General features: G+C 70.1%; 58 protein-coding genes, 2 tRNA genes and 2 pseudogenes (1 of these 62 cut by a window edge). 23 read left to right on the top strand and 39 right to left on the bottom strand.

The genetic code is table 11. The annotated features are described in order from the left end of the window. From ACZ60X_RS42240 to mscL, 5 genes are all read left to right on the top strand, one after another. Positions 1-204: the end of an MFS transporter gene (locus ACZ60X_RS42240; RefSeq protein WP_469610852.1), read on the top strand. The gene continues 1,092 nt to the left of window position 1, outside the view; the window shows 204 of its 1,296 coding nt (coding positions 1,093-1,296); the start codon falls outside the window, past its left edge; it ends in the stop codon at positions 202-204. Positions 205-271: 67 nt separating this feature from the next. Then, positions 272-586 carry an FmdB family zinc ribbon protein gene (locus ACZ60X_RS42235; protein ID WP_469610850.1) on the top strand — a complete coding sequence of 105 codons (315 nt, stop codon included), beginning with the start codon at positions 272-274 and terminating at the stop codon, positions 584-586. A gap of 100 nt (positions 587-686) precedes the next feature. Then, entirely contained in the window at positions 687-1,520 is an 834-nt protein-coding gene (locus tag ACZ60X_RS42230) for an S-methyl-5'-thioadenosine phosphorylase (protein WP_469610848.1), read from the top strand. A gap of 168 nt (positions 1,521-1,688) precedes the next feature. Further along, positions 1,689-2,258, top strand: coding sequence for a hypothetical protein (locus tag ACZ60X_RS42225; RefSeq protein WP_469610846.1), 570 nt, complete (start codon positions 1,689-1,691; stop codon positions 2,256-2,258). Positions 2,259-2,396: 138 nt separating this feature from the next. Further along, positions 2,397-2,873, top strand: coding sequence for a large conductance mechanosensitive channel protein MscL (gene mscL, locus ACZ60X_RS42220; protein WP_469610844.1), 477 nt, complete (start codon positions 2,397-2,399; stop codon positions 2,871-2,873). Between the two features lie 19 nt (positions 2,874-2,892). Here the strand turns inward: mscL and ACZ60X_RS42215 are convergent, their stop codons facing one another. After that, on the bottom strand, positions 2,893-3,069 hold the full coding sequence (locus ACZ60X_RS42215) for a hypothetical protein (protein WP_469610841.1): 177 nt from the start codon (positions 3,067-3,069) through the stop codon (positions 2,893-2,895). A gap of 121 nt (positions 3,070-3,190) precedes the next feature. On the opposite strand from ACZ60X_RS42215, the gene ACZ60X_RS42210 reads away from it, so the two are divergent. From ACZ60X_RS42210 to ACZ60X_RS42195, 4 genes are all read left to right on the top strand, one after another. After that, entirely contained in the window at positions 3,191-4,429 is a 1,239-nt protein-coding gene (locus ACZ60X_RS42210; RefSeq protein ID WP_469610839.1) for a low temperature requirement protein A, read from the top strand. Positions 4,430-4,499: 70 nt separating this feature from the next. Then, a complete protein-coding gene (locus ACZ60X_RS42205; protein WP_469610837.1) occupies positions 4,500-5,540 on the top strand; it encodes a P1 family peptidase in 1,041 nt (346 codons plus the stop codon). Positions 5,541-5,686: 146 nt separating this feature from the next. Beyond that, on the top strand, positions 5,687-6,901 hold the full coding sequence (locus ACZ60X_RS42200; protein WP_469610835.1) for a L,D-transpeptidase: 1,215 nt from the start codon (positions 5,687-5,689) through the stop codon (positions 6,899-6,901). Between the two features lie 157 nt (positions 6,902-7,058). After that, the gene (locus ACZ60X_RS42195; RefSeq protein ID WP_469610833.1) at positions 7,059-7,805 is read left to right on the top strand and encodes a DUF6227 family protein; all 747 of its coding nucleotides are present in this window, start codon (positions 7,059-7,061) and stop codon (positions 7,803-7,805) included. Between the two features lie 430 nt (positions 7,806-8,235). On the opposite strand, the gene ACZ60X_RS42190 is transcribed toward ACZ60X_RS42195, so the two are convergent. From ACZ60X_RS42190 to ACZ60X_RS42170, 5 genes are all read right to left on the bottom strand, one after another. Then, the gene (locus ACZ60X_RS42190; RefSeq protein ID WP_469610831.1) at positions 8,236-8,487 is read right to left on the bottom strand and encodes a hypothetical protein; all 252 of its coding nucleotides are present in this window, start codon (positions 8,485-8,487) and stop codon (positions 8,236-8,238) included. A 118-nt stretch (positions 8,488-8,605) separates the two neighbouring features. After that, positions 8,606-10,858, bottom strand: a complete 2,253-nt coding sequence (locus tag ACZ60X_RS42185) for a PTS fructose transporter subunit IIABC (protein ID WP_469610829.1) — start codon at positions 10,856-10,858, stop codon at positions 8,606-8,608. An 862-nt stretch (positions 10,859-11,720) separates the two neighbouring features. Next, positions 11,721-12,668: a 1-phosphofructokinase gene (pfkB, locus tag ACZ60X_RS42180; protein ID WP_469610827.1), complete on the bottom strand. Its 948-nt coding sequence runs from the start codon at positions 12,666-12,668 to the stop codon at positions 11,721-11,723. After that, complete coding sequence (locus ACZ60X_RS42175) at positions 12,665-13,426, bottom strand: DeoR/GlpR family DNA-binding transcription regulator (protein WP_469610825.1); 762 nt, start codon at positions 13,424-13,426, stop codon at positions 12,665-12,667. The genes pfkB and ACZ60X_RS42175 overlap by 4 nt, the downstream gene beginning before the upstream one ends. Before the next feature lie 218 nt (positions 13,427-13,644). After that, a complete protein-coding gene (locus ACZ60X_RS42170; protein WP_469610867.1) occupies positions 13,645-15,105 on the bottom strand; it encodes an MFS transporter in 1,461 nt (486 codons plus the stop codon). Positions 15,106-15,354: 249 nt separating this feature from the next. Here ACZ60X_RS42170 and ACZ60X_RS42165 point away from each other — a divergent pair, with 249 nt between their 5' ends. Continuing rightward, positions 15,355-16,356: a helix-turn-helix transcriptional regulator gene (locus tag ACZ60X_RS42165; RefSeq protein ID WP_469610823.1), complete on the top strand. Its 1,002-nt coding sequence runs from the start codon at positions 15,355-15,357 to the stop codon at positions 16,354-16,356. Between the two features lie 67 nt (positions 16,357-16,423). Here the strand turns inward: ACZ60X_RS42165 and ACZ60X_RS42160 are convergent, their stop codons facing one another. The 4 genes from ACZ60X_RS42160 to ACZ60X_RS42145 all read right to left on the bottom strand — a co-directional run bounded on the left by ACZ60X_RS42160 (position 16,424) and on the right by ACZ60X_RS42145 (position 20,935). After that, entirely contained in the window at positions 16,424-17,122 is a 699-nt protein-coding gene (locus tag ACZ60X_RS42160) for a TetR/AcrR family transcriptional regulator (protein ID WP_469610821.1), read from the bottom strand. Positions 17,123-17,233: 111 nt separating this feature from the next. After that, positions 17,234-18,013 (bottom strand): methyltransferase domain-containing protein, encoded by a 780-nt coding sequence (locus ACZ60X_RS42155; protein WP_469610819.1) that lies wholly within the window; start codon positions 18,011-18,013, stop codon positions 17,234-17,236. 600 nt (positions 18,014-18,613) lie between these two features. Beyond that, positions 18,614-19,612 carry a sigma-70 family RNA polymerase sigma factor gene (locus tag ACZ60X_RS42150; protein ID WP_469610816.1) on the bottom strand — a complete coding sequence of 333 codons (999 nt, stop codon included), beginning with the start codon at positions 19,610-19,612 and terminating at the stop codon, positions 18,614-18,616. A gap of 555 nt (positions 19,613-20,167) precedes the next feature. Further along, on the bottom strand, positions 20,168-20,935 hold the full coding sequence (locus ACZ60X_RS42145; protein ID WP_469610865.1) for a dioxygenase family protein: 768 nt from the start codon (positions 20,933-20,935) through the stop codon (positions 20,168-20,170). Between the two features lie 157 nt (positions 20,936-21,092). Here ACZ60X_RS42145 and ACZ60X_RS42140 point away from each other — a divergent pair, with 157 nt between their 5' ends. After that, complete coding sequence (locus ACZ60X_RS42140; protein WP_469610814.1) at positions 21,093-21,605, top strand: MarR family winged helix-turn-helix transcriptional regulator; 513 nt, start codon at positions 21,093-21,095, stop codon at positions 21,603-21,605. 33 nt (positions 21,606-21,638) lie between these two features. On the opposite strand, the gene ACZ60X_RS42135 is transcribed toward ACZ60X_RS42140, so the two are convergent. Beyond that, on the bottom strand, positions 21,639-23,183 hold the full coding sequence (locus ACZ60X_RS42135; RefSeq protein ID WP_469610812.1) for an MFS transporter: 1,545 nt from the start codon (positions 23,181-23,183) through the stop codon (positions 21,639-21,641). Between the two features lie 205 nt (positions 23,184-23,388). After that, positions 23,389-24,036, bottom strand: coding sequence for a TetR/AcrR family transcriptional regulator (locus ACZ60X_RS42130; protein WP_469610810.1), 648 nt, complete (start codon positions 24,034-24,036; stop codon positions 23,389-23,391). Between the two features lie 523 nt (positions 24,037-24,559). Between ACZ60X_RS42130 and ACZ60X_RS42125 the strand changes: the two genes are divergently transcribed. The 3 genes from ACZ60X_RS42125 to ACZ60X_RS42115 all read left to right on the top strand — a co-directional run bounded on the left by ACZ60X_RS42125 (position 24,560) and on the right by ACZ60X_RS42115 (position 27,622). Then, positions 24,560-25,795, top strand: coding sequence for a M6 family metalloprotease domain-containing protein (locus ACZ60X_RS42125; RefSeq protein ID WP_469610807.1), 1,236 nt, complete (start codon positions 24,560-24,562; stop codon positions 25,793-25,795). A 91-nt stretch (positions 25,796-25,886) separates the two neighbouring features. After that, the gene (locus tag ACZ60X_RS42120) at positions 25,887-27,497 is read left to right on the top strand and encodes an IclR family transcriptional regulator domain-containing protein (protein WP_469610805.1); all 1,611 of its coding nucleotides are present in this window, start codon (positions 25,887-25,889) and stop codon (positions 27,495-27,497) included. A 52-nt stretch (positions 27,498-27,549) separates the two neighbouring features. Beyond that, positions 27,550-27,622 (top strand) — tRNA-Arg (locus ACZ60X_RS42115). An 81-nt stretch (positions 27,623-27,703) separates the two neighbouring features. Here ACZ60X_RS42115 and ACZ60X_RS42110 read toward each other — a convergent pair. The 10 genes from ACZ60X_RS42110 to ACZ60X_RS42065 form a co-directional block, all read right to left on the bottom strand. Next, positions 27,704-28,855 (bottom strand): tyrosine-type recombinase/integrase, encoded by a 1,152-nt coding sequence (locus ACZ60X_RS42110; RefSeq protein ID WP_469610803.1) that lies wholly within the window; start codon positions 28,853-28,855, stop codon positions 27,704-27,706. Continuing rightward, on the bottom strand, positions 28,855-29,037 hold the full coding sequence (locus tag ACZ60X_RS42105; RefSeq protein WP_469610801.1) for a helix-turn-helix domain-containing protein: 183 nt from the start codon (positions 29,035-29,037) through the stop codon (positions 28,855-28,857). Before ACZ60X_RS42105 ends, ACZ60X_RS42110 begins: the two co-directional genes overlap by 1 nt. Then, the gene (locus ACZ60X_RS42100) at positions 29,030-30,328 is read right to left on the bottom strand and encodes a replication initiator (RefSeq protein WP_469610863.1); all 1,299 of its coding nucleotides are present in this window, start codon (positions 30,326-30,328) and stop codon (positions 29,030-29,032) included. The genes ACZ60X_RS42105 and ACZ60X_RS42100 overlap by 8 nt, the downstream gene beginning before the upstream one ends. A gap of 138 nt (positions 30,329-30,466) precedes the next feature. After that, positions 30,467-30,712 carry a SpdD protein gene (locus tag ACZ60X_RS42095; RefSeq protein WP_469610799.1) on the bottom strand — a complete coding sequence of 82 codons (246 nt, stop codon included), beginning with the start codon at positions 30,710-30,712 and terminating at the stop codon, positions 30,467-30,469. A gap of 24 nt (positions 30,713-30,736) precedes the next feature. Then, positions 30,737-30,931 carry a hypothetical protein gene (locus ACZ60X_RS42090; protein ID WP_469610797.1) on the bottom strand — a complete coding sequence of 65 codons (195 nt, stop codon included), beginning with the start codon at positions 30,929-30,931 and terminating at the stop codon, positions 30,737-30,739. A gap of 16 nt (positions 30,932-30,947) precedes the next feature. Beyond that, the gene (locus ACZ60X_RS42085; protein WP_361193720.1) at positions 30,948-31,139 is read right to left on the bottom strand and encodes a mobile element transfer protein; all 192 of its coding nucleotides are present in this window, start codon (positions 31,137-31,139) and stop codon (positions 30,948-30,950) included. A gap of 13 nt (positions 31,140-31,152) precedes the next feature. Beyond that, positions 31,153-31,779 carry a DUF2637 domain-containing protein gene (locus ACZ60X_RS42080; RefSeq protein ID WP_469610795.1) on the bottom strand — a complete coding sequence of 209 codons (627 nt, stop codon included), beginning with the start codon at positions 31,777-31,779 and terminating at the stop codon, positions 31,153-31,155. 83 nt (positions 31,780-31,862) lie between these two features. Continuing rightward, entirely contained in the window at positions 31,863-33,239 is a 1,377-nt protein-coding gene (locus ACZ60X_RS42075; RefSeq protein ID WP_469610793.1) for an FtsK/SpoIIIE domain-containing protein, read from the bottom strand. After that, a complete protein-coding gene (locus ACZ60X_RS42070) occupies positions 33,239-33,595 on the bottom strand; it encodes an SCO3933 family regulatory protein (protein ID WP_228623266.1) in 357 nt (118 codons plus the stop codon). Before ACZ60X_RS42070 ends, ACZ60X_RS42075 begins: the two co-directional genes overlap by 1 nt. Positions 33,596-33,765: 170 nt before the next feature. After that, positions 33,766-34,554: a GntR family transcriptional regulator gene (locus ACZ60X_RS42065; RefSeq protein WP_469610790.1), complete on the bottom strand. Its 789-nt coding sequence runs from the start codon at positions 34,552-34,554 to the stop codon at positions 33,766-33,768. Between the two features lie 110 nt (positions 34,555-34,664). Here ACZ60X_RS42065 and ACZ60X_RS42060 point away from each other — a divergent pair, with 110 nt between their 5' ends. From ACZ60X_RS42060 to ACZ60X_RS42040, 5 genes are all read left to right on the top strand, one after another. Next, entirely contained in the window at positions 34,665-35,072 is a 408-nt protein-coding gene (locus tag ACZ60X_RS42060; RefSeq protein ID WP_469610861.1) for an NUDIX hydrolase, read from the top strand. Between the two features lie 46 nt (positions 35,073-35,118). Then, on the top strand, positions 35,119-35,547 hold the full coding sequence (locus tag ACZ60X_RS42055) for an ATP-binding protein (protein WP_469610788.1): 429 nt from the start codon (positions 35,119-35,121) through the stop codon (positions 35,545-35,547). Between the two features lie 128 nt (positions 35,548-35,675). Continuing rightward, positions 35,676-35,888: a hypothetical protein gene (locus ACZ60X_RS42050; protein ID WP_356019904.1), complete on the top strand. Its 213-nt coding sequence runs from the start codon at positions 35,676-35,678 to the stop codon at positions 35,886-35,888. Continuing rightward, on the top strand, positions 35,885-36,262 hold the full coding sequence (locus ACZ60X_RS42045; protein WP_469610785.1) for a hypothetical protein: 378 nt from the start codon (positions 35,885-35,887) through the stop codon (positions 36,260-36,262). Before ACZ60X_RS42050 ends, ACZ60X_RS42045 begins: the two co-directional genes overlap by 4 nt. Positions 36,263-36,740: 478 nt before the next feature. Beyond that, the gene (locus tag ACZ60X_RS42040) at positions 36,741-37,838 is read left to right on the top strand and encodes a three-Cys-motif partner protein TcmP (protein ID WP_469610783.1); all 1,098 of its coding nucleotides are present in this window, start codon (positions 36,741-36,743) and stop codon (positions 37,836-37,838) included. A 2-nt stretch (positions 37,839-37,840) separates the two neighbouring features. Here the strand turns inward: ACZ60X_RS42040 and ACZ60X_RS42035 are convergent, their stop codons facing one another. After that, positions 37,841-38,596 carry a DUF5131 family protein gene (locus ACZ60X_RS42035; protein WP_469610781.1) on the bottom strand — a complete coding sequence of 252 codons (756 nt, stop codon included), beginning with the start codon at positions 38,594-38,596 and terminating at the stop codon, positions 37,841-37,843. A 744-nt stretch (positions 38,597-39,340) separates the two neighbouring features. Here ACZ60X_RS42035 and ACZ60X_RS42030 point away from each other — a divergent pair. Further along, the gene (locus ACZ60X_RS42030) at positions 39,341-40,012 is read left to right on the top strand and encodes an endonuclease VII domain-containing protein (RefSeq protein ID WP_469610779.1); all 672 of its coding nucleotides are present in this window, start codon (positions 39,341-39,343) and stop codon (positions 40,010-40,012) included. Between the two features lie 432 nt (positions 40,013-40,444). After that, the gene (locus ACZ60X_RS42025) at positions 40,445-40,921 is read left to right on the top strand and encodes a GNAT family N-acetyltransferase (RefSeq protein ID WP_469610777.1); all 477 of its coding nucleotides are present in this window, start codon (positions 40,445-40,447) and stop codon (positions 40,919-40,921) included. Positions 40,922-41,027: 106 nt separating this feature from the next. On the opposite strand, the gene ACZ60X_RS42020 is transcribed toward ACZ60X_RS42025, so the two are convergent. Beyond that, the gene (locus tag ACZ60X_RS42020) at positions 41,028-42,134 is read right to left on the bottom strand and encodes a serine hydrolase domain-containing protein (protein WP_469610774.1); all 1,107 of its coding nucleotides are present in this window, start codon (positions 42,132-42,134) and stop codon (positions 41,028-41,030) included. A gap of 496 nt (positions 42,135-42,630) precedes the next feature. Here ACZ60X_RS42020 and ACZ60X_RS42015 point away from each other — a divergent pair, with 496 nt between their 5' ends. Further along, on the top strand, positions 42,631-43,302 hold the full coding sequence (locus ACZ60X_RS42015) for a hypothetical protein (protein ID WP_469610772.1): 672 nt from the start codon (positions 42,631-42,633) through the stop codon (positions 43,300-43,302). Between the two features lie 57 nt (positions 43,303-43,359). Continuing rightward, positions 43,360-43,415 (top strand) — tRNA-OTHER (locus ACZ60X_RS42010). A 94-nt stretch (positions 43,416-43,509) separates the two neighbouring features. Here the strand turns inward: ACZ60X_RS42010 and ACZ60X_RS42005 are convergent. From ACZ60X_RS42005 to ACZ60X_RS41935, 15 genes and pseudogenes are all read right to left on the bottom strand, one after another. Continuing rightward, the gene (locus ACZ60X_RS42005) at positions 43,510-44,016 is read right to left on the bottom strand and encodes a site-specific integrase (RefSeq protein WP_469610770.1); all 507 of its coding nucleotides are present in this window, start codon (positions 44,014-44,016) and stop codon (positions 43,510-43,512) included. Between the two features lie 314 nt (positions 44,017-44,330). Then, entirely contained in the window at positions 44,331-44,723 is a 393-nt protein-coding gene (locus ACZ60X_RS42000; protein WP_469610859.1) for a hypothetical protein, read from the bottom strand. Next, positions 44,720-44,923, bottom strand: a complete 204-nt coding sequence (locus ACZ60X_RS41995; RefSeq protein ID WP_469610768.1) for an Arm DNA-binding domain-containing protein — start codon at positions 44,921-44,923, stop codon at positions 44,720-44,722. The genes ACZ60X_RS42000 and ACZ60X_RS41995 overlap by 4 nt, the downstream gene beginning before the upstream one ends. A 70-nt stretch (positions 44,924-44,993) precedes the next feature. Further along, a complete protein-coding gene (locus ACZ60X_RS41990) occupies positions 44,994-45,293 on the bottom strand; it encodes a hypothetical protein (RefSeq protein ID WP_469610765.1) in 300 nt (99 codons plus the stop codon). A gap of 68 nt (positions 45,294-45,361) precedes the next feature. Then, entirely contained in the window at positions 45,362-45,733 is a 372-nt protein-coding gene (locus ACZ60X_RS41985; protein ID WP_469610763.1) for a hypothetical protein, read from the bottom strand. A 298-nt stretch (positions 45,734-46,031) separates the two neighbouring features. Further along, positions 46,032-46,181, bottom strand: a pseudogene (locus tag ACZ60X_RS41980) (RHS repeat-associated core domain-containing protein); the annotation flags it as partial. A gap of 196 nt (positions 46,182-46,377) precedes the next feature. Next, the gene (locus ACZ60X_RS41975; protein WP_469610761.1) at positions 46,378-46,893 is read right to left on the bottom strand and encodes a hypothetical protein; all 516 of its coding nucleotides are present in this window, start codon (positions 46,891-46,893) and stop codon (positions 46,378-46,380) included. Positions 46,894-46,999: 106 nt separating this feature from the next. After that, positions 47,000-48,790, bottom strand: a complete 1,791-nt coding sequence (locus ACZ60X_RS41970) for an alpha/beta hydrolase (RefSeq protein ID WP_469610759.1) — start codon at positions 48,788-48,790, stop codon at positions 47,000-47,002. Between the two features lie 7 nt (positions 48,791-48,797). Continuing rightward, complete coding sequence (locus ACZ60X_RS41965; RefSeq protein ID WP_469610757.1) at positions 48,798-49,199, bottom strand: hypothetical protein; 402 nt, start codon at positions 49,197-49,199, stop codon at positions 48,798-48,800. 240 nt (positions 49,200-49,439) lie between these two features. Continuing rightward, the gene (locus ACZ60X_RS41960) at positions 49,440-49,574 is read right to left on the bottom strand and encodes a hypothetical protein (protein WP_469610755.1); all 135 of its coding nucleotides are present in this window, start codon (positions 49,572-49,574) and stop codon (positions 49,440-49,442) included. Between the two features lie 1,407 nt (positions 49,575-50,981). Continuing rightward, positions 50,982-51,524 (bottom strand): hypothetical protein, encoded by a 543-nt coding sequence (locus ACZ60X_RS41955; RefSeq protein WP_469610753.1) that lies wholly within the window; start codon positions 51,522-51,524, stop codon positions 50,982-50,984. A gap of 767 nt (positions 51,525-52,291) precedes the next feature. After that, positions 52,292-53,473 (bottom strand): serine/threonine-protein kinase, encoded by a 1,182-nt coding sequence (locus ACZ60X_RS41950; protein ID WP_469610751.1) that lies wholly within the window; start codon positions 53,471-53,473, stop codon positions 52,292-52,294. A 69-nt stretch (positions 53,474-53,542) separates the two neighbouring features. Then, positions 53,543-54,187 carry an SDR family oxidoreductase gene (locus tag ACZ60X_RS41945; RefSeq protein WP_469610748.1) on the bottom strand — a complete coding sequence of 215 codons (645 nt, stop codon included), beginning with the start codon at positions 54,185-54,187 and terminating at the stop codon, positions 53,543-53,545. Between the two features lie 31 nt (positions 54,188-54,218). Continuing rightward, positions 54,219-55,199: an aldo/keto reductase gene (locus ACZ60X_RS41940; protein ID WP_469610746.1), complete on the bottom strand. Its 981-nt coding sequence runs from the start codon at positions 55,197-55,199 to the stop codon at positions 54,219-54,221. Between the two features lie 51 nt (positions 55,200-55,250). After that, positions 55,251-55,345: pseudogene (locus ACZ60X_RS41935) on the bottom strand (dehydratase); the annotation flags it as partial.

The following is a 55,345-nucleotide window of genomic DNA, read 5'->3' as shown; positions in this document are numbered from 1 at the left end:
GCCCTCGGGCAGGCGGCCGCGGTCACGGCCGCGGGGCAGCTGGAGGACCGGCTGTGGGACGGCGCCGGATTCCTGGTCCCGGCCGCCGGCACGGTGCTCGCGCTGGTGACCCTGCTGGTGCTGCGGTCCCGGCTGGTCGCGCGGCAGCGGAACGTCACCGTCGCACGTGGCGTCGGTCACCGCGTGCCGGTGACGGTGGACTGATCCCCGGGAATGCGTCACTATGGACCGTCGTTAGCACTCATCGAGTGAGAGTGCCAGGAGGAAGACAGTGCCGACCTACCAGTACCAGTGCACCGAGTGCGGCGAGGGCCTCGAGGCGGTGCAGAAGTTCACCGATGACGCCCTGACCGAGTGCCCCAGCTGCGGTGGCCGCCTGAAGAAGGTGTTCTCCGCGGTCGGCATCGTCTTCAAGGGCTCCGGCTTCTACCGCAACGACTCGCGCGGATCCTCGTCGAGCAGCAGCCCGGCGTCGAAGCCGTCCGGCTCGTCGTCGTCCACCACGTCTTCGTCGTCCTCGACGTCGTCGTCGGACTCGAAGCCGTCCTCCTCCTCGTCGAGCAGCACCAGCAGCTCCGCCGCCTGATCCCGCTCGCACCGCACCCTGCCGTCACACGACGGCAGGGCTTTCGGCACCTCCGGGCACGGACTCCCCCGCTGTTCCGCCTGCGGCTAGTGTGCTGACCATGGCGAACGCAGAGATCGGCGTAGTCGGCGGTTCAGGCTTCTACGCGTTCCTGGAGGACGTGACCGAGGTCCAGGTGGACACCCCCTACGGGCCGCCCAGCGACTCCCTCTTCCTCGGCGAGATCGCCGGCCGGCGGGTCGCCTTCCTGCCCCGGCACGGCCGCGGCCACCACCTTCCCCCGCACCGCATCAACTACCGCGCCAACCTGTGGGCGCTGCGTTCCCTCGGCGTCCGGCAGGTGCTCGGCCCGTGCGCGGTGGGCGGACTGCGCGCCGAGTACGGCCCCGGCACCCTGCTCGTGCCGGACCAACTGGTGGACCGTACGAAGTCCCGGGCGCAGACGTACTTCGACGGACTGCCGCTGCCCGACGGCACGGTGCCGAACGTCGTGCACGTCTCCATGGCCGACCCCTACTGCCCCACCGGGCGGGCCGTCGCGCTGAAGGCGGCGCGCGGGCGGGAGTGGGAGCCAGTGGACGGCGGCACGCTGGTGGTGGTCGAGGGCCCGCGCTTCTCGACCCGCGCAGAATCGTTGTGGCACCAGGCGCAGGGCTGGTCGGTCGTGGGCATGACCGGTCACCCGGAGGCGGCGCTCGCCCGGGAGCTGGAGCTGTGCTACACGACGCTGACCCTGGTCACCGACCTCGACGCGGGTGCCGAGACCGGCGAGGGCGTCTCGCACGAGGAGGTGCTGGAGGTCTTCGCCGCCAACGTGGACCGGTTGCGCGGCGTGCTGTTCGACGCGGTGGCGGCCCTGCCGGAGACCGGTGCGCGGGACTGCCTGTGCGTGAACGCGCTCGGCGGGATGCACCCGGGCTTCGAACTGCCGTAAGGGCGCCGGCGCCTTCGCTCAGGCCCTGTGGACAACCGGGCGGAACGGCCCGTTCGGGTGGCCGAGTTGTCCACAGCACGTCCGTCATCCACCGTCTGCGACGCGGTTCGGCGCGATGCCTCATCGTGGCGTCCAGTCCGAATTCCTCGTCGTAGGCGGTGGTCTCCCATGCCGTGGTCCTCCTCGCCCTCCTCGTTCCCGCCTCCCCTGCGCCTCCCGCGTCCGCTGGGCACGGACGCCCCCGCGACCTGTGAGGTCCCGCAGTTCCCTCCGGTGTGGGTGCGCGGCGGGCGCTACCAGCTGCAACGGCTCGCGCGGCACCGCAGGCGGGCCATCGCGGCCGGCCTCGCGGTGACCGCGGCCGCCCTCGTGGCCGCCGGGCCGCGCACGACGGCCGAGCCGCACCGCGCGGACCAGGCCCGCGGGCACCCGGCGACGGTGCCCGCTCGCCGCCACCCGTCGGCCGACATGGTCACGGCACCCGTGCGGATCGCCGACGCCGCCACGGTCCGGCTGCTGCGTCCCGGCGACCGCGTCGACGTGATCGCCGCGGAGGACCCGTCGGCCGGCGGTGTCGCCCGGGTGCTCGCGCGGGGGGTGCGGGTGAGCGGCGTGCCCGAGCCGGTGGACGGCGCGGCCGAGAGCGGCGCGTTGGTGGTGTTGTCGGTGCCCCGTGCCGCGGCGGCCGGACTCGTGGGCGCGAGCGCCACGGCACGCCTGGCGGTGACGTTGTGCTGAACCAGCTGGGACACTTTGCCGGCGGCTCGCTGTCAAGTCGCTCGATCGAGCGATCGAGTTGGACAGGATGGGCGCATCGTGCCGTAGGTTGCGGAGCGTTTCGTTCCACAGCCTGTGCATGCGAGGAGAGTCCCCGAGGTGAGCGCGAAGAAGGAACCGAGCGTCTGGCAGGGCTTCAAGGCCTTCCTGATGCGCGGCAACGTCGTCGATCTGGCAGTCGCGGTGGTCATCGGCGCGGCCTTCACGAACATCGTGAACTCGGTGGTGAAGGGGGTCATCAACCCGCTGGTCGGCGCGATCGGCACGCAGAACCTGGATCACTACAGCACCTGTCTGAAGGATCCCTGCCAGGTGGCCGCGGACGGCACGGTCAAGAGCGGCGTGCCGATCCTGTGGGGCTCCGTCGTCGGCGCCACGCTGACCTTCGTGATCACCGCGACGGTCGTGTACTTCCTGATGGTCCTGCCGATGTCGAAGTACCTCGCCCGGCAGGCGGCGCAGAAGTCCGCGCGGGAAGGCACGAAGGAGGTCGTCGAGGTGTCCGAGCTGGAGGTGCTCAAGGAGATCCGCGACGCGCTGGTCGCGCAGCGCGGCTCGGGCCACGACGCGCGCTAGCGGCGCCGCCGCGGCCGGTTCACAGGTGGTGGGGCGGCTTCTCGTCGAGGAAGCGCTTCAGGTCGGCGGCGCTGTCGCCCTCCGCGCGCTCGCCCCACCCGCGGTCGGTGTCGTCCGAGGACTGCTGGTCCAGCGGATCGTCGAAGACCAGCGCGGGCTTCGGTTCGGGCGGCTCGGGCGCGCGGACGGTACTCATGCCTCAAGAGTACGGTCCCGCTCCCGGCGGCCTTCCGGAGTGCTCCGCGCGGACGCACACCTCGCCCGCTGGTAAACGCCTCCACAAGCTTTCGGGCCGGATTTCTGCTGTCCTGGGAGGCATGACGTCGAGCTCCGCTCCCGCACCCGCCTCCCCGGGCGCACCCCAGCCCCCCGGACATCTGCGACGCCTCACCGCGCGCGGGCGCCACGAGGCGCACCGGGTCTCCTCTCCCCTTGAGCTGTTCTTCGACCTGTGCTTCGTGGTGGCGATCGCGCAGGCGGGCGTCCAGCTGGTGCACGCCCTCGCCGGAGGCCACGCGGGCAGCGGGATCCTCGACTACGCCATGCAGTTCTTCGCCGTCTGGTGGGCCTGGATGAACTTCACCTGGTTCGCCTCGGCGTACGACAACGACGACGCGCTCTACCGGGTCGTCACACTGGTGCAGATCGCGGGCGTCCTGGTGCTGGCCGCCGGCGTCTCCCGGGCCTTCCAGCAGCACGACTACCTGGTGGTCTGGCTGGGCTACCTGATCATGCGGCTGGCCATGGCCACGCAGTGGCTGAGAGCCGCCAGATCCGCCGCGGGCCCGGAGCGGACCACGGCGCTCCGTTACGCGTGCGGTGTGCTGCTGTGCCAGGTCGGCTGGCTCGGTCTGGTGGTGCTGCCCGGGCCTGCCCGGCCCTGGGTGTTCCTGGTGATGGCGATCGCGGAGATGTGCGTGCCGCTGTACGCCGAGCAGCACCACGAGACGTCCTGGCATCCGCATCACATCGCCGAGCGGTACGGGCTGTTCACCATCATCGTGCTCGGCGAGACGGTCTCCGCGGCGACGATCGCCGTGAAGTCGGCCGTGGACGAGCACAGCGCGTTGGGCGAGTTGCTGCCGATCGCGGCGGGCGGCCTGCTGATCGTCTTCTCCGCGTGGTGGATCTACTTCGTGGTACCCATCCACGGCCGCCTGCGGGACAACGGTCAGGCGTTCCTCTGGGGCTACGGCCATTACCTGATCTTCGCCTCGGCCGCGGCCGTCGGCGCCGGTCTGGAGGTCGCGGTGGAGCACGCGGTCGGCAAGACCCACCTCTCCGCCCTGTCCGCCTCGGCGGCGGTGACCCTGCCCACGGCGCTGTATCTGCTGACCGTCTGGGCGCTGCACTCGCGGCACTTCAAGGTCGGCATCGCCCAGCAGATGGTCATGCCGGTCACGGCGCTGCTGGTGGTCTGCTGCACCTTCCTGGGCGGCTGGGCGGTGCCGGCGGCCGGGCTCGTGTGCGCGGCGGCCGTGGCGACCGGCACGGCCCTGACGGCGCGCACGGGCCGCCGGGAGCGCGCGGGGGGTGTGACGGCGCCGGCCGGCTGAGCCCTCGCCGTCGCCGGCCGGCACCGCGGCGGACGGCCCGGCGGCGGACGGGCGAGCCACACTTGCCCCCATGACAGTTGACGCATTGACCGACGTCGCCGGAGTGCGGGTGGGCCACGCCACCCGCCGCGGGGACGGCTGGCTCACCGGTACCACGGTCGTCCTCGCCCCCGAGGGCGGCGCCGTCGCCGCCGTGGACGTGCGCGGCGGCGGCCCCGGCACCAAGGAGACCGACGCGCTCGACCCGCGCAACCTGGTGCAGCGGGTCGACGCGATCGTGCTGACCGGGGGCAGCGCGTACGGGCTGGACGCGGCGTCCGGCGTGCTGGCCTGGCTGGAGGAGCGGGGCCGGGGGGTGCGGGTGGGGCCCGACCCCGAGCACGTCGTGCCGGTCGTGCCCACCGCGTGCCTCTTCGACCTGGGACGCGGGGGGACCTTCCGGGCGCGGCCCGACGCGGCCACGGGGCGCGCGGCGGTCGAGGCCGCGGCGGCGACGGCACCGGGCGCCCGGGTGCCGCAGGGCTGTGTCGGGGCCGGCACGGGCGCCGCGGCCGGACGGCTCAAGGGCGGGGTGGGCACCGCGAGCACGGTGCTCGACTCGGGGATCACCGTGGCCGCCCTGGCCGTCGTGAACGCCGCGGGCGCGGTGGTGGACACCGGTTCGGGGGCGCTGTACGGGGACTTGCTGCTGCAGGGACGGGTGGAGTATCCGCGGGAGCACGTGGTGCAGGCCGCGCGTCGCCGGCTCGACGAAGCCGCCGCCGGGAGCGCCCCGCCCCCGCTGAACACCACGCTGGCGGTGGTCGCGACCGATGCCGACCTCTCCAAGGCGCAGGCGCAGAAGCTGGCGGGAACGGCGCACGACGGGATCGCCCGCGCCGTACGGCCGGTACACCTCCTGCACGACGGGGACACGGTGTTCGCGCTGGCGACCGGAGCGCGCCCGCTCGACGGGCACCCCCTGGCACTCAACGACATCCTGGCCGCCGGCGCGGACCTCGTGACGCGCGCGATCGTCCGGGGCGTGCGCGCGGCCGAGTCGGTCGAGGGGCCGGGCGGAGTGTGGCCGTCGTACGCGGAGTTGTACGGGGGGTTCCACGGCGAGTCGTGAGGGGAGCGGCAGCGGGGCTGGATTGTCGCGGTTCTGTCACGTGATGGCGTTGGTGGACGTTCGCGGGAACCTTGGCGGGCGTCCGCGCACTCCTTCTTCACGCACTGGAACGGATCACGCACAATCACATGAACCTGGAGCAGCCCGTGACAACGCCGGACATTGCAGCGCGGCGCGTACTGGGGGCCTGTGCCGCCCTGATGGTCGGCACCCTCACCCTGACCGCCTGCGGTGGCAGCGCCAACGCCACCGACGACAAGGGCGGCAAGGACTCCCCCAAGACACCGGCGGCGCAGATCGTGATCTCGGCGAAGGACGGCTCGACCGGCGCGTCCATCAACGCCACCGGTGTGAAGGTCAGCGACGGCAGGCTGACCGAGGTGAAGATGACCGTGCCGGGGTCCGGGCAGACCGTGGCCGGGGCGATATCGGCGGACGGCACCAGCTGGAAGCCGAAGGAGCAGTTGGACCGCGGGACCAAGTACGAGATAGACGCGACCGCCAAGGACGCCAACGGGCGTATCACGGCGGTCAAGTCGACCTTCACCACCGTCACCACGGCGAACAGCTTCATCGGCTCCTACACGCCGGACAACGGCAGCACGGTCGGGGTGGGCATGCCGGTGTCGTTCACGTTCGACAAGGCGATCAGCGACAAGAAGACCGTGCAGTCGCACATCACGGTCGACTCCAGCAGCGGCCAGCAGGTGGTCGGGCACTGGTTCGGGGACCAGCGGCTGGACTTCCGCCCCCAGGAGTACTGGAAGGCCGGTTCCAAGGTCACCCTGAAGATCGACCTGGACGGGGTCCAGGGCACGAAGGGTGTCTACGGGGTGCAGAAGAAGACCGTCTCCTTCACCGTCGGACGGTCGCAGGTGTCCACCGTCGACGCCAACACGCAGACGATGACGGTGGTGCGGGACGGCAAGACGTTCAAGACCATCCCGATCTCCACCGGCAGCCCGGACCACACCACGTACAACGGGCAGATGGTGATCTCCGAGAAGTACACGCAGACGCCCATGGACAGCCGGACGGTCGGCCTGGGCAACGCCTACAACATCCCGGACGTGCCGCACGCGATGCGGCTGACGACGTCGGGGACGTTCATCCACGGCAATTACTGGTACAACCCGAGCAACCCGCCGTTCGGCCGTGAGGGCACCAGCCACGGCTGCGTCGGCCTGGCGGACGTGCAGGGCGGGCAGGGGGCCACGTCGGCCAAGTGGTTCTTCGACAACTCGCTCATCGGGGACGTCGTGATCGTGAAGAACTCCCCCGACAGCACCGTCGCCCCGGACAACGGGCTGAACGGCTGGAACATGTCGTGGAGCGCCTGGACCGCGGGAAGTGCCGTCTGACCGGCAAGTTTTGACGTGCCGTGGGGCCGCGCGGGAACTTCTCGCGCGGTCCGCGCGTTTTCCCGCCGTACGTTTTCTCGGTTCCCGGACACGATGTCCGACCGAGGAGCTACGGTATGCACCCACAAGGTGACATGCAGCAACGCCGGGAGATGTCTTGAGCGTTCCGTACGAGACGGCAGCGTACGAACCAGCCGAGTCGCCCGAGTCTCCGGAGGAGCATCTCGCGCGACTCCTCGGCCGTGCCCTGAACTCCTTCGAGCTGCCAGACGAGGTGCTGAGGCAGCTCGACCACGCCCTGGCGTACGACAGTTCGCTGCACTCCGCGTACCACAGCGCGGGGCTGCACCGGGAGACGTACCGGCACACCTGGCTGCTCGCCGACGGCTCGGCGCTCACCCTGTGGGAGCTGGTCCACAACCCCGGGCCGGGCAGCGCCCCGGACCACGAGGTGTACGTCGACGACGAGGAGCTGCAGGCGGCCATGGCACGGCTCGGAGTGCCGCCCCAGGCACCGGAGTTCGAGCTGCCCGCGCTGATGCGGCTGTGGGCGATCCCCGAGCCGCGGCACGTGTTCGTCTCCGACGACTCGGCGGACCACGCGCGCCGGCTGCTGCGCCGCGCGGAGAACCCTGACCGCCCCGGCGCGGAGACGGCCGCGCTGCTGGCGACGGCGACCGCGCACGAGATCACCCAGGCGTTCGGGCGCCCGGGACGGGCCGGACGCGCGGGCCTGAGCTACGCGCTGTACGAGCACGCGTTCCTACTGGCGGACAAGAGCGAGATCTCCCTGTGGGAGGTCGAACACACGGCGACGCCCGACGGACGGCACATGTGCGAGGTCTACATGTCGGAGGACGAAGCCCGCGACGCCATGGAACGGCGCGCGGCGCGGCAGGGGTAGCGGGCGTGCGGTGCGCGGTGCGTACGCAGCTGAGGGGGACAGCGGGCGCGGGCGGAGGGGATGGCGAGCACCGGCGCGGTGCGGGCGATGGCCCCGGGGCGTACGTAGGCGGAGCGTGCGGGGCGCGGCAGGCGGCGGCGAGTGCGCGGCGCGCCGGGTCACGGCGATTGCCGGGCCTGGCGGGAGCGGCGGGAGCGAGGCGCGGTACACGGCGGCGAGTGCGCGGTGCAACGGCGGGCGGGGACGGCTCTCGGGCCTGGCGAGAGCGCGGCACGGTGGGGGCGGCGGGCGTGGAGCCGGGCGGGCCGGGGCGAGTGCGGAGCCGGCAGGGGCGGCGAGCGCCGGGGCGTGTGCCGGTGGCTTGGGCGCCGGGCCTTTGCGGTGGGCGGCCGGATGGCGGGCCGTGGCCCCGGTGGGCGGTGTCTCGCCGTCAGCCGCCGGTGAGTCGGCGGGCCAGGCCGGCGAACGCGTCCTGTTCCGCGGGGGTCAGCTCGACGGACTCCAGCGGGGGGCCGACCTGGGCCTGACGCGGCACGGCCGGCAGCGGGGTCGTCGCGCGCCGGGCGGGGAACGGCAGGTCGCCGCGGCCCAGCAGGCGCAGCAGCGTGGCGGTCCAGACGACGGCCGCCGCAGCGAGGACGGCCACGCCGATCAACTGGAGAGTCGGGACGTGCTCAGGCATGCCTCCCAGTACACACCACGGTCCGGGACGTTGGCCCCGGACCGTGACGTATCTCGCAGGTGCCGTGAACAACTCACAGCGAACTAAAGGGACAAGGCGCGGGTGGCGCGGCCGGTGGTCAGGCCGCCACCGGCTGCTTGGTCTCCTTCGGCGCCGTGGGCGCGTTCGCGGCGGGGCCGCCGGCCGTGGACTCGGGGGTCTGCTTGCGCATGCCCTTGAGGAGGACGACCAGGGCCGTGGTGGCGCACACGCCGGCCGCGACGGCGACCAGGTACAGCAGCGGGTTGCCGATCAGCGGGACGACGAAGATGCCGCCGTGCGGAGCGCGCAGGGTGGCGCCGAAGGCCATCGACAGGGCGCCGGTGAGCGCGCCGCCCACCATGGAGGACGGGATGACCCGCAGCGGGTCGGCCGCGGCGAACGGGATCGCGCCCTCGGAGATGAAGGAGGCGCCCAGGACCCAGGCGGCCTTGCCGTTCTCGCGCTCGGTCTGGGTGAACAGCGTGCCGCGGACGGTGGTGGCCAGGGCCATCGCCAGCGGCGGGACCATGCCGGCCGCCATCACCGCGGCCATGATCTTCATCGCGGAGTCAGCGGGGTTGGAGACCGCGATGCCGGCGGTGGCGAAGGTGTAGGCGACCTTGTTGATCGGTCCGCCCAGGTCGAAGCACATCATCAGGCCGAGCAGGGCGCCGAGCAGGATGGCGTTGGTGCCGGTGAGGCCGTTCAGCCAGTCGGTGAGGCCCTTCTGGGCGCTGGCGATGGGTTTGCCGATCACGACGAGCATCAGGAATCCGACGATCGCCGAGGAGATCAGCGGGATCACCACCACCGGCATGATGCCGCGCAGCGCCGCCGGGATCTGCACCTTCTGGATCGCCATCACCACGCCACCGGCGATCAGGCCGGCCGCCAGGCCGCCGAGGAAGCCCGCGTTGATGTCGAGGGCGATCGCGCCGCCGACGAAGCCGGGGACGAGACCGGGGCGGTCGGCCATGCCGTAGGCGATGTAGCCGGCCAGGACCGGGACGAGGAACTTGAAGGCCACGCCGCCGATCTGGAAGAGCAGGGCGCCCCAGCTGCCGGTCTGGGTCCACACGAAGTGGTCCATGACCGACGGTGCCTTGTTGACCTGCCAGCCGCCGATCGCGAAGCCCAGGGCGATGAGGAGGCCGCCCGCGGCGACGAACGGCACCATGTAGCTCACGCCGGACATCAGCCACTTGCGGAGCTTGCTGCCGTAACCCTCGGTGGAGTCGCCCGCACGCTCGACCGGGGTACCGGAGGCGGCGGACGCCGGGGCGCTCGTCTCGCCGCGCGCCGCCTTCTCGCGTACCTCGCCGATGAGTTCGGCGGCGCGGTTGATGCCCGCCTTCACGCCGACGTCGACGGTCGGCTTGCCGGCGAAGCGGTCCTTGTCGCGGACGGGGACGTCGTGCGCGAAGATCACGCCGTCCGCCGCCGCGATCACCTGCGGGTCGAGCCGGGTGAAGCCGGCCGAGCCCTGCGTCTCGACGACCAGCTCGACGCCCGCCTCTCGGCCCGCGTTCTCCAGGGACTCGGCCGCCATGTAGGTGTGGGCGATGCCGGTCGGGCAGGAGGTGACCGCGACGATACGGAAGGGGCGCGCGCCGGAGTCCGAGGCGGAGCCGGCCGCGGGTCCTGGGGCCGGGGCGGCCGTGTCGCCCTGTGCCCGCGCCGTCGTCGTGGCCGTCGTGGCCGCTGCGGCGCCGGCGGAGGCCGCCACCGGCGTCGCAGCGGTGTCCGTGGAGGCGCCCACGGCGCCCTCGGTGGCGCTTTCCGGCGCGTTCGCGCCCCTGGCGCCTTCGCCGATCCCCGCGCCCTCGCCCGCACTCGCGCTCCCGGCGCTCACCGCGCCGTCCGCGCCCTGTCCGGAAGGCTCCGCGTCCGCCCGCGCCATCGAGGGCTTCTCGTCCCCGCGGATCAGCGACGCCGCCGTCTGCGCGTCGGTCACCGCGCGCAGCGCCGAGGTGAACTCGGCGTTCATCAGCTGGCGGGCCAGGGAGGAGAGGATCGTGAGGTGGGCGTCGTCGGCACCTGCCGGGGCCGCGATCAGGAAGATCAGATCGGCCGGGCCGTCCGGGGCGCCGAAGTCGATGCCCGCGGAGCTGCGGCCGAAGGCGAGGGTCGGCTCGGTGACGTGGGCGCTGCGGCAGTGCGGGATGCCGATGCCGCCGTCGAGGCCGGTCGGCATCTGGGCCTCGCGGGCGGCCACGTCGGCGAGGAAGCCCTCCAGGTCGGTCACCCGGCCCTGGGCCACCATGCGCTCGGCGAGGGCACGAGCCGCCGCTTCCTTGGTGTCGGCGGACAGGTCGAGGTCGACCAGGTCCGCGGTGATCATGTCGCTCATCGCGGGCTCCTATGCACGCGTATCGCCCAGGGGAAAGGGTGGGCGGAAAGGGGGACGGGGGTGCGGTGGGGGCGTGGGGCCGACCGGGGGGCGGAGCCGGGGAAACCCCGCCTCCCGGAGACGGCACCCTGGCTCGGCCGGCGGTGCCGCCGGGTGACCGCGGCGAGTAACGGGACTCCCCGCCGCACGGGGGCCGGCCGGACGGCGGCCAGCTGGTTGCCGGCCGGTCGGTGGCCGGCCAGCCCGGTGGCGGCCGGCCGGTTGGCGGCCAGGCGCTCAGGGACCAGTCGAACCGCGGCCGGTCGATCAGGGACCAGTCGATCGGCGGCCAGGCGCTCAGAGGCCGGTCCCTCGCGGACCAGTCGATCGTCGGCCAGGCGCTCAGAGGCCGGTCCCTCGCGGACCAGTCGATCGTCGGCCAGGCGCTCAGAGGCCGGTCCCTCGCGGACCAGTCGATCGTCGGCCAGCCGGTTGACGGCCGGCCGGACGGCGGCCAGGCGCTCAGGGACCAGTCGAACCGCGGCCGGTCGATCAGGGACCAGTCGATCGGCGGCCGGCCGGTTGGCGGCGTCCTCGTGCACGGGTACGGGGGGTGGGGCCGGCCGGGAGGCGGAGCCGGGGTGTGCGCCCAGGCGCCGGGTGCGGAAACGGGCGTCCGGGCGCGCCCATACGGAATCCGTACCCAGACGCTGTCCGCGGAAGCACCCGCCCAGGCACCCGGAGACCGGGCGTACGCCTGCCCACACGCGTGCCGAGCCGGCGGTCGGCCGCCGCGGGTCGAGGTACGCAGCCGGGCGCACCGGCGCGGGGCGAGCGCCAAGACGCCGGGTGCCGGGGCGGGTGCCGGGCCGGGGGAGGGGGGTCATGACACCGGCTCCGTCAGTTCCCGGTCGAGCGGGATGTCGGCCGTGACGGTCACCACCGCCGGGTCCAGGTCGGCGGGGGTCGGCATCACACTGCCGGGGAGCTGGACGGCGGCGGCGCCGTGGGCGACGGCGGAGGCGAGGGCCTCGGGGCCGCTGCCGCCGGCGATCAGGAAGCCGGCGAGGGAGGAGTCGCCGGCACCGACGTTGCTGCGGACGGTGTCCACGCGCGCGTGGGCGAACCAGGCGCCCTCGTCCTCCACGAGCAGTTGCCCGTCCGCGCCCAGGCTGGCGAGCACGGCGCGCGCGCCCATGTCCCGCAGCTCCTCGGCCGCCTTGAGCGCGTCGCCGACCGTCGCCAGGGGGCGCCCGACGGCTCCCGCGAGCTCCTCGGCGTTGGGCTTCACCACGTCGGGCCGCGCACGCAGGGCCTCCAGCAGCGCACGCCCGGAGGTGTCCAGGGCGATGCGCGCGCCCCCGGCGTGCGCCCGCGTGACGACGTCGGCGTACCACGAGGGCGCGAGCCCCCGGGGCAGGCTGCCGCAGCACGCGATCCAGTCGGCGTCGCCCGACTGCGTGCGCACCGTGTCCAGGAGGAGTTCCTGCTCCGCCGGCGACAGCTCGGGCCCCGGCGCGTTGATCTTCGTGAGCACCCCGTCCGCCTCGGCGAGCGCGATGTTGGAGCGGGTGGCTCCGGCGACCGGGACCGGTGCGACCTCGATGCCCTGCGCGTCGAGCAGATCGGCGATGAGTGCGCCCGGCGCACCGCCCAGGGGCAGGACGGCGACCGTGCGCTGCCCGGCGGCCGCCACGGCGCGCGAGACGTTCACGCCCTTGCCGCCCGGGTCCATGCGCTCGCCGGTGGCGCGGATGACCTCGCCGCGCTCCAGGGTGGGGACCTCGTAGGTGCGGTCGAGGGAGGGATTGGGGGTGACGGTGAGGATCATGCGCGCACTACTTCCGTGCCGCCGCGCTCGATGGCGGCGGAGTCTTCGGGGCTCAACCCGCTGTCGGTGATCAGCAGGTCCACGTCGCTCAGGTCGCCGAAGCGGGCGAAGTGCTCCTGGCCGTGCTTGGAGGAGTCGGCCAGCAGCACCACGCGGCGGGCGGCGGCGACGGCGGCCCGCTTCACCGCGGCCTCGGCGAGGTCGGGGGTGGTCAGTCCGTGCTCGGCGGAGAAGCCGTTGGCCGCCACGAACAGCACGTCCGCCCGGATCTCGCCGTACGCGCGCAGCGCCCACGCGTCGACGGCGGCGCGCGTACGGTGCCGTACCCGCCCCCCGACGAGGTGGAGCTGGATGCCGGGGTGGTCCGCGAGGCGCGCCGCGATCGGCAGGCTGTGCGTGACGACGGTGAGCGAGGACTCCAGCGGAATGGCGGCGGCCAGCCGCGCCACCGTCGTACCGGCGTCGAGGATCAGCGTCCCCTCGGTCGGCAGTTCGGCGAGGGCGGCCTTGGCGATGCGGTCCTTCTCGTCGGCGGCGGTGGACTCGCGCTCGGTGAGGTCCGGCTCGAAGTCGAGACGGCCGACGGGGATGGCGCCGCCGTGCACGCGGCGGACCAGGCCGGCGCGGTCGAGGGCCTTCAGATCGCGGCGGATCGTCTCCGCCGTGACCTGGAACTCCTCGGCGAGCGACAGCACGTCCACCCGGCCGCCGTCACGAGCGAGCCGGAGGATCTCCTGCTGCCGTTCCGGTGCGTACATGTCGCCGGCCTCCGCCTCGATGTCCGTTCACTTCCGAGTCACGCCCGAACGTGTGGTTTCACGGTGAGGCTACGCCCACCTTTCCGGAATGTAAACAGGTTCAGGCTTCAATCGGGCATGAACGGACTTCCATCCGTGCGGCTGGGCACCGCGGACGGACGGCGCGAGGGCCCGGCACCTGGCCGGTGCCGGGCCCTCGTCATGACCGGTCGGCCGGGTCAGGCCACCGGCTCCGGCTGGTTCCCGGTCGCCGGAACCTCCCCCTCGGCCGCCATGAGCTTCTCCTCGGCCGCCCCCTCCGCATGCTGCGCCGGCCGCTTCGGCAGGGCGGACATCAGCAGGAAGATCGCGCCCATGATCCCGGCGACCCACCACAGCGCGTACTGGAAGGCGTGCACGAAGGCGGGGCCGACCTCGGCCGGAGCCAACCGGTCGCCGATCCGCCCGAAGAAGACCACCGACACGAGCCCCAGCCCGAGCGCGTTGCCCATCTGCTGCACGGTGTTGATCAGACCGGACGCGGACCCGGCGTGCTCGCGCGGCACCCCCGAGAGCACCGCGTCCGTCAGCGGCGCCACGATCAGCCCCATGCCGGCCCCCATCACGGCCAGCGGCAGGGCCATCTGCCAGGAGGCGATGGAAAGGCCGTAGCGGTGGGCCTCCCAGAGATAGAGCAGCACGCCCGCGCCCATCACCAGCGCGCCCGCCCGCAGCACCTCGCGGCCGAAGCGCGGCACCAGCTTCTGCACCGACATCCCGGCGGCCACGGACACCGCGACGGAGAACGGCACCCCGGTCAGACCGGCCCGCAGCGGGCTCCAGCCCAGACCGACCTGCATGTACAGCGTCCAGACCAGGAAGAAGATGCCGAGCGCGACGCCGAAGACGGTCTGTACGGCGATGCCCGCGGCGAAGCTCTTCACCCGGAAGAGGGACAGTTCGACGAGCGGGGAACCGTCCCTCGCGGCCTTCCGTTTTTCGTACGACACCAACGCGGCGAAGACGACGAGCGCACCGGCCATGCAGCCGTACCCCCACAGCGGCCAGCCCAGCTCGCGGCCGCGGGTGAGCGGGTACAGCAGCATCAGCAGGCCCAGCGAGACCAGGGCCACGCCGACGAGGTCGAGCTTCAGGGCCCTGGGGGCCTTGGACTCGGTGATGAAGCGGCGGCCGAGGAGGAAGGCCGCGACACCGACGGGGAGGTTGATGAGGAAGATGGGGCGCCATTCGAGGCCGAAGAGGTTCCATTCCGTCAGCAGGGCACCGAGCAGGGGGCCGGAGACCGCGCCCAGGCCGACGATCGCGCCGAACAGACCGAAGACCTTGCCGCGTTCATGGGCCGGGAAGGTGGCGTGCACGATGGACAGCACCTGAGGCACCATCATCGCCGCCATGCCGCCCTGAAGGACGCGGGAGACGACCAGCATCTCCGGGTTCACGGCGAAGCCGCACAGGGCGGAGGCGAGGGTGAAGCCTCCGATGCCGACCAGGAACAGCCGCCTGCGGCCGTGGATGTCACCGAGCCTGCCTCCGGTGATCAGGGCAGCGGCGAAGGCGAGGGCGTATCCGGCGGTTATCCACTGGATCTGGCTCACCGAGGCGCTGGCGTCGCGCTGAATGGAGGGGATGGCGATATTGACGATCGTCACGTCCACCAGGTCCATGAAGGCCGCGGTCATGACGATGGCCAGGGCGAACCAGCGACGCCGGTCGGCGGGGGCCGGGGCACCGTCCGCGGACGGGATGTCGCCGGTGCTCGGCACGTCGTCGGCGGTCGGCAGGGCACCGGTGGGCGGCATGTCACCGGTGGGCGGCGCTTCGTCCCGGGCCGGCCGCGGAGTGAGGGTCTGTTCCGTGGTGGTCATGACCGGAAAGCTAGACCGCTATTAGGCCAGATCATGTCCTATAGGTACGGCATCCTCGTGGGCATGACTACCGACACACCCGCCCGGCTGCTGCAGTTGCTGTCGCTCCTCCAGACTCCGCGCGAGTGGCCCGGCGGTGAACTGGCCGAGCGGCTCCGCGTGTCGCGGCGTACCGTGCGGCGGGACATCGACCGGCTGCGGGAGCTGGGCTATCCGGTGCAGGCGACGAAGGGCGCGGACGGCGGGTACCGGCTGGTGGCGGGCAAGGCGATGCCGCCGCTGGTGCTGGACGACGAGGAGGCGGTGGCGATCGCGGTGGGGCTGCGGGCCGGTGCCGGGCACGCCGTGGCGGGCGTGGACGAGGCGTCGGTACGGGCCCTGGCCAAACTGGAGCAGGTGCTGCCCGCGCGGTTGCGCCACCGGGTGTCCACGCTGCAGGCCGCGACCACGCCGCTGACCAGTGGGGACGGGGCGAGCATCGAGCCGGAGACACTGACGGTGATGGCGTCGACGGTGGCGGGACACGAACGACTGCGGTTCGCCTACCGCGACAGGGAAGGGGGCGAGACACGGCGGCTGACCGAGCCGCACCGGCTGGTCTCGACGGGACGGCGCTGGTACCTGGTCGCCTACGACCTCGACCGCGACGACTGGCGCACGTTCCGGGTGGACCGGGTGAGCGAGCCGTTCGCGACCGGAGCGCGGTTCGCGCCACGGGAGTTGCCGACGGGGGACGCCGCCGAGTATCTGCGGCGATCCATCAACCGGCGGCAGGAGACGTACGAGTTCACGGTGCGCTTCGCCGCCCCGGCCGGTGAGGTCGCCGCGCGGGTTCCGGCCTGGCTGGGAGCGCCGGAGGACGACGGGCAGGGCGGCTGCGTCCTGCGGGGCAGCTCCGGCGACCCCGTCGAGTGGCTGGCGGTACGGCTCGCGACGGCCGGCTTCGATTTCACCGTGCGGGAACCGGACGAACTGGCCGCGAGTGCACGGGAGTTGGGCGACCGGCTGAGCCGGGCGGGGTGGGCCGGGCGAGCCGAGGGCGCGCAGCCGCCCGTGGGAACCTGATCCGTGCTCCCGGCCAGGACATGTGGCGGAGAGCGAGGCCCTGCCCGGCAGGCTCCCGAGGGATGGCTCAGGCCGGCACGCTCCAGTCGAAGCCCTTCAGCGCCTTGAGGTTGTGCAGGGCCAGGGCCGCCGGGCCCTGCGGGCCGGTGGGCGGGGCGGAGGTGGCGGCCCAGGACTCCACGGCCACACGGACGGCGGCGCCCGCGACGGCGGCGGTGAAGCGGAGGGCGGGGGTCACGGCGGGGGTCACCTCGGCAGTGACGGCGGGGGACCCACCGGGCCTGGCGCGTGCCGCGAGGATCTCGCCCAGGGCCGTCTCCGACGCCTGGCACACCTCGGCCCAGACCTTGCGCAGCGCGGGACTGGTGTCGGCCAGGCGGATCAGGGTGCGGACCCACTCCCAGGACGCCGCCGAGACGCCGGCGCCGGGGGTGAGGGTGTGCCGGACGGCGTGCTCCAGTGCCTCGGCCACGCCGAGGTGGGCCGGGGCCGCGCGGACCGCTTCCGCCCAGCGCTGGGCGCCGGCGGCGTAGAGCGGGGCGACCGCTTCCTCCTTGGCGGCGAAGTAGCGGTAGAAGGTGCGGGGTGCGATGCCCGCGGCCTGGGCGATGTCCTCGGCGCGGGTCGCCCGCAGGCCCTGCCGGACGAACAGCGCGCCCGCCGCCCGGGCGATCTCCATCCGCGTCTCGGCCTTCCGGCGTTCCGTCAGGGAGACCGGTGCGGGAGCGGAAAACTGCTGGTGGGAGGGGCTGGGGGTGGTGCTCATTCCGGCAGGCTATGCCGATATGGCAGAATCTGCCATCCGCGCGGTCCACCCCGGGGTTCAGGTACGGGGTGGACCGCCGTTCCAGCATGCCGCCCTCCTGCACGACAGGGGCTACGCCTGCGCCACCACCACGTAGAAGGTGACGGTGGCGAGGAATGGTCCCCGGCTGAGGTGGTCGAGCCAGGATTCCGCCGCCGCGTCGGTGAGGTAACCGGCGGCGACGGCGCGGCGCGTGGTCCGTTCCAGGCCGAGGACGCGGTCCGCGGCCCGGGCGTCGCGGAAGACGGGGGTGACGGGAATGACCTCGGGGACGGTGAAGCCCGCATCGGCGGCCAGCCGGGCGAGTTGCCGGCCGATCGCGGCGTTGCGTACGACGCGCTCGGCCACGTGGCGGGTGTAGGCGCGGGTCAGTTCGCCGTCCGGGTGGTCGACGGCCAGCGTCTCCCAGTCGGGCTCGCCCATGACGAGCCGGCCGCCCGGCCGCAGGACCCGGTGGATCTCGGCGAGGGCCGCCCTTGGATCGGCGACGTGCTGCAGGACCCGGTCGGTACGGGCCCGGTCGGCGGACCGGCCGGACAGCGGCAGTTCGTGGATGTCGCCCTGCCGTACGTCGACCACGGGCAGTTCGGCGGTGCGGGCGCGGGCCGCGTCCACCATGGCGGAGTCGTGGTCGACGCCGATGACGGAGCCGCCGGGGGTGACCGCCTCCGCGAGGGACCGCAGGTCGGTGCCGGGTCCGCACCCGAGGTCGAGCACGGTGTGCCCGGCCTGGAGGGCGAGTTCCGCCAGCATGCGCCGCTTGTACGAACGGCCGGGTTCGGTCGCCGCGAGCCGGTCGAGGTAGGCGACCGAGTCGGGCCTGTCTGTCTCGAACGCGGAGGACGAGGTCATGCGGTCCAGTCAACCAGGCCCGTCGACCGCTCGGCCAACTCGCCTCTCATCGGCTCGAGTTGACCGGGCTACCGCGCAAGAGGGCCGGGCTCCGGCACCCAGGGGGGATGGGTGCCGGAGCCCGGCTTCGGAAGGTCCCGGCGCCGGGGGGGGGATGGTGCGTCGGGACGTGGTTCGCGTGGGGTCGGCGGGCGGTGGGAAGGTCGCCGTGGGGGTGCGTGTCTTCGTGGGGTGCGCAGCTCGCCGGGCGGGTGAGCCGTACGGGTGGTGCGGGTTGGCTGGTGCGTGCGTCGGGCGGTGTGTCAGGTGCTGTGGGGAGTGCGGTCGCGGTTCGCGGGGGCCCCGCGCTGGGCCCGCATGTGTTTTTCCCGCGGGCCCCGGCGTTGAAGCGACAGGACCAGGCCATGTTTGCGCCGTCTTTCGCCACCGGCGTGCGCTGCACCGGGGTTCGCACGCCGCCCATCCCGCCCCGGCGGGCGTGAGCCGCACCGCGCATCACGCGCACCCCCGCGGAAGCATCCGCGGAGCGCCACCTCCGTGGGCCCGTGAGGTGCCGCGGCCGGGGCCACCGCCGGACGGCGACGGCAGGCCGCCACGCCCTCAGGCCGCCGCGTCGAAGCCGGTGTCGCGGGCCAGCTTCTTCAGTTCGAGCAGCGCGTGCTTCTCGATCTGGCGGATGCGCTCACGGGTCAGGCCGTGCTCCTTGCCGACCTCGGTCAGGGTGCGCTCGCGGCCGTCCTCGATGCCGTACCGCATCTTGATGATGGAGGCCGTGCGCTGGTCCAGGCGGCCGATCAGGTCGTCCAGCTCCTCGCTGCGCAGCAGGGTCATGACGGACTGCTCGGGGGAGACCGCCGAGGTGTCCTCCAGGAGGTCGCCGAACTGGGTCTCGCCCTCGTCGTCCACCGACATGTTCAGCGACACCGGGTCGCGGGCCCAGTCGAGGACGTCGATGACGCGCTCCGGCGTCGAACCCAGCTCCGCCGCGATCTCGGCCGGCTCCGGGTCGCGGCCGTGCTCGCGGTTGAACTCGCGCTGGACGCGGCGGATGCGGCCCAGCTCCTCCACCAGGTGGACGGGGAGCCGGATCGTGCGGGACTGGTCGGCGATGGAGCGGGTGATGGCCTGGCGGATCCACCAGGTGGCGTACGTCGAGAACTTGAAGCCCTTGCGGTAGTCGAACTTCTCGACCGCGCGCACCAGACCGGCGTTGCCCTCCTGGATCAGGTCCAGCAGGGGCAGGCCACTGCGCGGGTAGCGCCGGGCGACGGCGACGACCAGGCGGAGGTTGGAGCGGATGAAGACGTCCTTCGCCCGCTCGCCGGCGGCGACCAGGGCCTGAAGCTCCTCGTGGGTGGCGTCCGTCGCGGACTCCTCCTCGCCGTCGAGGACCTGCCGCGCGAACACACCCGCCTCGATGGTCTGGGACAGCTCGACCTCCTTGGCGGCGTCGAGCAGCGGCGTGCGCGCGATCTCGTCGAGGTACATGCCGACCAGGTCGCGGTCGGCGATCTCGCCGCCATGTGCGCGAACACTGCTTGCCGAGTCGGCCGTCTCGCCGGAGGCGGACTGACGACGGGCGACGGCACGGGTTGCCATGCGTGCTCCCTTGCGATGGTGGGCTGGCGGATGGTCCTGCGGTCGCTCAGCACTCCGTGGACTGTGGGGAACTCTCCTCGGGTGCCCTGCTTCCGAAGGAAACAACGACTGGAATCCGGACAGAATTCCCAACCTGTCCCCCGATTTTTCTGATCATGCAGTACCCTGTCCGGCCGCACGAGGAGACGAAGCCGTCGGCTCCCACAGAGGCGCAGGTCAGGCGGGGAACCGAGGGGGACCCCGACACCCTCGTGACCCGTGTGGCGGTACAGGACCAACCGCGGTCGGGAGACAGCTGCACCACCCCCTCCACGGCCCGCCGGACCGGCGAACCACCCGCGAACCGGACGGAAGGGCGCCACCCCGGCCGTCCCGGCCCGCCGTCGCACCGGCCGCCCTTCGCCCCGAAAGACGGCCCGCGCCCGCCGATGGTTGCCAGGGAAGCGGAATCACGGCAAATCCAGAGTTACGCCTTATCCAGCCCTTACCGGGCGCAGCCCGCCCGTCCGTCCCCGAACCCCCGCCACCAGGGACCGCCGAAGCCCCCGACCGCGATCAGCCGAACTGCACCGACCGCTTCGCCATGCCCATCCAGAACCCGTCGATCACGGACTTCTGCGCGTCCAGCTCGCCGCCCGCCTCGGCGGCGCCCATGGCGACGAAGAGCGGGGCGAAGTGTTCGGTACGCGGGTGGGCGTAGCGGCCGGCCGGCGCCTTGTCCAGGAAGTCCAGCAGGGCGTCCCAGTCGCGGGCCTGAAGGGCGCGCCGGCCCCAGTCGTCGAACTCGGAGGACCAGCTGGGCACACCCTGGCCGGCGTACCGCAGGGCGGCGAGGTTGTGGGTGAAGAAGCCGGAGCCGACGATCAGCACGCCCTCGTCGCGCAGCGGGGCGAGCTTGCGGCCGATGCCCATCAGGCGGACCGGGTCGAGGGTGGGCATGGAGATCTGCAGGACGGGGATGTCGGCGGCCGGGAACATCTCGACGAGCGGCACGTAGGCGCCGTGGTCGAGGCCGCGGTCGGGGATGTCCTGGACCGGGGTGCCGGGGGCGCGCAGCAGCTTGCGGACGGACTCGGCCAGCTCGGGCGCGCCGGGGGCGGCGTACCGCACCCGGTAGTAGTGCTCGGGGAAGCCCCAGAAGTCGTAGACGAGCGGGACGGTCTCCACCGCGCCCAGCGCGAGCGGGGCCTCCTCCCAGTGGGCGGAGACCATGAGGATCGCCTTCGGGCGGGGCAGGGCGGCGGACCACTCGGCGAGCTGACCGGGCCAGACCGGATCGTCGGCGAGGGGAGGCGCGCCGTGGCTGAGGTACAGGGCGGGCATGCGCCCCCGCGGTACGGCGGACGCCCTCTGCGGCTGGTCGGACATGACGGCGGCTCTCCATCCTCGGGGCAGGTGTTTTAACTCTCAAGCTTTCCGCTCCCCGAGCGTACGCCCGACTTGTTCAACTTTCAAGGAGGTGCCTCGTACAGTGGGACACATGAACACGGCACCCGACTCCGCCGGCGCCCGGCACCGCTGGCTCACCGACGACGAACAGCGCGTCTGGCGCGCCTACCTGCACGCCACCACGCTGCTGGAGGACCACCTCGACCGGCAGCTCCAGCGGGACGCCGGGATGCCGCACATCTACTACGGCCTGCTCGTCGGCCTCGCCGAGGCACCGCGCCGGCGGCTGCGGATGACCGAGCTGGCGATGAAGTCGAAGATCACCCGCTCCCGCCTCTCGCACGCGATCGCGCGGCTGGAGAAGAACGGCTGGGTGCGGCGCGAGGACTGCCCCTCCGACAAGCGCGGCCAGTTCGCCGTGCTCACCGAGGAGGGCGCCGAGGTGCTGGCGCGCACCGCGCCGGGCCATGTGGCCGCCGTGCGGCAGGCGCTGTTCGACCGGCTCACCCCGGAACAGCAGAAGGCCCTCGGCGAGATCATGGAGATCGTCGCCGAGGGCCTCCAGCCCAACGAAGCGGGTGCGGACCTGCCCTGGCTCCGCTGAGCACTCGCCCGAGCGCTCACCCGCACGTCGACGTCAGTGGGCGATCACCGGCACCGGCATCTCGTCCTCGACACCCGTGCCCTCGCCGGAGGCCACCGGGCCCGCGCCGGGGCGGCCTGCGTTGACGAAGGTGAAGGCGATCAGGGAGGCCAGCGCCAGGATGCCGACGGCGAACCAGATCGCGGTGCTGTAGCCGTGCACCATGCCCTGGAGCTTCACCAGCTCCGCCTGCGGCTTGCCGGCCGCGCCGGCGATGTGGTCCTTGACGTACGACGTGCTCGCCGAGGCGGCGATGGTGTTCAGCAGGGCGGTGCCGATCGCGCCGCCCACCTGCTGCGAGGTGTTGACCATCGCGGAGGCGACACCGGCGTCCCGGGGCTGGACGCCCGCCGTGGCCAGGGACATCGCCGGCATGAACGCCGTACCCATGCCGAGGCCGAGCAGCACCATCGCGGGCAGCAGCTGGGTGCCGTACGAGGAGTCGATCCTCAGCTGGGTGAGGATCAGCATGCCGAGCGCGGCGACCAGGAAGCCGGGGCCCATCAGGAAGCGGGCCGGGATCCGGGTCATCAGGCGGGTGCCGATCTGGGTGGAACCGGTGATCATGCCGGCCACCATCGGCAGGAACGCGAAGCCGGTCTTGACCGGCGAGTAGCCCTTCACGACCTGGAGGTAGTAGGTCAGGAAGAGGAACAGGCCGAACATGCCGATGATCGCGAGGCCGAGCGAGAGGTAGATACCGCCGCGGTTGCGGTCGGTCACCACGCGCAGCGGCAGCAGCGGGGCGTTGACCCGGGACTCGACGGTCACGAAGGCGAGCAGCAGCACGGCGGACGCGACGAACATCGAGATGGTCACGCCGTCGCCCCAGCCGGCGGACTCGGCGCGCGTGAAGCCGTAGACCAGCGCGACCAGGCCCAGGGTGGACAGGAACACGCCGGGGATGTCGAGCGGGGAGCGGTTGCGGCCGCCCTCGGGCTCGCGGATGACGAAGTAGGCGCCGGCCGCGGCGACGATGGCGAACGGGACGTTCACGAAGAAGGTCCAGCGCCAGTTCAGGTACTCGGTGAGGAAGCCGCCGAGGATGAGGCCCACGGCACCGCCGCCGCCCGCGATGGCGCCGTAGATGCCGAACGCCTTGGCGCGCTCGCGGGCGTCGGTGAACATCACCGCGAGCAGGGACAGCGCGGCCGGGGCGAGGAGCGCGCCGAAGACGCCCTGCAGGGCGCGGGCCCCGAACATCATCGGGCCTGTGGTGGCCGCGCCGCCGAGCGCGGAGGCGAGGGCGAAGCCGGCCAGGCCGGTGACGAAGGCGCGCTTGCGGCCCCACTTGTCGGCGATCCGGCCGCCGAAGAGCAGCAGACCGCCGAAGGCGAGGGCGTAGGCCGTGACGACCCACTGCCGGTTGCCGTCGGATATGCCGAGGTCGGTCTGGGCGCGGGGCAGCGCGATGTTCACGATGGTGGCGTCGAGGACGACCATCAGCTGGGCGAGCGCGATGAAGACGAGCGCCTTCCAGCGGTTGGCGTCGCCGCCCGGGACGGCGGCGCGGGGAGCCCTGAGGGCTGTTTCGGACATGGGGTTACCCACTTCGGAACTTTCGTGACGGAAGACGTGCGGATCAGACGTGCGGAAGGGACGTGCGGAAGGTCTGAGGGAAACGTCATGGGAAAAAGCGAAGTACAGCGAAAAAACGGAACGTCGCAGGCACGGCTCGTCGACGGTGACGAGCCGGAAGGGACGGGCGTGAGGGTGGACTGGGGCGCGGGGCCGAACTAATCGGTCAGGGCTTGCGCAGCTCCCTGACGGTCACGGCCTCGCCCGGCAGGGCGGAGCGGGCGGGTGCCCGCAGGCCGTCGAGGAACACCTGGAGGTGGCGGTGGACGAACCGGTCGCCGTGCCCGCAGTCCGTGCCGGCCGGGGGCCGGCTCAGCTGGGCCACGACGATCATCAGATCGCCGACACCGACGTCCGGCCGGAGCTGCCCGGCCGCCCTGGCCCGGTCCATGACCTCCGTCACGAGCTGTTCCAGACGCTCGCGGGAGGCTTCCAGATCGGGGTGGTACTTGTCGAACGTGCTGGAGACCATCGGGCACAGCGCGCTGATCCGCTCGTCGGCGGAAGCGTGCACGAAGCGCTCCAGCGCGGCGAAGGCGTCACCGGTCTCGGCGAGCGCCTGCTCGGCCGCCTCGGCCGTACGGTCCATGACGGAGCAGACGACCTCGCGGACGAGGGCCTCGCGGTCGGGGAAGTTGCGGTACACCGTGGCGTTGCCGACGCCGGCCCGACGGGCGATCTCGTCCAGCGGCACGTGCGGGCCGTCCTCGACGAACATCTCCCGGGCGGCGGTGACGATCCGCTCCCGGTTGCGCACGGCGTCGGCACGGGGCCGGGACACCTTGCGCGGTACGGGGGTGGTCGCGGTCGGCACGGTGTACTCCTCGGACTCGACGTGATGGGCGCCCCTGCGGGGCGGTGATCGCGATCCGGGGAGCCGGTCCCCGTTTCGCTCGGACACAGGGCTAAACGGGGACTGGGTCCCCGGTTATTTCCCGCCCGCGAAAACAATCGCTGTGACCTGAGCCACATTCATCCTGGGCCGGGATTCACCCTGCCGCCGCCCCGTTTTCCCACGGTCGGCTCCTCCAGCGCGCGCCCCCGCACCCTGTCGGCTCAGGGTGATCGCATGGGTGCAGCCGGAGACCCGCGGCTGCCGTGGAGCGAGAGGCCCGTGCATGCAGCCGCAGTCGCAGCCGCCCCGCCGCATACACCTCCCCCGCGAGCGCGCGTTTGCCGACTGCCTCACCGCGGGCCGGGTCCCGTACGAGGGCCTGGACGAGACCCTGACCGACGAAGGCTCCCGCCGTAGAAGACGGACCCACGAAAGGGCAGCCGGAAGAGCGTACGGAAGGTCCGGACGGGCGCAGACCCGGCGCCGGATACGCACGCGCCGGGTGGCCGCTCTCGCCGCGGTGACCGCGCTGACCCTCGCGGTCAGCACCTCGGCCGGGACCGGACATCTGACGGCGCCCACCACCGCCGGGCCCATCGCCCTGGCCCACCCCTCCGCCCTCACGCCCTGCATGATCCACGGCGGTTCGGACGTGCAGCTGACCGAGGGCGTCCCCACCCCGCACGGCTACGCGCGCTCCACGGGCACGGTCCACGCCCTGACCCTGATGATCGACTTCTCCGACGCGCCCGGCCAGGGCAGCGCGATGGACCGCTTCCGCGAGTTCTTCCCGCAGACCCAGCGGTGGTTCCGCACCGCGTCGTACGGCCGGCTCGACTACGAGCCCGCGACCCCGATCACCGGCTGGCTGCGGATGCCGAAGCCCTTCAGGGCGTACGGCATAGAGCGCGGCGCGCCCTTCGACCCCGGCTACCGGCAGCTGGTGCAGGACATCGCGGCCGCGGCCGACCCCGTGGTGGACTTCCGCTCGTACGACCTCCTCAACGTCCTGGTCACCCCGAACGCCGGGCCGTCCGCGCTGGACACGGTGCTGTCGGTGACCTTCGCCGGGAACGGGGACGCGCCGGCCGCCGACGGCGTGCCCCTCGCCAACGCGTCCTTCATCTACTCCCGCCAGGACGACGGCTCCGGCTCCTACGACCGCACGGGCTACCGCGTCCTGCCCCACGAGAACGGCCACACCTTCGGCCTGCCCGACCTGTACACGCAGGAGGGCGGGGGCGCCGTCGGGCACTGGGACATCATGAGCGAGGACTGGGGGGCCGACAACGATCTGCTCGGCTGGCACAAGTGGAAGCTCGGCTGGCTGGACGCGTCGCAGGTCCGCTGCGCGACGCTGCCGGGCAGCGCCGAGTTCACGCTGACGCCGCTGTCGCAGGCGGGCGGCGAGAAGCTGGTGTTCGTACCGACGGGTCCGAGCGGCGGATACGCGCTGGAACTGCGCACCCAGGGCGGCAACGACGAGTCGGTGTGCCGCCCGGGCATCCTGATCTACCACGTCGACGCGACGATCGGCACCGGCCGCGGCCCCATCACGGTCCGCGACTCCCACCCCGCCAGCGGCGGCTGCACCCGCAGCCCCAACGTCCAGACGGAACTCTCCGACGCCCCCTACTCACCCGGCGAGACCTTCCGGGACCCCGGCCGCCGCATCACCGTTCAGGTCCTGGAGAAGGACGACGGGGGCAACTACCGGGTGCGGGTGACGCGGGGCTGAGGGATCCGGGGACGGCGGTGCCTGCCGGGAGGTCTACCGTAGGCGTGCCCTGATGCCGTACCGACAGAGCCGATGCCGTACCGGAGAGCCGATGCCCGCTGCTGACACCGTGCTGGACGCCGACGCGGCCGCCGGGGCCGGGCCGCCGGGCGAGGCGGTCGGGCCGCTGATCCGCGGGATCGGTGTGCTGCGGCGGCTGACCGAGGCGGGCGGCACGCTCAGCCCGAGCGCGCTGGAGCGGGCCACCGGACTCGCGCGCTCCACGGTCGACCGGATCACCGCGACCCTGGCCCGCATGGGCTACGTGCGTCTCGACGGCCGGGAGGTCGTCCTCACCCCGCGCGTGATGGCGCTGGGCAACGCCTACCTGGCCGCCCTGCGCCTGCCCACGCTGCTCGGCGCACACGCCGACGCCCTCGCGGACGAGCTGGACGAGTCGGTGTCCCTCGCGGTCGCCGACCTCGACGGCATCCGCTTCATCCACCAGGCCACCCGGCGCCGGGCGCTGTCGGTGAGCTTCCGCATCGGCGACCTGCTGCCCGCCGAACGCACCGCACCCGGACCGCTGTTCGCCGCCGGGTGGACCGAGCGGGACTGGGCACGCTGGCGCGCGCGCCGGGCCGCCGACCCGCACGCGGAGGCCTTCCCCGCCGTACCGCCCCAGCCGGCGCCCGCCGACGAGGGCGCCTTCACCGAACGGGTGGCACGGGCCCGCCGGGACGGCTGGGCCCTGGACGACCAGCTGATCGAACCTGGCCTGGTCGCGGTCTCCGTGCCGGTGCGGGACCCGGACACCGGCCGCCCGGCGTGCGTGGCGAGCGTGGTCAGCCACACCAGCCGGCATTCGGCGGCCGACCTGCGCGCCGGCCTCCTGCCCCGGTTGCGTACGGCGGTGGCGGCGATGGAGTCCGACCTGCGTACGGCGCCCGCGCCCGAGCCCGGCCCGCCGCCCGCGGGCCTCGCGACCTGGACGACGGCGTCGAAGCACGAACTGGGCCGGGACTTCGTGGAGTCACTGGCCCGGGGTCTGACGGTCCTGACCGCGTTCGGCGCGGGCCGTGCGGCCCTGCACCTGACGGACGTGGCCCGGGCGACGGGCCTGTCCCGGGCCACGGCCCGCCGCGCCCTGCTCACCCACGAGCACCTGGGCCTGGTGTCCGCCGGACCCGACCGCACCTTCGCCCTCACCCCGCGCGTGCTGGACCTCGGTTTCCCCCCGCTCTCCCGCACCACACTCCCCCGCCTTGCCGAGCCGCATCTGCGCGCCCTGGCGGATGCCCTGCGCGAGCCGACGGCGCTGGCGGTGCTCACCCCTGACGGCACGGAGATCCAGTACACGGCGGGGGCGGGCACGAGCCGCGTCCTCACGGTCCGCATCACGGTCGGCGCCCGCCTGCCCGCCGCCGCGACCTCCCTCGGCCGCGTCCTGCTGGCGGACACCTCGCCCGCCTACCCGGAGGTCCGCGCGCAGGGCTACGCCCTGGCCGACGAGGAACTGGAATCCGGCCTGCGCTCCATCGCCGTACCGGTACGGGACCGCACCGGCCGCGCGACCGCCGCGCTGTGCGTGGCCACACACGCGGCCCGCCGCACCCTGGACTCCTGCGTCCACGACCTCCTCCCCGCCCTGCGCACCACCGCCGACCGCCTCCAGACCGACCTCCACACGGCCTCCCGCTTCACCCCGATCCCCCCGACCTGACAACCCCACCACCGCCCGTGGCACCATCCGGTACTCTGTGGATCGGTACCACGCCTTCGTAGCTCAGGGGATAGAGCACCGCTCTCCTAAAGCGGGTGTCGCAGGTTCGAATCCTGCCGGGGGCACAAGGAAAAAGGCCCCGGACCGATCATGGTCCGGGGCCTTTGACATCTACTTCTGACATCAACGCGGGTGGCCGCGGGCGATCACTGCCGCCCGGGGCGCCTCCTGAGTAGGCGGTCCATGTGGCTCATGGCTTCGCGCTGGGTGTCCTGGACGACGTGGGTGTACACGTCCATGGTGATGCTGATCTGAGAGTGGCCGAGGATCTCCATCACGACGCGGGGCGCGACCCCGGCCGCCGTGAGGAGCGTGGCCGTGCCGTGGCGAGCGTCGTGCAGGCGGATGACGCGGAGGCCGGCGGACTCGGCGACGCGGGTGAAGGAGCGGTAGAGGTTGCGCGGCTCGATCGGACGGCCGGTTCGGGTGGCGAAGACGTAGTCCGACTCCTGCCACCTCTCCCCCGCCTTGGCCCGAGCAGCTGCCTGCCGCATGCCCTGCCAGCGCAGGGGCGCGATACAGAGGGCGGGCAGCGGGACGGCGCGGCGACGGCGGCTCTTGGGGTCGTCGTCGTACAGGACCCCACGGCGGCGCTGGACCTGGTGGCGGACGTAAAGGACGCGGTTGTCGAGGTCGACGTCCGACCAGCGAAGGCCGACGATCTCTCCCCGGCGGAGGCCCATGGCGATGGCGAGCACGAAGGCCGCGTAGAGCGGATCCTTTCGGGAGGCGGCGAGGAAGTCGAGCGTCTCATCCAGGGTCCAGGGGTGCAGCTCGGGTGTGTCCGTGCGGGGCGGCTCAACGAGCTTGGCGACGTTGCGCGTGATCAGTTCCTCCCGGCAGGCGGAGGACAGTGCAGAGCGCAGAACTCGGTGCGATTCCTTGGCGGTTGCTGCGGTGGTGTCCTTCTCCAGCCGCACGAGGAATCGGCGGACGTCAGCGACGCCGAGGGATTCGAGTCGCTTGGTACCGAGGAGGGGCACCAGGTAGAGCCGGACGTGGGCCTCGTACTTGTCGAAGGTGCTGAGCTTCCGACGGGGCTTGATGACGTTGTCCAGCCAGTACGGCAACCACTCCGAGAGCTTGGCCGATTTGGTGGGCACCGGCACGCCCTGGTCCACCTTGTCGAGCAGTGCCCGGCGCTTGGCGTCGCAGTCCGCCCAGTCCTTGCCATAGGCGAACTTGCGGGCGCGGGTGCCGTCCGGCTGGAGTACGTAGACCGCGCACTGGAAGCGGCCGTCCTTGCGCTTGGTGATGGTCCCGGCGCCGTTGGGATTCCGCTTGCGTTGCTGTGCCATCAGGCAGCCGCCTCCAGTTCGTTGGTGATGTACTCGCGGACAGCCCGCGCCGGGATGCGGCGGCACCGGCCGATGGTCATGGAGGGCAGCCGCCGGGAGCGGATGAGGTCGTAGACCGTGGAGCGGCCGAGCTTCAGTCGCGCCATGACGTCCGGAACCGTCAGCAGCTCGTCGTCATGCATAGGTGGGCTCTCCTTCCGTTCCGGGGGCGGGTTCGAGGGATGCGGCAAGCCAGGCTTCGGCGTCGGACAGGCCGGTGCCGGCGAAGACCCAGTGGGCGAGGACGAACGTTGTGTCGGTCGGGCGTTCGTCGGTTGCTGCCTGGGCGCGGCGCCATTCGGCGCGGGCGTCGCGAAGGGCGCCGAGGGTGGTGGAGTAGCGGCGGGACTTGGTGGAGAAGTGGCCGCGGAATCCGAGCATGTGGGCCCAGGCGCGCAGGCGGAGGTGTTCCAGGTCCTTGCGGGCGCCGAGGGTCCAGGCGGTTCGGATGAGGCGGCGGGCGTGGTCGCTGATGTCGAGCTGGGCGAGTTCGGCGGCGAACTTGAGGGGACGGTCGAGAGCTCCCGTCGCGGTCTCGGCGCCCTTGGTGGCGTACTTGGCGATGTACGCCGCTACGGCTCGTTCGGTCAGCTCCTGGCCGCCGTTGAAGTCGGCGGATCGGATGGTGCGGACGTCGAGTTGGCGGCCGAAGGCGAAGGTGTGGGGTCGGCCCTCGATCACCGGGCCGTCAACGCGAACCTTGGCGGCAGCGGCCTTGATGGCGTCGGTGAGCAGTTCGGCGGTAGCCCAGGCCGGGGGCGGGGTCTCTCCGCCGCCGGAGCCGTCAATGCGGATCACGGCGTGGAAGTGGACCGCGCCGCGCTTCTGGTACTCGGCGACCTTGGCGAAGGAGACGCGGGCGTGTTCGCGGAACCGGCGTTGTGAAAGGCCCGCACGCTTGGCGACCTCGCGGCGGAGGTAGGTCGAGAAGCGCCGCCAGAGCTGCCCGGCGTGCGCGTTCCACAGGACGGCTGCCTCGTAGTCGTACGTGTCGGGGTCGAGCGGGGTGCCAAGGGCGTCGTCGTCCTGGTCGTGGTGGGTGCCGCAGCGGCAGGGGCGGCCGTCGGTGCGGCGGTTGTGGACCGGGCCGAAGCCGGGTGCGGTGAAGGTGGCGAAGACGCGAGGGTTGGCGGCGACCTGTTCGGGGGTGCCCTTGCCGCCGCGCAGTCCGGCGGTGATCAGGTGGAAGGTGTCGCGTCGGTAGACCTCGGCGCAGGCCGGGCAACGTGTGGTTCGGCGGTTGTTGCAGCGGACGAGGAGTTGGCCGGCCGGGAGGGCGGTCGAGTCGAGGTGGTGTAGGACGCGGCCGATCTCACCGGTCGTGGTGTCGACGTCGTACTCGGTGCGGTGGCCGTCGAGGCGGATCGGGTGGGTGCAGCCGCCGAGGCCGGAGAGCTGCTGGAGGATACCCGGGAGCGTGCCCTGTGCGGCCAGGTTCGCGATTTCCGGCAGTGGGGCCGGGGTGGTGCGGGTGAAGATGGCGTTCTCCTTCAGGCTGGCTTGGTCAGGGAGGACAGCCCCGGGGCGGCGGATGCTTGGCCGTGTCACGCCGCCCCGGAGGCCGGGAAAGGCTCAGCGCCTGTGCTGCTCGCGGAGCAGGGACCGCAGGACCACGGCGGCGACGGCCACCGAGATGGCCGTGACGGCGACGGCCGCCAGGAGCGCGGTGAGGACCACGCCGCCGACGATCACGGTGGCGATGGTCTTGTTGTCGATGGACAGGGACGGCAGCGAGCGCCGGACGGGGGCCGGTTCGGTCGGGGTGTGGGTGTGCGCGGGCGGCGGAGTCGGGGCGTCGGGGTACTTGGGCAGGAACACGGCGGACCCTTCTCATCTACTCGTCTAGTTATGTGTGCCGTTTATGACGGTCACGCCGGAGCGTGTGCCGGAATCGATGGCCGGGGCCATGAAGGTGTGCGAGAGCCAGAAGCCGAAGAGGGCGATCAGGACGACGATCCAGGGGCGGACGCCGAGGAACTTGACCGCTCCCCAGGCGAACAAGCCGAGGACGAAGACCAGCGGCAGGCTGACGGTCACGGTGTGCGGAGTCCTTTCAGCGGACGGGGCAGCGGTGCGTGCGGGCGGCCAGCTCGGCGGCGGCGCGACTGTCGTAGTCGGCGGAGAAGCCGCAGCGTGGGGCGGTGCAGGCGGCGGTGTGCTTCTCGCGGCCCCGGTTGTCGTAGGCGGTGCCGACCTGGACGGGGCCGATGCGGGTGACGTCGCGGAAGCGGCGGTTTGCGGTCATGAGCGTTCTCCTCTCAGAGGCGGGCGGCGATGGCTTCGGCCATGGGCTCCGGGACGCCGAGGCGGGCGCGGAGGGTCGGGGTGTCGATCGGGGTTCCGGTGCGGGTGTGGTGGTCGGCGGCGACTTTGCGGGCGTGTTCGACCAGGGCGGCCGGGACTGGCACGGCGGACGGAGCGGGGCGTTCGTCGGGTGCCTCGATGGCGGGTTGGGCGGGTGGCTCGGGCGAAGGTTCGGCCTCGTCGCCCTGGTCCTCGGTGTCGAGGGCCTGTGTCGGCTTCGGCGCGGTGTGAGCGAGGAGCGTTCCGCCAAGGAAGGCGATCGCAGGCCAGCCCGCGACGAGGATCCGCAGCCACGCCGGCACCTGGGCCATGTCGAGGAGCCCGGCGGTAGCGACGTTGGCACCGAGGGATGCGATGAGCGCGATGACGAACCAGCACCACCCGGCCGCCTTCGCGTCTCCGGACCGCAGCCGACGCCAGGCGGCGACCAGCAGCAGGTCAACGCTGATCGGGTAGGCCCACGCTTTCCACCCGTCCTGCCCGGCGGCTGAGGCAATGTCGTGGAGGTGGGCGAAGGACAGCGCAGCGGCGATGACCGCCTGGATCAGTACCGCGTCGACACGAGCCAGATGGGCGCGCATGAAGCGGCTCCTTTTCGGATTCGGGCATGGGAGGGGTAGGGACATGGCGCGAATCGGTCACGCCAACCGGGCGGACGTGAGGGTCAGTCGGTCACCGGGCGCGGCTTGACCAGCGACACCGGGGCTTCGATCGGTCGTACGGGGACATCGGGCCGGAAGGGCTTGAGCGAGGGCAGGTCGGGCACCAAGTGCGCCGAGTCGCGGCAGGTCTCGGCGGCGTCGCCGAGGGAGAGGTACGGCGTGCGGATGCGGGACCAGCCGCCGGAGGTGTCACCGGCCACGGCGAGGCCGGGCCGTTCGGGGGCGATGGCGCAGGCGGCATAGACCGCTTCGGGTGCGATGTCGCCGAGCGCCATCTTGGCGGAGGCTTCGTCGTTGACGCGGTGGCAGACACGGCCGGTGAGCTGGGCCCGGAGCATTGTGGCGCCCTTGCCGAGTTCGGCGCCGAAGCGCTGCCCGCAGACCTCCAGGTAGATGCCGGCGGCGCGGCCGAGCTGGGCGAGGCGGATGAGCTGGGTGACCATCTCGTCCCGGCGTTCCTCGTCCTTGCGGCTGGCGACGAGGAACAGCTCGGCCACCTCGTCCACGAACAGCACGATCGGCACGGGGCGTTGCTTCTCGGGCAGGCCCCAGATGTCGGAGGTGATCTCCTCGTCCGGCGTGTCCGGCGCGATGCCCTGTCGGGCCTTGATCAGGTCGTATCGGTCCTCCATTTCCTTGACCAGCACGGGTAGCAGTTCGGCCGCCTGTTCCGGGTCGGTGGCCAGAGCCGAGAGCCGAGCGGCGAAGGGCGCCAGTTCCACTCCCCGCTTGCAGTCGATGCCGACCAGGGCGACGGGCTGTCGGGCGAGTCCGGCGATCAGGTGGCGCAGGTACATGGACTTGCCGGACAGCGTGGCGCCGAGGGTGAGTTGGTGCGGGATGGTGCGGTAGTCCCGGACGAACGGCATGGCGTCTTCCCGCAGCGCGACCGGCACCTTGAGAAGGCCGTCCGCGACCTTGCGCGGTATCCGTACCCGCCGTAGCACGTCGTAGCCGACCAGCCGCAGTTCAACCACGCCTGGCTTGACGGTCGTGACGTACACGGCGTGCACGCCCCAGGCATGCCGTAGTCGTTCCGCCGAGGCGGCGATGTCGGCGGGTTCCTGCCCCGGCGCGAGCCGCAGCCGGATACGGAGGCCGGTCGAGGTTGGCCGGATGAGTCCCCGGCGGGGCGGTACGGGCCGGACCTCACGGTTGGTCGTGGCCTTGACGGCGAGGACCCGGAGCCGGGAGGGCGCCACGGTCAGGCCGCAGGCTTCCATGACCGAGCTGTAGGAGCCGAGCAGCCGAGCCGTGGATATCGGCAGGCCGACCGTGGACCAGTACACCGCCGGGTGCTTGGCCCGGGTGTAGGCGGCCCCGCCACCGAGTACGGCGAGGGGGCCACCCACCTCCAGAAGCGTCGTCAGGTCGGTCATCAGGCAGCGGCCCCGGTGGCGACCGGGAAGGCGGCCGGGGTGACGGCGGCGGCCCGGTAGGCGATGCCGTGGCGCTGCTGGCCGTTGAAGACGGATTCCCACGGCCGGGCGACCAGCCCCGGGAGCGAGACCGGCGCCCCGAGGGTCAGCCCCTCGGAGATGCCGCCCTCCGGCACGGTGACCTTGATCAGCGACGACTCGCCGTCCTCGATGTAGACGACGCCGATCGTCATCAGGGCCTCACCGCTGTTCGCGTCCTTGGCGATCTCGCCCGTCTGCCGGTCGCGGACCTTCGGCTCAGGGGCCTCGGTGAGGAGGATCGTCGCGGCGGAGGTCTCAACGCGGATGGTACGCAAGGGAGTTCCCCTATCTACTCGTCTATACAAGAGTCTGTCTATGAACCCGATCTCCTGGGCTCGTGCGGACCACTGTGCCACACAACTTGCCCACTCGTCTATACGAGTAAGCGTGTTGGGGTGTACGAGTCCGGGAAGGCGTTCCCGCGCACCACCGCAAACTATGACGATCAGGTCGCCGGGAGCTGGTACGACAGTACGTACGCGTCCGCCGCCATCACCGTGTCACAGACCTCGACAGCCCGACCCTCCGTGTCGAAGGCGGTCCGAATCAGATGGATGACCGGCACGCCGGCCGCCAGGTGCAGTGTCTTGACCTCGGCGGGCGAGGGCATCCGGGCACGGATCTCCTCCTCGAAGTGGTCGAGGCGATGACCCAGCTCTTCGAGGCGGGCGTAGATGCCGCCGGGGCCCGGGTTGGGTTCGGCGATCTGAGTGCCGCGCGCGATGTCGAGGGGGAGATAGGACGTGGCGAACTCGACGGGCCGTCCGTCGAGGAGGTACCGGCGCCGCCGGGCGAGCACGCGCCGGACGGACCCGAGTCGGGTGGAGATGTCCTGGCTGGCCTTCTCCTCTTTGACCTCAAGACTGTCGACCTGGGGGTGACTGCCGGCCGCGTTGGCCTCCACGATGAACGCGGATTTCCCCTGCTCCCTGTGCCGCCGGGCGAACCGGTCGGAGGCGAGTCGCCGCACGGGCGGCCGGGGCCGGACGAAGACGCCCTTGCCGTGCTCGGCGTGCACTAGGCCCTCACCCTGAAGGATCGAGAAGGAGTTCCGGACGGTCATCCGGGACACTCCGTAGTGCTCGACAAGCTCAGCTTCGGAGGGCAGCTTTTCGCCCTCTCGGAATCGCCCACGGTCGATGGCCTCGCGCAGCTGATCAGCGATCTGGCGGAAGACCGCACGATCGCTCGTGGGGTCGAGATCGCCGAGGAGGCCGGAAGGGAGAGGGCTCACGTTGAGTACTCCTTTAGGTATCTAGACGAGTGGGCGAGTGTTGTTGCTACGGTGGAGAGCCTAGCCAGCCGAGAGGGCCGAGGAACGTGAGCACAGATCGCCCGCACTCCGTGAGCGTCGCCGGGGTCGTCGTGGACGCCCACGGCCGGGCCCTCTTGATCCAGCGCCGGGACAACGGCAAGTGGGAGCCGCCGGGCGGCGTCCTCGAACGCGAGGAGACCATCCCCGAGGCACTGCAACGCGAAGTCCTCGAAGAGACCGGCATCAGGATCGCACTTCCGGCGACCCTGACCGGCGTCTACAAGAACATGAAGGGCTTGATCGTCTCCCTGGTCTTCCGTTGTGAGGCCGCCGACGGCACGCCCACCACCGGTGACGAGACCCGCGCGCTGCGCTGGGCCACCCGTGAAGAGGTCACCGAGCTTGCCGACGAGGCGTACGCGATCCGCGTCCTGGACGCACTCGACGCGGCGTCCCCGCCGGCCATCCGCGCCCACGATGGCGTGAAACTCGTCTAGCCCGAGCCCGCTGCACATGGCGGCCTACCAGCACGAAGGAACTTGTATGCACGAGTATACGAGTACAGCCCGGGTCTGGGGGCTGAGTTGCCCAGGATTTCCGGAAGAAGTGAGCCGGGCCCGCCGCTGGACCCGGGACATCCTGCGCGGATCGCCCTTGGCGGCGGACGCCGAGCTGATCGTGAGCGAGCTGAGCGCGAACGCGATCCTTCACACGGCAAGCGGTCTGGAGTCCGGCAGGTTCCACCTGGCCCTTGCTGTCTCCCCGCAGGTGATCGCCCTGTCCGTCACAGACGACGGAGGTGCGGCGACGGCCCCAAAAGCCGAGGACTGGGCCGAGGACGCCGAGCACGGCCGGGGCCTGGGCATGGTCAGCGCGATCGCTCACCGGGTCGTGGTCCACGACAGCGACGGCGGCCACACGGTCACCGCGGAGCTCTTCGCACAGCCGGGCTCAGAGGGACGGCCATGCTGACGTCGCCCCTTGCCGACGACTTACATGCGGGCGGGCAGTACGGCTCTTATCAGTGCTGGGCCGCCGCCTACCCCTTGCACGAGGTCCGTTCCATCACGCTGGGGTCGCACGGCGCCACAAGTCCCCGTATGGCGTTGCGTTGGCTTCGGGAGCGTACGAGTCACATCACGGACCAGCTCGACGCCGCATACGCACAGCCAGGCCGCCACTGGCTCACCGACGAGCCGGAGCACGAACGAGCCCTCGCGTATCTGGCCACAGGAACGGCCTACCAACTCACCTTGTACGACGAGAACACGCGCTACGTGCTCGTGGCCTACCCCAGAGGAGCGGCATCGTGACGGAACTCGTACGCGGCTACTGGTGCGAGTGCTGGACTGAAGACCTCAGCAGCGGCCAGCCGCCGGCACTCCGGGCAGCTTTCGACGCGTACTCGGCACCCCAAGCAGACAGATGGGTCGCGGTCACACTTCGCACGATCTCACCGGCGCTGGACTCCGACGCCTCGGACGTTGCGTGGGCTTGGCTGTCCCAAGGCCGGATCGCAACACGACGAGCCCTCTTGCGCTTCGAGCCCTGCTCGGTCACGGTCACCCAGGACAACACCCGCATCACGTGGACGATCCGACCGGTGCTCTTCGTGCCAATCGCCCATCGCCAAGGGGCCGAACTGCCAGCCTGCGCACACGACTTCAAATCCCACGCGGCCGACTGAGTTACAACTTTCTCTACGGGTTCAAGGCGCCGCGCAAGCGCGGCGTGCGCGGCCCGGCCCCCGGCCGGGCCTGCGCTCCTGTCTACGCCCCACTCCAGCCCGGCCGGCGCCCGTGCCGCGCGCACAGCAATCAGCCGCCTGATGCCAGAGAAGGGGTATGTCGTGGCTGGGGCCGGTCGGCTCCACGGCTTTAGCCACCTCCCCGGTCCGGGTCCCGCGTCGAGCAAGACCAGGGGGCCACTCGTGCACATTGCGGTCAGGCCCAAAGCCTGCCCGAGTTGCTGGCCAGCGTACGGCCCCCTGATCATGCTCGACCCCAGACCGGGCAGGCCACCGGCCAAACCCGCTCCGCCGACCTCGATTCGAACGCTCGGCCGATTTGGCAACCAATCACTCTTTTTTTGGCACAAGGCGTGCATTTGAACGCCACTCAGAACCATAATGCTGCCGAGCTGACGCCTGTACCGAGGGGGGATACGTGGCAGCGCCAAGGACAACCGTATGGAAGCTTGACCCGCACACCAAGGCGAAGCACGACCTGCTGAAGCACTACTTGGGCGGATGGTTCCCCGTCCTGTCCTCGTACAACGGCAGGATCCTATTCTTGGATGGCTTTGCAGGGCCGGGACGATATGAATCGGGAGAGCCAGGCTCCCCTTTGATCGCCCTGGAAACCTTGTTGAGCCACAACTACTTCAGCAAGATGAAGTGCGAGTTCCTCTTCTTCTTCTGCGAGGCAAAAAGGGATCGCTTCGAAAGTCTCACCGAGCAGATTGCCGGCTTCAAGGAGACATATCAACCTTGGCCAGAGAACGTGAAGGTACAGCTAATTCACTCCGAGTTCTCAGAGACGGCTACGAGCCTAATCGAGTACCTGCGTACGCAGAAAAAGCGACTGGCTCCCACGTTCGCCTTCGTAGACCCATTCGGTTTTTCGGGTCTACCCATGCAACTACTGGCGGATCTACTGTCGTTTGCGAGCTGTGAACTGTTCGTGAACTACATGGTTGACCACGTGAATCGATTCGCTACCGCCGGGAACGTCGACCACCATCTGGATGATCTTTTCGGAACATCTGAGTACAAGAACGTCGGAGCCACAGCCGGACAGAGTCGGCAGCAGTTCTTGCACGACCTGTACCAGCGACAGCTTTCCGAGGTCTGCAAGTTCCGCTTCGTTCAATCATTCGCAATGATCAACAAAACAGGTCATATTGCGTACTACCTGTTTCATGGCACGCGGGACGTCAAGGGCGTCGAGCTGATGAAAGACGCCATGTGGAAGGTGGATCCTGGCGGCGGGTTCCAGTTTTCGGACAGACTGGCCGGCCAGGACGTGCTTTTCACTGAATCAGCCGTCGACACGGAACCGCTGCGTCAAGCTTTGCTCGAACGGTACAAAGGCAGGCGTGTGTCCATAGCGGCACTTGAGGAATTCACGTTGATCAACACGCCATACAGGAAAACGCATCTCCGCAAGCCTGTGCTCACTCCACTAGAGAGGGAGGGAATCATCCAGGTTGACCGTCGCGGGCGGAGTGGTTTCCCTGCTGGCACCTGGGTGACGTTCCGCTAACTTCACACAGTGACGCGGGGCTTAACGTCCGGGTACTCGTCCCAGGTTCGACCTTGTAGGACCCGTCCTCCAGACTTGGGCGTTACCCCGCCCCACTGCTTGAAGAAGAACGGAACTTCTGCATCAACGCATTGATCACGCAGATCCGTGACCCAACTCTCATCGATTGGCCGGTGCCCCTTTCCGGACTCCCCCCCGGTGATAACCCACCCAATCCCCTCTAGATCTATGACGCCCAGAGGGCCGAGCAAAGGCTCACAGGATAGAAAGCGGACGTGTGCGGGGGTGTCGCGGAGGTCATTGATGCGGGAGTTGAACTCGGCGCTTTCAACCGTCACGCCCATCCAAACGTTCTGAGGCCAGTCGAGCTGTTCCCCCAAATTCCGCATTCGCCGAGAGCGCTTGGTGAGGATTTGATAGGTGTGCTGTGGAGTGTCCCGCATCACATCGAAGATATCCTTGACGTAAGAAATGGGGACCCGGGCATGGAATAGATCAGACATCGAGTTAACGAAAACAGTTCTCGGAGCCTTCCACGTGTATGGAAGCCCCAATGCCTGGCGGTGGATGGTGAGGCCGAACCCAGGTCCCGATGTACGCGGATCTCCGTCATTTTGGTACTTCGGGGACCCCATAGCCTTCAGACGCTTCGCAAGCACAAGGGCATAACAATTGTCACACCCCTTCGAGATACGATCGCAACCGGTAGTGGGGTTCCAGGTGGCTTCTGTCCACTCGATGGTGCTTCGATCTGCCATGGGCTCCGCTCCCCTAGTGCCTGGGCTCGCGTCTTATTGTCTCTCATCTTCAACGTTTGAGAGGCGCCCCGGAAACGATCGCTGGCGAGAAGTGACAAAGTGCCTGTACACGGCGTCACTCATGGACCTACGCTTGGCAGCTCTGGCACAGCTCCTACCAGCGGGGCCAAGTAGCCTGCCGCCCTGCTCGCTTACCAGCCGTGGGCGTGCTCATGACGCTAGCACCCTTACCCGTCCCGACCAGTTGTGGTCGGCAGGAGAGGTCTTGGCCCGGTACGGCCCAGCGCCTTCGGCAGCACGGTCACGGTTGTCGCTTGGTCATGTCTCAGCCCTTCCGCCTCCGTGTCTGTTCCTACGGCTGTCCCTGGGCGTTCGTACAGTGCTGCGTTCCACTGAACACCAGGACCAAGTGCCCACGGTGCGTTCGCGCTCTCGTCAGCGTCGCCCTGGCCGGCCAGCGGATCTAGGACGACTTCATCGCCGATGACGTCGGCACCACAGAGTCTTCCGCGGTCCGGCGCGATCTCAAGTCAACGTGCTGAGAGGGGCTTCTGCTAGTTGGCCGTCGGCTAGCTGAGCATCAATGGTTGACGCTTGCGCGCTGACACAGCCGCCGATCTCGACAGCGTCGGAACCCGACTGTCAGTGGCTGGTGAGAGAGTGCCGGACAGCCCAGCATGTCAGTCGAGGAGGGGGAGTTGGGTGCTGAAGCGTTGTTCCGTACCGGGCTGTGAGCGACCGTTCGTGGCCAAGGACTACTGCAGACTTCACTACGACCGGGTTCAGAAGACGGGATCGCCAGACGACCCCTACCCGGAGTTGGAAGAGAAGGCATGCACCGACTGCAAAATCGTCAAGCCAGTAAGTGAGTACAGCAGGAAGGGGCGTGGCAAATGGGGGCAGCAGAAGTACCAGTCTTACTGCAAGAGTTGCGAGAACGAGCGGAGAAAGGCACGCCCCAAGACCCCGGAGCAGATCGAGGCCGCCCGGAACTATAGACGAGAATGGGCGGATCGAAACCGGGAGAAGCTCAATCAGCAGCAGGCAGTGCGCAGGGCCAAGGACCCAGAATTCCACGCTTGGCGAGAGTATAAGAACCATCTTTGGAAGAAGTACCGGCTTACCTGGGAGGAGTATGAGCGTATCTATCAGGAGCAGCAGGGTAAGTGCGCCATTTGCCCTGCGGATTTGGAGGATCACGCCAAAAGGCGCCCAGCGGTCGATCACGACCACGGGTCCGGAGTGGTGCGGGGGCTGCTTTGTGACCCTTGTAACAAGGGACTAGGCCACTTCAGAGACAACTTAGCCGTGCTCCGGGCGGCCGTTTCCTACCTTGAGCGTTCCAGCATGGAGCTGGGGGCGAGTCACGAGGCGTCGTTGCAGGCCGCAGCAGAAGCCACCGAACAGCGTGGATGATGCAGGTGGGGGTGGAGCGAGGAAAACGCGCGCCTAGTTAGCAGGCGCACCCGCCGTCGTGACTGACTGTCGGCGACTGAGGTTCGTGCCACAACCGTGCCAGATGCAGGAGTCAGCCACGGTCAACACCGGTGCCGCCCGGTCGAATGGCCGACCGCTTGCTCGGCCGACGAGGCCGCAGCTCAGGCCCGAGATCGCCCCGCCTCTCTCCTAACGCGGTGCTCGGCAGTCGCCCGGCAGGTTGCGCCACTTGTTGCCGTTGTCCGGTGACCCCACTTCGGCGAACGCCCCGACGGCTCCGGTGTCGTGGATTGCGTTCACCTGCTCATGGAGGGGGTCGGCCTACTGCGGCTTCGCTGGCGCCGTCAGCCCATCCGGCCTCCCCCTAGGGGACTGAAGTCCACCGATGAGGGTCCGGTTAGGGTCTGTGCCATGTCTGCTGTCACTGAACCCGCGCCTGCTCATACCTTGCGCCCCGCGACCCGTGCCGACCTGCCTGCGGTACTGGCCCTGCTCGCGGACGAGGACCAGGTGCTGGACCCGGCGACGGTTGTGGTGACGGCGGCGCATGAGCGCGCCTTTGTGGCGATCGACACGGATCCGCGCAACGAAATGCTGGTCCTGGTGGAGGACGGCGGCACGGTGGTGGGGTGCCTGCAGGCGACGTACATCCCGGGACTTGGCAAGGGCGGCGCAGAGCGCGCCTTGGTCGAGGCGGTGCGGATCCGCGCGGACCGGCGTGGGGATGGGCTCGGCCGGACCTTGATGGCGCACGCGATCACCAGGGCGCGCTCGCGTGGCTGCGCGCTGGTGCAGCTGACCAGCAACAAGCAGCGTGAGGCTGCGCACCGCTTCTATGCCGCACTGGGCTTCGCACGTAGCCATGAAGGGTTCAAGCTCGCGCTTTAGGACGGAGCACCAACGAGCTACCCGCCATGACCGGAACGGTTCGTCATGCTACTCGGCCCTCGATCGCGCCGCTCATCCTGGACTGATCCGGTGGACGGTGCGGCCGTCAGTCGGTGAGCGCGGCGTTGACGAGGGCCTTGATGTACGGGAGGTCGTTGCCGGTTCCTGTCGGGTTCAGGGAATACACCAGGTGGTGTCGGAGGTCGCGGGTGGCGAAGAGGCCGTTGTCCCAGCCGGGGCGGGAACCGGTTTTGCCCCACGCGTCCTCGCCGTCCGGGAGCTGGTAGCGCATGAGTCCGCCGATGCTGTAGCAGGGCGTAGGGCCGGAGCAGTTCGAGTTGTCGGCGCCGTTCTTCGCGACCGGTACCTCGAACACGAGCTGCTGCTGGGCGGGAGGCAGCAGGCGGCCCCGGAACAGTGCGGTGGTGAAGCGGTCCAGGTCGGCGGCGGTGGAGATCATGCCTCCCTCGGCCCACGGGTACGGGCTCTGCTCGGTCACGTCCTGCCCCTCGACGTACACCTCCGCGTGGGGCGAGGGGATCGTCGGGTCGTCGGCGGCGGGCAGGCTGGTGTGGCGCAGGCGCAGCGGCCGGATGATCCTGCGCTCCAGCTCGGTGGCGAAGGAGTGGCCGGTGACCTTCTCCACGATCAGGCCGAGGACGAAGGAGTTGAGCCCGTTGTACTGCTGCTCGGAGCCGGGTGTGGGCGGCGTGCCGGTGGCCGCGGCGAACGACTCGCGCAGGAAGTCCTCAGGCGTCACCGACTTGAGCTGCCATCCGGGTCCGTCGGCCGGGCCGGGTGTCGGGGCGGGCTTGGGCAGACCGCTCGTGTGATCGAGGAGCTGGTGCACGGTGACGCCGGCGTACGCCTCGGGCAGCACCTGGGGGACGTACCGCCGTGCCGGTGCGTCGAGGTCGATCCGGTGCTCGGCGATGAGCTGGAGCACCACCGTGTTGGTGAAGACTTTGGTGACGCTCCCGATCCGGACGTACGCGTCAGCGGTGACCGGGCCGGCAGTGACGCCCACGCCGTCTCGCCTGACGAGCGCGGCCGCAACGATGTCGTCGGGCAGGTGGTCGAGGATGTCCTGGACGGTGGGGCTCGCGGACGTCGGGGTGCTGGAAGCGGCAGGGGCGGCGGCTGCGGGCAGAGCCGCACCAGCGGTGAGAGCAGTGGTCAGGGCGAGGGTGGTGACGGCGAGGCGTATGCGCATCGAGGTTCCTCCGGCGGCGCTGATGGGGACTCGGGGTGACTACGTCAACTCTGCCGAGTGCATTCGGCGTTGCCCATCAGTGATCACCCTGATGACACCCCTGGACTCCCCCTGACAGGGGCGAGCTCGGCCAGTCTGCGCACACGGACAGGCTCAGCCACCGCTCCTCCAGCGGTCGGGGCAGCGGGATGCGCACCACAACCGCACCAGATCGAGCGGGGAACAGCGGGGAATCACGGTGAAAGCAGCTGAACCCGAAGAGGCTACAGGCCAACTCATTCACACAGGTCAGCGCCCAAGCCGGCCGCCAATGCTCGCAGCTTCCCAAGCTGATGTCCCTGAGAAACGGGGCTGCGGAGCGCAACCAGGCCGGCTGAGCACGCCTCGTCCTTGCCAACCAGCACCTGTTTCAGCAGTTCGCTCCTGGACTGCAAAGCCCGTCCGGCCGAGGGCTCGCATCGATGCGCGTGTGTACCCGTCGCGTACCATCCCGCCCATGAGCGCAACGGTCGTCACCATCGCTTTGGCATTCGTCGGCTACCTCGCTACCTACCTCAACAACCTGCGATTGTCGCAGCGGCAAGAACGACTCTCACGCGTGAACCGACAGCTCAGCGAGTTCTACGGGCCCATGCTCGCTCTCACGGAGACCGGCACGCAAATATTCAACGCTTTCATGGAGCGTGCTGCGACCCGCCCTGACGGCCGATCACCCTTCGCTGCCGGCGGGGAACCTCCAACAAGTGAGGAGTTGACGGAGTGGCGACTGTGGGTGAGCACGGTGTTCCTGCCGAGCATCCAAGCCATGCGTGACATTGTCGTCACCAAAGCGGACCTCCTTGCTGAGCGGCAGGTACCGCCGGTGTTGCTTGAGCTGAGTGCGCACGTCTCCGGCTATGAAATCACTGCAGCCAAATGGGCAAACGGCGACTACACGCAGCACCTATCCGTTACACCGTTTCCTGGCGAGGAGCTCACACGCTACGTGCGAACCAGCTTCACCCGGCTCAAGGAGGAGCAAGCCAGTCTTCTGGGCCACCGTCGGAGATGGTCACGCAGCCCGATACCTGACAACGACACGGTTCCACGGGCTGGTTGGCGTCGCCTCGATTCGGCACCAATGACATCACCACGTGACATCAACAGCCGCGGACAGCAGCGGGACTGAACGTACAAGGGTGGCCACACCAAAGCAGGAGCACAACAGCCCAACTGCGAAAACTCAGCCCCTGGATCGAACTCCTAAAGCGGGTGTCGCAGGTTCGAATCCTGCCGGGGGCACGCGGCCTGACCAGGCCATACGCATCGAACGGCCCTCTCGGAGTGATCTCCGGGGGCCGTTTCCGTGCATGTGGGACAATATGGGGACGTAACGCTAAGCGATGTCCTGCTCACGGATCTCGCTGTCCTCGCTCGGGCCCACGTCGGGCCCGACGAGGTACAGCCTCGAGTGCGGCTCCGCCTCCGAAGTCGCCGCCGCGGCCGCGGAGTTGCTGTCGGCCTGCTCCCCGTCCTTCCTGTGCACCAGGGCGCCGGGGGCGTCCGCGGCCTCCTTCTCGAACTGCGGCATGAGCGAGGTGCACGTGTCCGCGGTGAGCGAGTAGGAGGCGTGTCCGAGGAGTGCCTGGATGGCCTTCATGGAGAGGCCGGCGGCCAGGCTCAGGCAGGCCGCGCAGTGGCGCAGCTCGTGGAGGCGGACGGGCGGCAGCCCGAGCCGCCTGATGAGGCGCTCATACTTCGCGGGGTCCTTGCGGAGCTTCTCCTCCCACTCCGCGCGCTGGGCCTTCTGCACGTCGCGCCAGGCGGTCATGAGGACGAAGGTCGCGGTGTCGAGGGTGATGGTGCGCCGGCCGCTGCGGCTCTTGGGGGTGTCCCCCCACACGCCGTAGGAGGGGCCGGAGACGAGCTATTCGACGATGTTGGCGCGCCCGTGGGCATGTCGACCTCGGACCAGGACAGACCGGTGGCCTCGCCGCGGCGCGGCGCGCGGAAGACCCTGAGGTGCCACATGGTGTACAGCGGGTGCTCGACTGCGAAGTCGAGGAGTTCGCCGGTCTGCTCGGGCGGCCACACCATCACGGGGCCGGGCTTCTCGCCGGTCCTTGCGCCAGTGGGCCACACGCTCGACGGTCCAGACGGGGGGGTCGAGCCTGCGGTACTTGGGGATGACGACGCCGTCGGCCCAGTTCTCGGTGATCAGCTTCTCCCTGACCGCGTCGCCGAGGGCGGCGGAGAGAGTGTCGAGGTACCTCTTCTGCGTGCCGGGCCGGTGGTCTGGCGGGGCTTGGCGTTGGCCTCCTCAACTCTGCTTGGGCGGGCTTCCAGCGGGGCGCAGGTGTGGTGGCCGGGGCTTGAGCGCCTGCTTCCAGGCATGCGGGCGGCTTCGCACGAGGCCTTGGCCTGCTGGGTGGCCAGGCGGTTGGCGGCTTTGACATCGTTGAAGGCCCAGATCTCCTCGAACATCGCCTGGATGTGTCGGGTTGCCAGGTCGCGCATGGGGAGGTGGCCGAGGGCCGGGATGCAGACGCGGTTGATGAAGTCCTCGTAGTCCCCACGGGTGCGGCGGTTGAGGTCGACGCGCTTGTTCAGCCAGCGGCGGAGGTACTGCTCGACGGTCTCTTGGGGTCGACGTCGATGTCGCGCTGGACCTTCTCCCAGAGCTGCTGGGCGGCGTCCTTGGCCTTGTTCTGGGTGAGGAAGCCTCCCTTGCGGGATCGGCGGCGCTTGCCTCCGGGGCCGGGTGGGAGCTCGACGTAGGAGAACCAGTGACCGTGGTCGCGCTTACCCAAGTCCGGGCAGGCTGACCCGAGTTCCCACGTCTTGGGTCGGCCGTCGCGGCCGAGGAGCGGCCGGCCTTCTTCAGCCCAGGTGCCACAGCGCGTACACCGCGACGAGCAGGAGAAGTCCCACACCTGCCATGACAGCACCCAGGAACCGCAGATACCCGGTAGACGCGAAAAGGTTCGGAGAGCCGCCGAGACGTCCCATCGCCCACGTTTCCTGGTTCCTGCGGTGAATCCGTTCGGCTCTGCGAGTGGTGATTCCCCGCACATCGAACGCCCAACTCAATCCGCACCACAGGAAAACCATGCCCGCCACGGCGAAGACGATGTCGATCAACGGGGACGGCCCGTGCGTCCCGGCGGCGAGGTGCTGCATTTTCTTGGGCGTTCCTTTCGTCGTTCCGCTCATCTACCCCGCATCTGCTTTCGCCGGTCACTGATGGATCACTGCACCGCCACGGTGACATGGCCGGGATCTGGCAGTTCCGTCGGCGCGGTGTCGCCGTACCACGAGAACTCAAGGGCTGAGAGCCTTCCACCGCTCACCCACACGAGCAGTTCGCCGAAGAGTTGGCCCGATTCGTCTGTGACCGTTCCGGTGGCCGGGATGATGCCGTTCTCGATCTGTGCCGCAGGGATGTCGGCGGGAACTTCCAGGTCGACACTAGGAGACTCGGCCCCCCATTGGCCGGTGACACGGGTTTCTGGCAGTTGGTTCCTCAGCTCCTGTGCGCCCGGGAATTCGGGCGCGAGGAGCTGTGCGAGGGTGCGTCGTTCGAGGGGGGAGAGAGGTCTGGTGGCAGGTTGGTCTGTCATGGTGTCTTTCCTGGGCACTTATCCTGGATGAACGCGGTTCCAATTCGGGGTATCCCGTTGACCATGGCTCCGCGAATGGTAACCGTTTCCCCGTCGATTGTACGGTCAACGACGAAACCGCCGGATTCCGGGAGGTCGTCGCCTCTCCAAGACTGTTGAGGATACGACGAAACGCTTCGGAGCGCCCGCCCGAATTTTTTACTATCTCCTCGAAGCCATGCTTCGGGGGATCGATGACGTGTTCCAGCTTCCGTGGCGTATTGTCCATCTCGAAGGCTTTGTCAAGCGCCTCCTGAGTGCACTTCACCAATCCGGTCGGGTCGATCCACCGGAACGGGTTGACGATGTAGGCATGGTGATTCGGCGCGGGATCGAGACCGAGCGGGTCGGGGGAGAGGTAACCTGCGGTTTCCGGATCGTAGTAACGGAAGTAGTTGTAGTGCTGGGGGTGGGGTGGATTGGGGAGCCTGCGAGCCCCTTTGCCTCAATTGTTCCCGCACTTCAGCCAGAACCATCCGGCTGGAGGTGCCACGCCCCTTGGACGGCAGGGCATCGAGCGCCGGCAGAGATGTCCCATCGCTAGGCCCCCGCCTGGGTGTTCCGGGTGTCCGGGTGACAGAGTCAACCGGATTACCTCACCGTGATCAGTACTGCGTGTTGAGATCCGTTCCCTTGGGGGCGCGCCAGCAGCCGGAGACGACAGTGATTGCCAGAAGCGGGTCCTTCTCGTGCGGATTGGTCGGGGTGGACACCATGAGCACGGCGTTCACCGAGAAGCGGTCCGTCTCCGAATCTGCCGTGAGCGAGAGCGACTTGGCCTCGCTGTTATTGGGGCCGTAGTCGACGATCTTCCAGCCTTTCTTCGGCAGTTCCTCCCGTAGCCGCTGGAAGCCCGCCTTCAGCTCGTCCTCGGAGACGTCGTAGACCGACCAAGGGTGCCGCGTCATGTAGAAGTGCTGGGGATCCCCTCCATCGCAGGCAGAGATGGCGGGACCGCGCTCTGTGACCTTGCCCTTGCGGATTCCGATCATTTCGTAGATCGCGCTGGAGGCGGCCTTCGCCTTGTCGCGGGCTTCGTCCACGCCCAACGTGGGATGCCCGGAACCTGCCTGCGGGCCGGATGACTGCGGCGTCGAGGGGGAGTGTCCGTTGGTGTCCACGATCTTCGAACATCCTGCCGTGAGGAGGGAAACTGCGACTGCGGCGGCAAGACCGATGGAGGCCCCTCGGTACCGCTTCCTTGCTGGGCTACGCATCGGCATCACCTTACGGGTAGACAACTTGGTTGTACCGTCCAGTAACTACAGCCCCCTGGTTGAAGAGGCTGTACGAGCCCTTATCCCAGTAGCCGCTGTGACCGCCTGTATCGACGGCCATACGATGGGCACCGAACGCCTCGTCGGACGGGACTGTCTGGATGTAGCCGGCGTCGTACGGCAGCCCGTGGAAGGTCTGGGCGCCCCACTTGTACCCGCCGAGATGGGCGATCTTGCCTCCCGCTGGGACAAGATCGTCGTGTGCGGCCTCGGACCACACGTGGTTCTTACCGACGTCCAAGTCACTCGCGCCGCCGACCAGCATGCCTGGGCTGCCGGCCACGACGATGTCATCCGCCGCGAAGTGCCCCGGGGCCTTGGACGCGGCGCCCACGAGGGTGGAGCCATAGCTGTGGCCGATGACGGTGGTGTGGCTGGCGTCCGGGCCGCCCTGGGCCGTTTGCAGACCGTCCAGGAAGTTGTTCAGTTTGGGTGCGCCCTCGTAGGCGAAGTGCTTTTCCATGGCCTCGGGGGCAAGGCTCTGAGGGGCGTCGTATCCGATCCAGGTAATGGTCGAGGTGGTCTTGCTGGGGGACAACTGGTTGCTGACGTCCCACACATCCTGCATGCGCTGGATGTCGCCCTTGTCGCCCGCGAGCTTCGAAAAGGTCCCCGGCACATACACTGCCGTGTTGTCCGCCGTGTCCGGGTTGCCGTTGGCCAGGATGACGTGTCCGTTGCCCTTGAGATCGAAGCCCAGCAGGTACGCCGGGGGCAGGTCGTCGATGCCCGTCTGGTCGAAGCGGGACTGGATGGCGTCCATGCCCTTGAGCTGGTCCTTGTACTTGTTGCCGCCCATGGCGTTCCACGCGGTCCATTCCGGGTTCGTGATGATCCCGCCCGCAGTGACGATCTGCTTTTCCGGCTCCGGGCCCAACTGGTCGAGGCTGTGCTGGACCTGGGCGCGAGCCTCATCCAGCACGATCCGATTGGACGAGTCTCGGATCACGCTCGGTAGGCCGTCGAGCGCGCCGATTTCTGCCGGATACAGCGTCTGGTACTCCTCGCGCTGTTCCTGCGTGAGGCCGTCCCACCACTTCTTGTTGTCGGCCGGGGACTTGCCTTGCGGAATGCTGTCCTTGCTGAGGTAGGTGCCGACCGTCTTCTGGACGTCGCCCATGTCGTGGGCCTCGTCCAGGAGCATGTCGTCGGTCACGGCCAGGCCGTCCGGTGCCTTCAGCTCGCGCAGGGTCTTTGCGTACCGGTTGTCGATCTCGATGGCGCTGTTCACCGCCTGCGAGATGCGTTCGGCGATGTCTTCGGCCTTGCCCTTGTTGGGGTCGCCGTTCGCCTCGCCTGCGCCGGGCAGGTACGGGACCGGGGCGCCTGGTGTGGCGGTTCCGGTGCCGGTGGAGGTGCCGGGGGCCGTGGGAAGCTCGGTGCTTCTCGGATACTCGACCGAGCCGTCCTCGTTGACCGTGAACTTGAGATTGGCAGCGTCGTCGAGGGCCTGCTTCAGCTTCTTCTGGGCACCGGACAGTTCCGAGGCGAGAGCGTTCAAGGCCGTACGGACGAGACCGCATTCGCTGTGGATGTACTGGTAGTTCCGGCCCAGCTGGGTCAGATCCCGCTCGGCCGCGGTCTGTGCCTCGCCCTTCTGGGTGGCACGGAGCGGGGCGGCCATCTCCTGGTCGGCCCGGATACGTGCGGCATTGGCCCGGTTGCTGACCATGCTCCAGCCGTCGGCCGCCTTCTCGTACTCGGTTAACTTCGCGTCGCGCAGCTGCTGCCATGTGGGCATGCTCGCCTCACCGCGCCCAATCGGGCTTGTTGCCGCCCACGTTCACGCCGTTGACCTTGCCGGCAACAGCGGGGTCGATCTCGCCGAAGTCCCGGCCGGTCTTGGCAAGCGCGCCGTGCAACCGGTCGCACTCGTTGCGCACCGAGGTCAGTCGCTCCTCCCAGGTGGGCAGGATCTCGTTCAGCGCGGCGGTGCTCGTGAAGCCGACGGTCCCGCCCTTGACACCCTCGTGGGCCGTCTTGAGCTCCGTCAGCCCCGCGTTCGTGACCGTCCGCAGATCCCGAGCCACGCCGGAAGCCTTGGTCCACGGACCCTTCGACGCCTTCAGATCAGGAGCCGACCCTCCGGAGGATCCGCTCGATCCTCCGCCGCCCCCGCCTCCCGGATCGGCCAGATGGTCGATCTGCATCCGCTGGGCCGCACGTGCCTTGAGCTGCTCCCACTCGTCCCACGCCATCGGTGTGGTCCTCCCCCTCTTCGTGGTGGCGATGTGGTGTGTGTCGTGATGCGTTGTGTCGCCGCGGTGCGCCAGCGTATTGATCTGGTCCCGGGAGCACCTGAGTACGCGTACTGAGTGGCTGAGTATCGGTACTCACATATGGCGAACTTGGCCTGTTTCGCACGTGCAACAGTTCCCCCATGTGTGCCGTCAAGCGAAGCGGCGTCGGCGCTTGACGAAGACCGCAGCCCTGGCAACCCCACCAAGCAGCAGTACGGCGCCGATACCAATTCCGATCCAGAGACCACCGTTGCCGCTGTCTTTTGAGGAGGAAACCTCGGCCACGGGGTCGCCCCCCTTTGCCTGAGCGCCCGTGCCGGATGCCGCGGGTGTGCTTGCGGACGGGGAAGCCGACGCCCCCGCGGCCGCGAGGTCGGGCAGCGGGTACACGTCGGCCGGCCACGAGCAGGCGAGCCCTCTGCGCCCACTACTCCGCGGGGGATCGCTCCAGTCGGCCGGCCCGTAGGAGGCATGGTTGGCCGACCGCCAACGATGCCGTTGCCGCCGCCAACCGGCATTTTCCCGGGATTCGGCGTCGGGACTCCCTGGCCTGGCACGAAGGGCGTCCGCCCGGTGACCGCCGCCCGACCCGGTCCTACCGGACCGACGACTCCTTCGCCTCTTTGAACCGGAGCAGCAACGGCCCTGCCCGGCCCCATCGGGCCAGTTACCGGTTCACCTAGCCACGTCGGCGGTCCCGGAGATCGGGTACCGCCCCCGAAGACCGGAGGGATGATCGCAGGCTGCGCCGGCGTCGCGCCAGCCACCCGACCAGTGTCAGGAACCGCACCAGCGGTGCCCAACGCCGTGTGCGGCGCATGAGGCAACGTGCCTACCGAGTCGATGTTCAAATGGGACGGTGGCTCGGCCTCCGCCAGCGGACGGTGTCTGGACACAATTACGCCGTGAGGCGAGGCCCCGTCCCGCCGCGCATCAACGGTTCTCGAGTGCGAGACGGACTCGCGCGCCACGACACTGGGAGCTGAAACGGCCGAAGCGGGCCCCTGAGTGACGTTGCCGCTGCCAGGTCGACTGATCTCGCTCTCGCCAATGCGACCTTCACGGTCTGGCGGCACGATCGCTTTCGGCGGCGGCGGAAACCTCGGCCGCTCCAGTCTGTTCATCTGCGTGGCCGACCACTCGTAGGTCTGGCCCAGCTTCCGCATCTGCGCCGCCGCCTCCAGGCGGACCTGCTCCTTGTGCGCCGCCAGTGCGGCCAGCTCGCTCCTGGCCTTGGCGCCGGCCGCCGTCGCGTCCGGGTCGTTGTGGGCCGCGTTCGCCGCGTCAAGGTTCGTCTGCGCGCCCTTGGTGTCGCGCGGAATGGATGCCTGCGCCTGTGCGATCGCCCCGGAAGCCTCCTTCAGCCACTTCCCGGCGCCTTCGCTGAAGTCGCCGAGCCGCAGGGTGGCGTTGGCCAGGTCGGAGGACCAGGTGCGGAACGCGCGGGCGCCCTCGCCCTTCCATTCCACCCACTGCGGGCGGACCTTGAGCTCCTCGGCGATCTTGCGGATCTCCTCGGCGGCCGCGGTGAGTCGGTCCGCGGCGGCCTGCACCGTGCCGGCGTCGGCCTGGTCGAGCCACTCCAGCATCTGCTCGTGGCTCATGTCCTCGAAGGACGTACCGCCGCCGGATCCCTTGCCAGGCATCAGAACTCCCCCGCCCCCGTTCGTTCCACCAGATCCATCAGATCCATCAGATCGAACCGCCCGCGTCACCACCCGCCGGTGCCGACTCCGACGGCTGCCCGGGCTGCGCCCCGTTCCCGCCGCCGTGGCTCTTGCCCGGCCCCACGGGGTCGTAGCTGCCGCCGTAGTCCTTCGCCGTCTCCGCGCTGATCGCCGCCATGCGGTCGCGTACGTCCAGGTCGACGTTCTGGTAGCCCTTGTGCGAGGCCATGACGGCGATGTTCATGCCCTCCATGGAGTCCGACAGCAGCTTCGACAGCGTCTCCAGTTCGCTGACCACCGTCTCGTACGCGCCGAACAGCCCAGCTGCCTCCGCCCACGCACCGGCTCCGCCCCCGAACTGATGGCGGGCGAGCTGCTCCTGCCCGATCCTGCCCGGACCTGCCTGCGAGCCCTTCAGGTCGTGGATCAGGGCGTCGACGCGCTGCTGGAAGGTGGTGAAGGACGACAGTTCCGTGGTCAGATCGGCGACGGCTTGGCGCGCCGCGCCGAACAGGCCGGTCACCGACGACGACGTGCCCGACGCCGAACCGCCATCGCTCGGCAACACAACGTCCTCCCCACCGTCGGAACAACCGAAGACCCGAACCCGTACCAGCAACTCTAGCTACCAGCAGTGACACTCCGCAGTCGCCCCGTTGCAAGGGGCGATCGAGACCAGGCCATCCAGAGGTGCCTCTCGGACACGCGCGCTGGTACCAGGCGAACCACCGAGCATGTGTCCACCCAACACCCAGGGCATGACCGAGCGCATGAGTGCTCCTACTCAGATGAGACGCCAGAGGTGCCCAAGCCGGGAGTTCCGCACGATCGAGGCGTGGGGACGAACGAGCGCAGCGCGACCGGGTTATCGAGGAACGACAGGGGGCGCCGATGACCGTGACGATCCGCCCGGCGGAGAAGCGGGGCGTCCAAGCCGTGACCGAACTGATCGAGGAGATCGAGCGGTACTACGGCGCGAGCGACACCGACATCCAGCCGCTGGAGAAGCGCCTCCGAGTCGGGGAGGCCCTCTTCGGCTCGCCGCCGCCGGCCTCCGCGCTGCTCGTCCGTGCGTGCACGATGCGCGAGCGGACGGTCCGGCACCAGGGCATGAGCGGGATGGGGGTACGACACCGCAGGGCCCTGATCAGGCCAAACAGCACCCTGCGGCAGCGTCGCGCACTACCCGGCAAGAGGTCGGCCTCCGCGGACTCACGCCTGGTGGCGGTGGCTCGCGGCCGAACGCGGACCGTAGTCCCATCCTGTAGTAGCCGGAAGTGGTCAGGGGACCGCCCTCGAACGTACCCGCTGGCCGCTACCCGCCGTCAGTGCCCTCTACCTCCCGTAGCCGGGAAGACGGTGGCCTACGACACGGTCCAGCTGGACCCTCCACTCACTGAGCCGGCCAGGACGATGCGCGTCGAGTTCGCACGGATACGAGGTGCCGTCGGTCAACTGGACAGTGACCGTCAGCCGGTTGCCGCGGCGCGAGGGGGTGTAGGTGACAGCGGCGATCTCGGACCAGTCGAAGTCGGCCGCGACCCCCTCGACCTGAAGGGTGACGCCGCCGCTGTCCGCCTTGAAGCTGGCCTCCCAGTCACCGAGGACCACGTGCGGAGGCTGCCCCGGCACCACCGTCGCAGCCATGTGCGGGCCGTTCGGCGGACCTGTCGGCAGCGGAGGCGCCACGGGCCGCGGTGGCACGGCGATCGTCGGCGTGTACAGCGGCGGGCCGGCCTGCGCCGAGCCATCCGTGAGCACGTCGAGCAACGCCGTCGGTGTCGGGCGGGCCGCCGGGTCCTTCTCCAGGCAGGCGGCCACCGCGTCCCGCAGTCCACCGGGCACGGCGGAAAGGTCTGGCAGCTCGTGGACGGACCGGTACATGAGCGCCATGGAGGTACCCTCCCCCCACGCGTTTCCGCCGGCCGCGGCGACCAGCACGGCTCCCAACGCGAACACGTCTGTCGCGCCGGACACCTCCTTGCCCAGCGCCTGTTCGGGGGACAGGTAACCCGGAGTGCCGAAGGCCGTCCCCGTGGCGGTCAGGCGCGTGGACTCCACCGCCCGTGCGATACCGAAGTCGAGTACCCGGGGGCCGTCAGCAGCCATGACGATGTTGCCCGGCTTGAGGTCGCGATGGACCAGGCCGCAGGAGTGGATGGACTCCAGGGCCTCGGCGAGCGCGGCGGCCAGGGCCCTCAGCCGCGCTTCGTCCATGGGTCCCTCTGCCGCGATCTGCGCGGCGAGGGTCGGCCCGGGGATGTAGGCCGTGGCCAGCCACGGAGACTCGCCGTCGGTGTCGGCGTCGACGACCGGCGCCGTGTGGAAACCGCCCACCCTGCGGGCAGCCTCCACCTCCGTGCGGAACCGCTCCCGGAAGACGGGATCCGCGGCCAGTTCCGGCTTGGCGACCTTCAGCGCGACCGCACGGCCCCCGCGCGTACGCGCCAGGTATACCGTCCCCATCCCCCCTTCGCCGAGCTTGCGCTCGACGAGGTACCCCCCAATGCGCTCCATCCGTACAGTATGGCTGCCCCGTACAGACTCTTCTGGCTGTCGGGCGGCCCCTGACTCGCCTGACGAGGTTCAGGCGAGTGACGCGAGGGAGTCGTCGATCGGGTGGCCGCCTCCGGTGACCTCGAAGAGGCGGTTGTGGGTCGCGGGGGTGTCGAGGGAGGCGATGGCCACGGCCGCGAGGTCCGCGCGGGTCAGGGAGCCCTCGGGGACCTGGTCGCCGACGGTGACACGGCCCGTGGGTGCGCCGTCGGTCAGCCACGGCGGCCGGATCACCGTCCACGTCATGCCCGACGCGGCGAGGTGGAGGTCGGCCGCGTGCTTGGCCTGGCCTGTGGCCCGCAGGTATCCGGGCAGCCGTGCCGGGTCACCGCTGCCCATCATCGAGACCTGGACCCAGCGCTTCACTCCCGCGCCGGCTGCCGCGTCGACGGCCGCGGTGATCCCCCGGCGGTCGATGAGGTCGGCCTGCCTCTGGGTCATGCTGCGGGTGGCTGCCGCGTTGATGACGACGTCGGTGGCGGCGAAGGCCTCGGCGAAAGCCCCGGGGTCGGGTGACGCCAGGTCGAGCGCGACGAATTCGAGTGCGCCGGCCGCCGCCTTGGCCGCCTTCTGCGGTTTCCGCACGGCGCCGCGCACCGGGTGGCCCAGGTCGAGGAGCTGATTGACGATCAGGCGGCCGGTGGCTCCGGTGGCGCCCAGGACGGTGATGGTCATGGGGATCTGTTCTCGTCTCTCTCGTCGGTGTTCACAGGTTCAGCGTGGCCATCCGCGCCGCGTCGTATCGTTCGCCGACGACGGCGTCGGCGGGGACCGCCTCCTCCAGGGCCCGGAGCAGGTCCTCGGTCAGGGGGACGTCGCAGGCCCGGAGGTTCTCGTCGAGGTAGGCGCGGCGCTTGGTGCCCGGGATCGGCACGATGTCGGGGCCCTGGCGCAGCAGCCAGGCGAGGGCCAGTTGGGCGGGGGTCGCGTCCACGGTGGCGGCCAGTTCACGCAGCCGCTCGACCAGAACGAGGTTGGTCGCCAGACTGCTCCGCTGGAAACGGGGAGCGAGGCGGCGGATGTCGTCCTCGGGGAACTGCCCGGGGCCGGACACGGTGCCGGTGAGCAGCCCCCGGCCCATCGGGGCGTAGGCGACGAGCCCGATGCCCAGTTCCCGCAGGGTGGGCAGGTGCTCCACCTCGATGTCGCGGCTGAACAGGGAGTACTCGTACTGGCCCGCGGTGACGGGATGGACGGCGTGCGCCCGCCGCACCGTGGCCGGCGCGGCCTCGGAGATGCCCAGGTGGCGCACCTTGCCCGCAGCCACCAGTTCGGAGAGCGTGCCCCACGTCTCCTCGACGGGGACCGTCGGGTCGATACGGTGCTGGTAGTAGAGGTCGATGTGGTCGACGCCGAGGCGCCGCAGGGAGGCGTCGCAGGCGGCGCGTACGTAGTCGGGGCGGCCGTTGACGCCCTTGACCGTGCCGTCCGGCAGGCGCTCGATGCCGAACTTGGTGGCGAGGACGACCTCGTCCCGCCGGTGCCCCACCGCCCGGCCGACGAGCCGCTCATTGGTGAACGGCCCGTACATGTCGGCGGTGTCGAGCAGCGTGACCCCCTGGTCGAGGGCACGCCGGACGGTGGCGATCGACTCGGCGTCGTCGCCCGGACCGTAGAGGTCGCTCATGCCCATGCAGCCGAGGCCGAGGGCGGAGACGGCGAGGGTGGACAGGTGGCGCTGGTACATCGTTCTCCCGGGCGTCGGGTACGTGTCGGGGCGGGGCGGTCGTACGTCGGATCAGGCCAGTCGTACGAGCGCCCGGGACATGCCGAGCACCTTCTGGCCGCCGCTGGTCGCCGTCAGGTCCACGCGGACGGTGTTGCCGTCCAGCT

This window comes from Streptomyces sp. NPDC104106, from assembly GCF_055584345.1.
This window is presented reverse-complemented; position numbering and strand designations above follow the sequence as displayed.

Bases quoted from the DNA above. Each gene is read 5' to 3' on its own strand.
- ACZ60X_RS42050 (WP_356019904.1), top strand. From the start codon at position 35,676: ATGGCGTTGCGTTGGCTTCGGGAGCGTACGAGTCACATCACGGACCAG.
- ACZ60X_RS42140 (WP_469610814.1), top strand. From the start codon at position 21,093: ATGAACACGGCACCCGACTCCGCCGGCGCCCGGCACCGCTGGCTCACC.
- ACZ60X_RS42110 (WP_469610803.1), bottom strand. From the start codon at position 28,855: ATGGCACAGCAACGCAAGCGGAATCCCAACGGCGCCGGGACCATCACC.
- ACZ60X_RS42155 (WP_469610819.1), bottom strand. From the start codon at position 18,013: ATGACCTCGTCCTCCGCGTTCGAGACAGACAGGCCCGACTCGGTCGCC.
- ACZ60X_RS42205 (WP_469610837.1), top strand. From the start codon at position 4,500: ATGACAGTTGACGCATTGACCGACGTCGCCGGAGTGCGGGTGGGCCAC.
- ACZ60X_RS42185 (WP_469610829.1), bottom strand. From the start codon at position 10,858: ATGAGCGACATGATCACCGCGGACCTGGTCGACCTCGACCTGTCCGCC.
- ACZ60X_RS42105 (WP_469610801.1), bottom strand. From the start codon at position 29,037: ATGCATGACGACGAGCTGCTGACGGTTCCGGACGTCATGGCGCGACTG.
- ACZ60X_RS42080 (WP_469610795.1), bottom strand. From the start codon at position 31,779: ATGCGCGCCCATCTGGCTCGTGTCGACGCGGTACTGATCCAGGCGGTC.
- ACZ60X_RS41945 (WP_469610748.1), bottom strand. From the start codon at position 54,187: ATGACCATCACCGTCCTGGGCGCCACCGGAGCCACCGGCCGCCTGATC.
- ACZ60X_RS42210 (WP_469610839.1), top strand. From the start codon at position 3,191: ATGACGTCGAGCTCCGCTCCCGCACCCGCCTCCCCGGGCGCACCCCAG.
- ACZ60X_RS42150 (WP_469610816.1), bottom strand. From the start codon at position 19,612: ATGGCAACCCGTGCCGTCGCCCGTCGTCAGTCCGCCTCCGGCGAGACG.
- ACZ60X_RS42215 (WP_469610841.1), bottom strand. From the start codon at position 3,069: ATGAGTACCGTCCGCGCGCCCGAGCCGCCCGAACCGAAGCCCGCGCTG.
- ACZ60X_RS42175 (WP_469610825.1), bottom strand. From the start codon at position 13,426: ATGTACGCACCGGAACGGCAGCAGGAGATCCTCCGGCTCGCTCGTGAC.
- ACZ60X_RS42035 (WP_469610781.1), bottom strand. From the start codon at position 38,596: ATGGCAGATCGAAGCACCATCGAGTGGACAGAAGCCACCTGGAACCCC.
- ACZ60X_RS42025 (WP_469610777.1), top strand. From the start codon at position 40,445: ATGTCTGCTGTCACTGAACCCGCGCCTGCTCATACCTTGCGCCCCGCG.
- ACZ60X_RS42160 (WP_469610821.1), bottom strand. From the start codon at position 17,122: ATGAGCACCACCCCCAGCCCCTCCCACCAGCAGTTTTCCGCTCCCGCA.
- ACZ60X_RS42170 (WP_469610867.1), bottom strand. From the start codon at position 15,105: ATGACCGCGGCCTTCATGGACCTGGTGGACGTGACGATCGTCAATATC.
- ACZ60X_RS41990 (WP_469610765.1), bottom strand. From the start codon at position 45,293: ATGCAGCACCTCGCCGCCGGGACGCACGGGCCGTCCCCGTTGATCGAC.
- ACZ60X_RS42020 (WP_469610774.1), bottom strand. From the start codon at position 42,134: ATGCGCATACGCCTCGCCGTCACCACCCTCGCCCTGACCACTGCTCTC.
- ACZ60X_RS42190 (WP_469610831.1), bottom strand. From the start codon at position 8,487: ATGCCTGAGCACGTCCCGACTCTCCAGTTGATCGGCGTGGCCGTCCTC.
- pfkB (WP_469610827.1), bottom strand. From the start codon at position 12,668: ATGATCCTCACCGTCACCCCCAATCCCTCCCTCGACCGCACCTACGAG.
- ACZ60X_RS42075 (WP_469610793.1), bottom strand. From the start codon at position 33,239: ATGACCGACCTGACGACGCTTCTGGAGGTGGGTGGCCCCCTCGCCGTA.
- ACZ60X_RS42230 (WP_469610848.1), top strand. From the start codon at position 687: ATGGCGAACGCAGAGATCGGCGTAGTCGGCGGTTCAGGCTTCTACGCG.
- ACZ60X_RS42120 (WP_469610805.1), top strand. From the start codon at position 25,887: ATGCCCGCTGCTGACACCGTGCTGGACGCCGACGCGGCCGCCGGGGCC.
- ACZ60X_RS42015 (WP_469610772.1), top strand. From the start codon at position 42,631: ATGAGCGCAACGGTCGTCACCATCGCTTTGGCATTCGTCGGCTACCTC.
- ACZ60X_RS41950 (WP_469610751.1), bottom strand. From the start codon at position 53,473: ATGGAGCGCATTGGGGGGTACCTCGTCGAGCGCAAGCTCGGCGAAGGG.
- ACZ60X_RS41965 (WP_469610757.1), bottom strand. From the start codon at position 49,199: ATGCAGATCGACCATCTGGCCGATCCGGGAGGCGGGGGCGGCGGAGGA.
- ACZ60X_RS41985 (WP_469610763.1), bottom strand. From the start codon at position 45,733: ATGACAGACCAACCTGCCACCAGACCTCTCTCCCCCCTCGAACGACGC.
- ACZ60X_RS42085 (WP_361193720.1), bottom strand. From the start codon at position 31,139: ATGACCGCAAACCGCCGCTTCCGCGACGTCACCCGCATCGGCCCCGTC.
- ACZ60X_RS42055 (WP_469610788.1), top strand. From the start codon at position 35,119: ATGCACGAGTATACGAGTACAGCCCGGGTCTGGGGGCTGAGTTGCCCA.
- ACZ60X_RS41970 (WP_469610759.1), bottom strand. From the start codon at position 48,790: ATGCCCACATGGCAGCAGCTGCGCGACGCGAAGTTAACCGAGTACGAG.
- ACZ60X_RS41940 (WP_469610746.1), bottom strand. From the start codon at position 55,199: ATGTACCAGCGCCACCTGTCCACCCTCGCCGTCTCCGCCCTCGGCCTC.
- ACZ60X_RS42135 (WP_469610812.1), bottom strand. From the start codon at position 23,183: ATGTCCGAAACAGCCCTCAGGGCTCCCCGCGCCGCCGTCCCGGGCGGC.
- ACZ60X_RS42165 (WP_469610823.1), top strand. From the start codon at position 15,355: ATGACTACCGACACACCCGCCCGGCTGCTGCAGTTGCTGTCGCTCCTC.
- ACZ60X_RS42145 (WP_469610865.1), bottom strand. From the start codon at position 20,935: ATGCCCGCCCTGTACCTCAGCCACGGCGCGCCTCCCCTCGCCGACGAT.
- ACZ60X_RS42225 (WP_469610846.1), top strand. From the start codon at position 1,689: ATGCCGTGGTCCTCCTCGCCCTCCTCGTTCCCGCCTCCCCTGCGCCTC.